The sequence below is a fragment of the Duganella rivi genome, from assembly GCF_009857435.1.
In the GTDB taxonomy this organism is placed as follows: domain Bacteria; phylum Pseudomonadota; class Gammaproteobacteria; order Burkholderiales; family Burkholderiaceae_D; genus Rugamonas; species Rugamonas rivi.
Window position 1 is genome coordinate 1 of record NZ_WWCK01000010.1, and the last position, 57270, is coordinate 57270.

A 57270-nucleotide genomic window follows, 5' to 3' on the forward strand; every position below is an offset into this window, starting at 1 on the left:
TCGGCGTTATGATTCAATCAGGCATCGCCGTGCGCACGCCGCACGGCGCGTCGGTGGCGGAACTGCGCGCCGCGCTGGCCGCCAACCGCGCCCGCCCGCAGCTGGACAAGGAACTGTACGACGATGACGGCTATCCCATCCTGACCGCGCGCCTGGCCGATGCCGGCGATGCCGCGCTGCGCGCCGAGCTTGAACAATGGCGCAGCGCGCAGGCGCTGGACGACCCGCGCTTTGACCTGGCGCAGTGGCGCGCCCTGGCCGCCGCCACTGCGGTGCTGGCGGAACTGGCGGCGCTGGCGGCCAGCCACCAACAGCTAGCGCCATGGTGGCAGCAAGAGCAGGAACGCCAGCAACACCGCCTGCCGCCGGACGCCGCGCCGCTGCCGCCACCGCCGGCCCTGCAATTGCTGACCGTGTGGCCGCCTGAATGGCAGGCGCCGCAGCGCCACCTGGCAGAACGATGGCTGCGCGCAGTCGCTACCGAGGCCGGCTGGCCATCGGAGCGCCTCGCCAGCGCTGCGCCGGAGGCGGCGCAGCCTGCCGACGCGGCGCAAGTGCTGGCCGGCCTGCTGGCGCGCTGCGCTGACGCGCGCCAGCCCTGCCTGGCCATCGTGATTGCCGCCGGCTCGCACCTGAGCGATACCGGCATCGGCCGGCTGGCCAACGACAACGCACTATTTACCGCCCACCAGCCGCAAGGCCGCATCCCCGGCGAGGGGGCGGCCGGCCTGCTGCTGGCCGATGCTGCCCAGGCGGCGCTGCTGGCAGGCCGCGACCAGGGCGGCAGCCTGCTGCAGGCGCTCGACAGCGGCCAGCGCAGCAGCGGCGCCGACAGCGCCCAGCGCGACACCGACACCAGCCTGTCCAGCGCCGCCAGCGCGGTACTGCAAGCCGCGCAAGTCGATGGCGGCGCGATTACCGCCGTCACCGCCGACACCGGCCACCGCACCAGCCGCGTGACGGAGTTGATGCGCATGCTCACCGCCGTCACGCCGCAGCTCGATCCCGGCGCCGACCTCGCCAGCATCGGCGCCAGCTGCGGCAGCTGCGGCGATGCCACCTGGCTCACCGCGCTGGCGGTGGCCGATGCCGAAGCACAGGACCGCGGCGGTCCCGTGCTCTGTATCAGCAATGAAGATCCTTACCGCCGCTGCGCCGCGCTATTGCGCCCCGCGCTCCCGGCTTGACCACACCAAGCAACCGAGCCCTATCATGATGCAAAAATTCTGGCTATTCCTGATCCAACGCCGCACGCTGATCGTCATCGGCTGGCTGGCCTTTGCCGCGCTGCTGTTCATCGCCAGCGCCTTGCTGCAATGGCCGCCCGCCGTGCCGTGGACCATCCTGGCGGTGGCGCTGCTGTTCGGCGCCGCCATCTGGTACTGGCGCTACCGCAAGACCCAGCGCGCCGCCGGCGGCCTGGGCGACATGCTGGAGCAGCAGGCCAACAAGCCGGTGAAAGCCGATCCGGCCACGCGCCAGGAAACCGAGGCGCTGCGCACGCGCATGCTGGACGCCATCAGCACCATCAAAAACTCCAAGCTCGGGCAAACCTCCGGCAACGCCGCGCTGTACGAACTGCCGTGGTACATGATCATCGGCAATCCGGCGGCCGGCAAGAGCACTGCCATCGCCAGCTCCGGCCTGCAGTTCCCGTTCGCCGACAGCAAAATCGTGCAAGGCGTGGGCGGCACCCGCAACTGCGACTGGTTCTTTACCACCGACGGCATCCTGCTCGACACCGCCGGCCGCTACTCGGTGCTCGACGACGACCGCGCCGAGTGGTTCGGCTTCCTCGACCTGCTGAAAAAATACCGCAAGAAAGCGCCGATCAACGGCATCATCATCGCCGTCAGCGTGGCGGAACTGACCCGCAACCGCCCCGAATTCGCCATCCAGCTGGCCAAGAACCTGCGCCAGCGCGTGCAGGAACTGACCGAGCGGCTGGCCGTGCACGCGCCGGTCTACGTGCTGTTCACCAAGGCCGACCTGATCACCGGCTTTAATGAATTCTTCCAGGACAGCGAGCGCGGTGAGCGCGACAAGGTCTGGGGCGCCACCCTGCCCTACAACCGCGACGCCAGCGGCGAGGACGTGCTGAACCAGTTCGACGCCCGCTTCGATGAACTGTATGAGGGCCTGAAAGACCTCAGCGCCGCCAACATGGCGCTGCAATGGCGCGAGCGCATGCCGCCCGGCGTGTTCACCTTCCCACTGGAATTCAGCTCGATCAAGCCGTCGCTGCGCACCTTCATCGCCACGCTGTTTGAAGAAAACCCGTTCCAGTTCAAGCCGGTATTCCGCGGCTTCTACTTCACCAGCGCGCTGCAGGAAGGCGAAACCGTGTCGGCCTCGTCGCAACGCGTGGCGCAGCGCTTCGACCTGCAACTGAAACCATCCGAGCACGAGCAAGCCCACCAGCAGCAGGGCTACTTCCTGCTTAACCTGTTCCGCAAAGTGATCTTCGCCGACAAGGATCTGGTGGCGCAATACGCCAGCCCGGCCAAGATGCGCATGCGCTATATCGCCTTCTTTGCCGCCACCGCCTTTGCCGGCGTGGCGCTGGCCGGCTGGAGCTGGTCGTACATGAACAACCGACAGCTGGTGGCCAATGTGCAGGCGGATCTCGATCAGGCCATCAAGGTGCAGGAAAAAGCCATGGATCTGCAATCGCGCTTTGCCGCGCTGGAGATCCTGCAGGATCGCATCGAGCAACTGGATAAATATGAAGAGAACCGGCCACTGTCGCTGAGCCTCGGCCTGTACCAAGGCACGCTGCTGGATCGCAAGCTGCGCGAGGAATATTTCAACGGCGTACGCGAAGTGATGCTGAAGCCGGTCGGCCAGACGCTCGAAGCCTTCCTCGCGGAAGTCAACAACAACGCCGCGCAGCTGCAGCCGATGGCGCGCCCAGTCAGCGCCGCCGCCAATGGCAGCAACTCCGCGCCGCCGAACGCAACGCAGGCCGAAGCGGCAGCCGCCATCAACAACAGCGCGCTACAGTTCAAGGATGCGTCGCCCACCGATGCCGAAGACGCCTACAACGCGCTGAAGACCTACCTGATGCTGGGCGATAAATCGCGCGCCGAGGCCGGCCACCTGAACGACCAGATCACCCGCTACTGGCGCGTATGGCTGGACACCAACCGTGGCAGCATGCCGCGCGAGCAGCTGATCCGCAGCGCCGAGCGCATGATTTCGTTCTACCTGGCGCAGGTCAACGATACCTCCTGGCCGCAGATCGACAACCGCCTGGCGCTGGTCGACCAGACCCGCGACAACCTGCGCCGCGTGGTGCGCGGCATGCCGGCGCGCGAGCGCGTGTACGCCGACGTCAAGGCGCGCGCCGCTACCCGCTTCCCGGCGGTGACGGTGGCCTCCATCGTCGGCGACCAGGACAAGGAGCTGGTGCTGGGCAGCTATGCCGTGCCGGGCAGCTTTACCCGCGCCGCGTGGCAGGGCTTCGTGCAGGACGCCTTCCGCGAAGCGGCCAACCGCGAGCTGCAAAGCGCGGACTGGGTGCTGAAAACCTCTTCCAAGGACGACCTGACGCTGGAAGGCAGCCCGGAGCAAATCCAGAAATCGCTGGTCGACCTGTACAAGAACGACTACGCGCGCGAATGGCAGAAGTTCGTGCAGGGCGTGACGGTGCGCGAGCTGTCCAACTTCGACCAGGCGGCAGGCGCCATGAACCGGCTGGGCGATCCACAAACCTCGCCGCTGAATAAGCTGATGAACAGCGTCTACCAGCAAACCTCGTGGGACAATCCGTCGCTGCTGGACGCCGGCCTGCAACACGCCCAGCGCGGCGTGACCGGCTGGTTCAAGGAGACCATCCTGCGCCAGAAACCGTCGCAGGTAAATATCAATGTCAGCGGCGGCGTGCAGAACGCCGCCCTGCCGCTGGGCCCCGTGGGCCGCGAATTCTCCGGCGTGGCGCGCTTGGTGGTGGCCAAGGACAAGGATGCGTCGCTGATGCGCGGCTACATGGAGCAGTTATCCAGGCTGCGCGGCCGCTTCAATCAGATCAAGAATCAGGGCGATCCCGGCCCTGGCGCCAAACAGCTGATGCAGCAAACGCTGGACGGCAGCGGCTCCGAGCTGGCCGACGCGCTGAAATACGTGGACGAGCAAATGCTGACCGGGATGACCGACGCGCAGAAAGCCGCCATCCGCCCGCTGCTGGTGCGTCCGCTGATCCAGAGCTTCGCCGTGATCGTGCAACCGGCCGAGGTGGAGATCAACAAGGTATGGGCGGCGCAGGTGCTGCAGCCGTTCCGCCAGACGCTGGCGATGAAGTACCCGTTTGCCACCGAGTCAAGGGCGGAAGCCAGCAATGCCGAAATCGGCGTGGTGTTCGGCCCGGACGGTGCGATCGCCAAGTTCTTTAACACCACGCTTGGTCCGCTGGTGGTGCGCCGTGGCGACACGGTGAGCACGCGTACCTGGGCCAATATGGGCATCAATCTGGCGCCGCCGGTGGTGGCCAGCTTCCCTGGCTGGGTTGCGCCGCTGGCCGCCAATGGCGTCGCCAATGCGGCCGCATCCAGCGGCGGCGAGGGGCAGACCAATTTCGATTTGCAGGCGCTGGGCGCGGTCAGTGCGACCGAGTTCACCATCGAGATCGATGGCCAGGCCCTGCGCTGGCGCGGCCAGCCGCAGCCCTGGGTGCACATGGCATGGCCGAATCCCGCCGGTGTACCGGGCGCGAAGATCACCGCCATTACGCCGGAAGGCCGCAGCGTGGTGGTGTTCAACGAGCCGGGCCACTTCGGCCTGAAGAAAATGATCGACGCGGCCAAGCGCAAGCGCAAGGACAATGGCGCGTTCGAACTGACCTGGGATAACGCCGGCGTGGCGGTGACCGCCAACCTGAAAATCGTCGGCACCACGCCGCCGCCAGTGCAGGCGCAAGCCGCACCGGCGTCGGCCGGTTTCAAGCGCCTGCGCCTGCCGGACACGGTGACGGCCGCCGCGCCGCCTGCGCCGAGCGCCCCGGCAGCAGCGCCGGTGCCGAATGCTGCCCCGGCTGCGCCATCTAAGCCATCTACGCCGCCTGCGCCGCCAAGCGGCCCGGCCCCGGCCACCATGCCGGCGCCGCCAGCGACTGGCGCCATCCGCACTGCGGGAGCCCAGCCATGAGCCGCGGCGCCACTGTTGCCAACATCGGCTACTTCGGCAAAGTGCCGGGGCGCGGCGACTTTGTGAAAGGCGGCGACAGCCCTGCCCTGATCAAAGTGCTGGACGACTGGCTGGCCCAGGCCATGGATCTGATGAGTGCCGACGCCCGCTGGAAGCTCAATTACGACGCCGTCGCGCCGCTGCATTTTGCTTTTGTCGGCCCGCGCCGGCGGCACGCGATCGCCGGCCACATCGTCGCCAGCAGCGACCAGTCGTCGCGCCGCTTCCCCTTCCTGATGACCAGCAGCGTAGAAGTGCCGGAGCCGTCCGCCTTCGTCGCCAGCGCGCCGATGGTGTTCAACCGCCTGTGGAACCGGCTGGCGGCACTGAGCACCAGCGTGGTCAACGCCGGCGACCCCACCGTGCCGCTGCAACTGGCGGCCAGCGAGGCGGTCGAACTGGATCTGCGCAGCGCCGCCTACCAGGCCAGCTTCGACGACTTCCTGGAACTGCAAACTGTCGGCGGCCTCGATGCCATGCTGGCGCAAGCCGGCTTCCGGGGCTCGTCGCGCCAGGTGCTGCTGGCACTGGGCATGCTGCTGCAACCGGTGCTGGCCAGCAGCTCCAGCCGGCTGGATAAGACCCTGCTGCTGCCGCTGCCGCAAGACCCGATGTACCGCAACCTGGTGGCCTCGTTCTGGCTGCAACTGATCACGCCCTTCCTGGCACGTGCCGACTTTGAACTGGCGCTGTTCCTCACGCGCCTGCGCGAACAGCCGGTGCTGCTGGTCGGCTTCAGCGGCGCCACGCCGGCCACGCTGCACGCCATCATGGATCCGCACGCGGCGGCGGATCGCCATATCGCGTTTGAACAATCGGACTGGGTGGAAGAACAAGCTGACAGCGACTACGCCGTCAACAAGCTGTCGACCTACTTGTCGCAACCGTCCCTGTCACTCAAGTCCGCGCTGGAATCGGTCAGCGCGGCGTTTATCGGAACCTGAATCATGCGTACTCTCATATTGACAAGCTTGCTACTGGCTGCCGGCGCCGTTGGCGCGCAGGCCAACGCACCGCAACCGGGGCAAGTACTGGCCGCCGGCACCGTGGCCGATGAAGCCAGCAAAGCCGCCGTGCTGGCCAAGCTGCGCGAAGTCTACGGCGCCGACAAGGTGGTAGACCAAATCTCGATCGACAAGGTGGCCACGCCGGCCAACTGGAACAGCTACGTGCAAAAGCTGCTCACGCCGGACTTGAAACAAATCAGCCGCGGCCAGTTGAAAATTGATGGCAGCACCGTCAGCCTGCGCGGTGAAGTCGGCAACGAAGCGGTACGCCAGCGCATCGCCAGCAATATCGCGACCAGCCTGAATCCAACCTACACCGTCAATAACGGCCTGCGCGTCTCGGCCGCCGACCAGGGCGTGCTGGATAGCGCGCTGGCCAACCGGATCGTCGAATTCGAGAGCGGCAAGGCCGAGTTGACGCCAACCGGCAAGGCCATTCTCGATGAAATGGCGGCGGCGCTGCGCAAGCTCAGTAACCGCAAGGTCGACATCATCGGCCACACCGACAGCGCCGGCCTGCGCGCCACCAACCAGGGCCTGAGCCAGGCCCGCGCGGAGGCGGTCAAGGCCTACCTGGCCAGCCACGGTATCAACGCCGACCTGCTGACCGCCAGCGGCCAAGGGCCGGACCGGCCAATCGCCAGCAACGACACCGCAGAAGGCCGCGCGCGCAACCGCCGCATTGAATTCCGCATGGCACAGTGAGAGGACACCATGTATTCCGCACCAGAGCTTTTAGAACCGATTTCCGATAGCCAGCCGGCTGGTGGCGACCTATCGTTTTCCCCTGAACTGGACGCCATCGCGCAGGCGCGCAAATTTGATGATCCCTCGCTGGACCAGGGCGAGTGGGTGACTGAATTAAAGGAGGCCGACTGGCCGTTCGTGGTAGAGCGCTGCGCGCATTTGCTGAAAACCGCCAGCAAGGATCTGCGTCTTGGCGTCTGGCTGACCGAGGCTGGTGCGCGCGTGCATCAGTTGCGCGGCCTGGGCGAAGGATTTCTTCTGTTGGCCGGTTTGTGCGACCAGTACTGGGAGCGCGGCCTGTATCCGCAGGCAGAGGATGGCGACAACGACCAGCGCATCGGCAACCTGGCCTGGATACTGGCGCGCACGCCGGCGCTGGTGCGCGAGATCGCCCTGACCGAGAACGGCGACTACTCCAGCATCGACTTTGAAGAAGCCCGCAAGCGCGCGGGCAGCGGCGACGAAGCCCTGCAGAACCGCGCGCCGCGACTGGCGGACATGGAAACCGCCAAGCGCAATAACTCGGCGCAGTTTGCGTCGGCGTTCCGCGCCGATGCGCAGTTCTGCATCGAGGCGCTGGAACAGCTGGAGCGCGTGGCCGACGCGCGGCTGGGCAATGACAGCCCGGGCTTCTCCGCAGCGCGTGATGCGGTGAAATCGATGCTGCATACCATGCCGGCGCCGCAGCAGGCTAGCAACGGGCCGGGGGCAAATGGCAATGCAGGCGCCGGAGCCGCTGCCAGTGGGGCGTGGGATGCGAGCGGCGGAGTAGCCGGCGGCGCGGCGGATGGATATGGCGCGCTCGGTGGTGCGACGCTGGGCCAGCCGGGCGCGATCAGCAATCGCGCGCAGGCGGTAGCGCAGCTGCGGGCCGTGGCGGCATTCTTCCGCCGCAGCGAACCGCACAGCCCTGCCTCCTACTTTGCAGAGAAAGCTGCTACGGCGGCGGAACAAGATCTGCACAGCTGGCTGCGCTCCGTGGTGAAGGACCAGGCCTCGCTGGCGCACATCGAAGAACTGCTGGGGATCCAGGGCGAATCATAACGCGGCCAGGCGGCCGCTCTGTTACGGTAACGACACTTACCGTAACCCCGCAATGCTATTAAGCTGGGCGCGTGAAGAATCCCAATGCGAGGCCCAGGTGAGTGCAGTCAGTTCAATGCGCCAGGCAATGGCACGCGGTCGTCAACGCAATATGCAGCCCCAAGTTGTGCAGCAACGAAGCCTGCGCGGTTTGGCGGTCGAGCCGTCGGCAGCCTTTTCCGATCAACGTTCGCACGCGGCCTCGCAGCGTCAGCGGCAAAACACCGCCGACCACAGCCCGCAAAATGGTCGATTACAGGCGCTTCAGCGTATGGCGCAGGCCGGCGGCGCCAGCCAGACTATCCAGTGCGTCTTCACCTTCAGCAACTGGGTAGACTTCGACAGCAAGGCGACCGTCGTCAATCACACCATGACGGTCAAGGAGGTATTCGATAACATCAAGAATACCCGGGAGGGCAAGAAAATCCCGCCAGAAGATCTCATGGTCTACCTCAACGATTTTGACGGCAGTACTTTTGAGAGCCGGGAGAAATTGCTCAACCGTCTCAAGTCAGATACGTCGACCAATTTTACGGTATTAAAGCGGATTCAGTTCGTCAAGCAGGTTGCTAATCCTGGTGATGCCGTGATCGACTCTTTCTTCACTGGCTTGCCGGGATGGGAGTTCAAATACAAGCTGGCATTAGCCCAGGTTACAGGACACGCACCTATGGTGGCGAAGACCATCCAGCTGCTACAAGCCATACAGCCCTTGCTGGGTGCCGACATCACACCCGCTGGCGTGCAGGATATGCTGTCCAAGGCGTTTACAACGGTGTGGGAGCTGGCACCGGAGGAATATCTTACCGGTGATGCAACCGACGTGCTCAATGGCTTCATTACGACGCAACTTGGCGTCAATGGCGAGTTGGAGACATTGATCAATGCCGCCGCAATCGGCGCCGAGCAGGGAGAGCAAATCTTCAGCGGCGCGAAGTATTCCGAGTCCACGTCCCTCGGAAGCAAGGTCGAAGAAGATGTCGACGTATCATTTATTGATTCAGATGGCGTCTTAAATTTGATCGAAGCAGGCTACAGCGTAAAAGCCGTCAGGAACAAACTCATGGGCCCTGGACTGAAGCCGGGTATGGCGCCAGATGGCCAGAAACAGCGCTATCAGCACCTTGCCGGCAGTAGCCAGCTTGAGCAGGCTCCGGTAGGAGGATTAACAGGGTCAATGGCGGCGAACCGCTCCATATCAGGCATTAAGCTCTACTACTCCGTCCCAGTGGAGAATTTTGATCGGGATATCTACACGCCCGACGGCCTGGAGACCATCTCCAACCTGATTAAAATTAACGCTGGGCTGATGCTCGGCACGAGGCGCATTTCTCCGCTCGAATTGCAAGCATTGAAAGTCAGCATTGAAGTGCGGTTAGGTCAGCTCAGGGATCGATTGCGGGAGCTGGAGACCAAGCTCGAACTCGAGAAAATGGCGGAGCGCGAGGAAACCTTCTCGGACAATGACGCCTGGGCTGACGACGACGAATACCTGAGCCGCGCCGAAGCCGCAGAGCTGGCGCGGTTGCGTGCCTTGTTCAGCTGACCCATCCGCGCCACGCTCACCGACTTATTTCACAGTGTATTTGAATTGGCCCTGCTTGTTGGCGCTGACCTTGATCTTGCTGATCGCCGCACCTTCCGCCATGCGGGCCAATACCGATTCCGCGATTTCCGGCAGCAAGCTGCCATTCAGGATGTTGTCCACGTTGCGGGCGCCGGAGTCCACTTCCGTGCAGCGCGCCAGCACCGCTTCCACCAGCGCTTCGTCGTAGCTGAATTCCGCCTTGTGGTTGACGGCGATACGGCGCTCGATCTTGCCCAGTTTGAGCTTGATGATCTGCACCAGCACATCGTCAGGAATCGGATAGAACGGAATTACTTTCAAGCGTCCCAGGAAGGCCGGCTTGAATTGCTTCATCAGCGCTGGGCGGATCAGCTGTTCCAGTTCCTCCACCGAGGGTAGTACTTCTTTATTCAAGCAAGCCTGCATCATCGTGCCCGAGGCGACGTTGGAGGTCAGGATGATGATGGTGTTCTTGAAGTCGATCTCGCGCCCTTCTGCATCATCCATTACGCCCTTGTCGAACACCTGGAAGAACAGTTCCATTACGTCCGGGTGCGCCTTTTCCACTTCATCTAGCAGCACCACGCTGTACGGATTGCGGCGCACGGCCTCGGTCAGCACGCCGCCCTCGCCGTAGCCCACGTAGCCGGGCGGCGAGCCTTTCAGGCCGGAGACGCTGTGGGCTTCCTGGTACTCGCTCATGTTGATGGTGATGAGTTTGCGCTCGCCGCCATACAGCGTATCGGCCAGCGCCAAGGCGGTTTCGGTCTTGCCGATACCGGACGGCCCGACGAACAGGAACACGCCTTTCGGCTTGTTGGGGTCATCCAGGTTGGCACGCGAAGTACGCACGCGCTGGGCCACCGCTTCGATAGCGTGCGGTTGGCCAAGCACGCGCTGTTCAAGGCTTTCCGCCAGGCGCAGCACGGTCTTGATCTCGTCCTTGACCATTTTTCCGAGCGGGATGCCGGTCCAGCCGGCGACAATTTCCGCCACCACGTGGCCGTCCACCTGCACCGGCACCATGGGCGTTTCGCCTTGCAGCTCGCGCAGCTCGGCGACCATGGCCTGGATATCGCGGGCCTGCGTAGCCTCGCCTGCTGCGGCGCGGGCGGCGATGATGTCGGCCGTCAGCGCTTTCTCGCGCTCCCAACGCTCGGACAGCGCCTTGAGCTGCTCATCCGCCGCCGCGCGCGACTCGCGCAATTCCTGCAAGCGCACTGCCGGTGCGGCGCCGCCTTCGGATTGTTCCCGCTCCAAGGCAGCCGCCTCGGCGTCGATGCGTTCGATCTGGCGTGCCAGCGACTCAATGCGGGCCGGCGTCGCGTTCTGCCCCAGCGCCACCTTGGCGCAGGCGGTATCCAGCACGCTGATCGCCTTGTCCGGCAATTGGCGGCCCATAATGTAGCGATGCGACAGCCGCACCGCTTCGGTGATGGCCTCGTCGTACACGCGCACGCCGAAGTGCTGTTCCATCAGCGGCGCCATGCCGCGCAACATGGCGCATGCCAGTTCCTCGCTCGGCTCCTCCACTTTCACCACCTGGAAGCGGCGCGCCAGGGCAGCGTCTTTCTCAAAATACTTTTTGTACTCGCCCCACGTGGTGGCGGCAATGGTGCGCAATTCACCGCGTGCCAAGGCCGGCTTGAGCAGGTTGGCCGCGTCGTTCTGGCCGGCCTGGCCGCCGGCGCCGATCATGGTGTGCGCCTCGTCGATGAACAGAATAATCGCGTGCGGGCTTTTCTTCACTTCGTCGATGACGTTTTTCAGGCGGTTCTCAAACTCGCCCTTGACGCTGGCGCCGGCCTGTAACAGCCCCATATCCAGCGTGTGGATCTCCACGCCTTTCAGCACATCCGGCACGTCGTTCTGCGCAATGCGCAGCGCCAGCCCTTCCACCACGGCGGTCTTGCCGACGCCGGCCTCGCCGGTCAGGATGGGATTATTCTGGCGGCGGCGCATCAGGATATCGATGGCCTGGCGGATTTCCAGGTCGCGCCCAATCACCGGATCGACCTTGCCGTCGCGCGCGCGCTGGGTCAGGTTGGTGGTGAACTGATCCAGCGCAGGTGTCTTGCTGGCGGCGCGCGCTTGCAGTTCGCCGACAGGATCAACGCCTTGCTCGAGCGCGGCGGCACGCGCCACCGGCGTCTCATCCGAGCCGGCGGTGATTTTCTCCAAGTTATGCTTGATCTGCTCAAGATCGAAACGGGCAAACAGCTTGGAGCTGCGCGCCGCCAGCTGCGACAACTCGGTATCGGTCAGCAGCGCTTGCAGCAGGTGGCCGCTGCGGATCTGCGCCTGGGCGTCGTCCTGCAAATCCAGCGAAGCTATCAGCCAGGCGTTTTCAAACAGCTTGGGCAAGCGCGCCGAGAACACCGGCGTGCGCGTATTGCCGTTCTTGAAGCGCCCTACTTCGGCGCGCAGGTCGGCCTCCAGCTGGGTGATGCTGATATCGCACTGGCGCGCGATCAGCGCCACGTCGCTCTTGGGTTGCTCCAGCAGCGCCAGGAACAGGTGTTCGAGATCGACCTCGTACTGGCCCAGCGACACACACAGGCTGGCGGCGCGCGTGGCGGCGGCGCGGCTGGTGTCGTTCAATTTGCCGATCAGCGTTTTCAGATTGATGCTCATGTTGTTATCCTTTTTATGATGTGTGTATCTCATAGCGGACGTCGCTGCGATCCTGCCGCTGCGCCTCGGTGACCAGGAAACTGTCCCAGCCCAGGCGCCCGCCGCAGCAGTCTTGATCCAGCCGCGCGCCTTGCACGTCTTCGGCGCGCAGCACCAGCTGCACCTCATATTCCAGCGACACGCCGGTGAACATGGTCAACATGCTCTCCAGCGCGCGCGCCGCCTTGCCGCCGGGCAGGAAGGATTCGTAGCCTTCCCGATCCAGCGGTCCTATCACCAGCCGCATACGCAAGTCGCGCTGCCAGACGCGCGCGCCGGCCATGGCGCCGCCGCCCAGCACCGCGTTGGCCATGCCCAGCATGGTCTGCTGGCCATCCGGCACGTCGTACCAGGCGCCGATAAACTGCTCGGCGCGCACCGGCTGGCAGAAATATTCCGATAGCACGCGCGCGATCTGCACCGCCGATGCCGGCCGCTGTCCCATGGCGGTGGCAAAGTACGCCACCGATTCATCAAGCACGCCATCGCCGCCGTCCGACAGGCGCCGCCGCAGCGACGGGTTGTGCATGCCGGCCAGCGATAGCAGCAGCGGCAGGAATTCATCGCGGCCGTGCAGCTGGTACTTCAACTCCAGCCGGTACTTGCGCCACGCTTCGTAGAACAGCGCCAGCGCGCGGTTGGAAAAGGTATCGAGGAAGGCGCGCGGCCCCTCGTCTTTCTGGTACAGCGTGTGGGCGGCAATACGTTCGGTGTAATGCGCCGGCAGCGTGCCGCTGCTGCCCAGAAAACCCATGAAGGCCGGCGTGATGCGGATGTAGCGTAGCTGCGCCGTCGTCAGCGCCTCGCCGAGGCTGCGCACGTCGGTCGCCATGCCGCGCGGCTCCGGCTGCAGCGTTTCCAGCTGGCTGGCCGGGAAGCTAAGCGAGGTCGAATTCTGGAAGCGCAGGAAGTTGGCTACCGCGCCCTCGCCCGGCACGCCATGCCGCTTGAGCCACAGCTCCAGCATGCGCACGGCCTGGAAGTATTCGAACTTGTGCGGCTGGGCGAACAGGCGCTCGATTACAGCAGGCTCAAATCGCCGCTTCGTGGCAAGCATCGCAGCAGTTCCTCCCCGTTTTTATGCGACTTGATGACCAGCTGCGTGAAGCTGTTGGCATGCACGTACAGGCCGAGGAAGCGCTCGACGATCTGCGCAAACGCGTGGATGCCGCTGCCGACAAAGGCTTCTTCCTCCACCGTCAGCGTCACCTCGACGCCGCGCACCAGGCAGGCAAAGGGATTCCCCGGCAGCCAGGTATTAGCAGCCTTGTGCGACACGGCGACAATGCCGCCGATCTGCCGCTGCGACGCCGGTGAACGCGGCAGGTCGTACAGCGTGAGCATCTCGCGGAAGGCATCAACGCCGCCGCCGGTCAGCGACAGGTGGTTCAGCGACAGGTGTGAAATCAGGCGCCAGTGCGCCCCGCGTCCGCGCGCAAACCGGTACGACGGCGTCGGCTTGCGCAGGAAGCTGATGGCGCGCACGCTCGATCCGCCTTCCAGGAACAGGTCGCCGCCGCGCATGCCGTAGCTCAGCGATGCCGGCAGGTCGCGGTTGGTGCAGCTCAGCTCCAGGCTCAGGGTGTCGGTTTCTACCTCGGCCGGGTCGAAGTCGATATCGACGATGGAAATCTGCGTTTCATAGCCGGGACTTTTCTCGGCGATGTCCTCGTCGCGCCGCGCCACCCAGTAGTGGCCATGCTTTTCCGGCGTCTGGCCGTGGCGCAGCGAGTAGAAAGGGCGGAACTCCTGCACCGATTCGCCCTGCGGCGTCTGCCGCACCAGCTTGACCGACTCGATCGCCTGCACTGCGTAGGCAAACGCCCGCCGCGCATCGGCCAGCACCGGGTAGCTGGCGGCGGCGTGCGTCAGCCGTATCGGTTCGCCGCGCTGGCGGAACAGGTTGACCACCGGCGTGCAGCCCAGCAGCACGTTATTGGTGCTGAGCGTGGCCAGCATGCGCGCCAGGTCGGAATCGGTGCGCATGCCGGACAGCGCCAGGTGCAGCGTGACCGACTTGCAGCCCACCGGCAGCGCAGCGCCTATGGCCTGCAGGTCGAGGTCGAAGAAGTTGAATTTTTCAGGGAAGCAGAAATACTCGGTCAGCAGGCGGTAGGCGGTGTGCGAGCGCGCAGAAAAATCGATCAGCGCTTCATCCTCGCCAAAGCCCACCGGCGATACCGGTATCTTGTGCAGCTGGATCCAGCGGCCATTGCCGTCCGCTTCGACGTAGGCCGCCAGCGCGCGCGTGAACAGCGCATCGCGCAGCGCGGCGCAGAACGACGGTTCGCCGTCAATGAACACGCGCAGCTTGCCCAGGCCAAGCTGCGCCAGCGCTATCTGTTCCGCCGTGCAGGACAAGGTCAGGCTGATGCTGGACGTGGCTTGCGGCGGCGGGCGCACCGCTTCCGGTGCGGCAATGATGGGCGCGAAGCTGGCGCCGTCCAGCGCCAGCGGCGCCACCGTCACCGGGTAGGCGGTGCGAAAGGTGCAGGTGGCGCCGCGTACCGGACGCGTGGCCAGTTGCGTGCCGCGCGCGATTTCGCTGGCGGTGGTCAGCTGCGCGGCGGCGCCGCTGAAGTCCATGCGCGCAATCGAGCACGATGGAAAAGGCCGCAGGTAGTGCGGGTACAGCACTTCAAACAGCGCCTCGGTAAATTCCGGGTAATCGTCGTCGAGCCTCTTGGCGATGCGTGAATTGAGCAGCGCGAAGGACTCGATCATGCGTTCGATGTGCGGGTCTTCGCACACCTCGCCGCCGATCAGCAAGCGGCCGGCGATTTTAGGGTAGCGTTCCGAGAACTCGCGCGAATAGCGGCGCAGGAATCCCAGTTCACGCTCGTAATACGGCAGTAGTTGTTCCAATTTCTCAAACTCCCAGCGGCGCCGGGGTCAGGCGGCGCGCCTTGCTGATGGTGTAATGCAGGCTTGAGGGCTGCAGGACTGCGTCAAAATTGACAGGTTCATGGGCGCTGTTAACCACCAGCAGCGCCGTAATCGCGAAATTCAAACGGTTGACGGCGTCCCGCTGCAGCTCCAGCGACGCCTGCACGTTGCGCAGGCGCGGCTCGTGGCGGGCGATAGCCTTTTCCAGACTGCGGCAGATGAAAGCACGATCGTCTGTGCTCGACAGCGACAGGCCGGCAAAGTCATTCAGGCCATAGGTCGCGATCGACCGGCCGCATTCCGGGAAGCGTTTCAGGAGATCCTCCGGGATCACGGCCCGCGTATTGAGCAACGCTTCGAGGTCGCGCGCCACCGAATCCTTCAAGTCCTCGATGGACAGGCGCAACACCGCGCCGCTATTGCCGTTGCTGCCGTTGGGTGACCCGTCCATCAGGCGGTCGAACAAGCCCGGAGTAAATCCCTTCATTGCAAGTTAAGCCGTCTTGTTAGCCGACAGATCCCAGCCGCCGGAGGTATTGCCGCCCGAACCGCCGCCCACTTTTTGCTGGGTGTACTTCCACTTGACCTTGGAGTATTTCAGGGACACGTCTTCGGTCAGGATGTTGCCTGGTTCAACCGCTGGCGCCACGCTGGAGATCAGCACGTTTTCCAGTTCGATTTCGAAGTACTTGACGCGGTCGCCCTGGCCGTCGGCGCGCAGGAATTCCAGCTTGGCCTTAGGCAGGGTTTTGCCCGACGAGCAGTTTTGCAGCAGCAGCGGCGTGGCCAGGTCGGCCAGCTTGCTCACCACGATATCTTTGTGCTCGGTGCGTTCAGCGGTGTGACCGCCGCCGGTCGACGCGGTGGCCGATTTCGGTTGCAGCACTTCCCAATTGACCGATTTCACTTCGATCCAGTCTTTGTGGGTGGTGTCTGCCGACTCGCCTTTAATGCCGTCGATTTGCAGGTAGACGTCGATTGCCATTGGTATTCCTTTCAGTGATTAAAAATAAAACTCAGGTTTTGGTCGATGCTGGGAGCTCCGCGACCAATCGGAGGGAAACGGACAGTTCGTCGAGCTGGAAGTGCGGACGCAGGAAGGACACCGCGCGGTACACACCGGGACGACCCGGCACTTCCGACACCTGCACCGACGCCTCGCGCAGCGGGAACTGCGCCTTCTGCTCCTGGCTGGCGTTGTCGTCCAGCAGCACGTACTGGGTCAGCCAGCGGTTCAGGAAATCTTCCACGTTGGAAGCGGCGGCAAAGCTGCCGATCTTGTCGCGCATCATGGCCTTCATGTAGTGAGCGATGCGCGACACCGCGAAGATGTACTGCAACTGGGCCGACAGCACGGCGTTGGCGTTGGCGGCGTCGTTGGCATATTTCTTGGCCTTCTGCGCCGACTGCGCGCCGAAGAAGGCGGCGTAGTCGGTGTTCTTGCAGTGAACCAGCGAGATGAAACCGAGGTCGCTCAGTTCTTTCTCGCGGCGGTCGGTGATGGCGATCTCGGTCGGGCACTTGAGCGCCACTTCGCCCTCGTCGGTCTTGAAGGTGTGGGTCGGCAGGTCTTCCACCAGGCCGCCGCCCTCGACGCCGCGGATCGCCGCGCACCAGCCGTAGTCCTCGAAGGCCGCAGTCAGCTTGGTGCCGAAGGCGTAGGCGGCGTTACACCACAGGTATTTCTGGTGGTCGGTGCCGTCGACGTCTTCCACGAAGTTGAAGCCTTCGACGGTGGCGCCATCGGCCGGGTTGAACGGCAGACGGCCGAGGAAGCGCGGCAGGGTCAGGCCGACATAGCGCGCATCCTCGGACTCGCGGAACGACTTCCACTTGGCGTATTCCACCGTGTCGAACACTTTCGACAGGTCGCGCGGCTTGCCCAGTTCACTGTAGCTTTCCAGCCCGAACAGCTCCGGCGAGGCGGCCGAGATGAACGGCGCATGCGCGGCAGCTGCCACGTGCGACATCTGCTCGATGAAGTACATGTCTTCAGGCTGGCGGGTGATTTCGAAGTCGCCAATCAGGGCGCCGAACGGCGCACCGCCGAAGGTGCCGAATTCTTCTTCGTAGACCTTGCGGAACATGGTGCTCTGGTCGAATTCCAGCGCCGACTGGAAGTCCTTCACCAATTCCTTCTTGGTGGCGTTGAGCATCTTGATCTTCAGGTTCTGGCCGGTGGCGCTGTGCTTGACCAGGTAGTGCAGGCCCGTCCAGCTGCTTTCCAGCTTCTGGAATTCCGGCGCGTGCAGCACGGCCGACAACTGGGCCGAGATCAGGCGATCGAGTTCCGCCACGCGGGCGTCGATGGTGGCAGCCAGATTGTCGGATACCACCACCGTGCCTTCCATCACCTGGCTCACCAGCTCGGTGATCAGATCCTTGGCGCGGGCATGCTCGGTGCTCGACTTGGCGACCTTGCTTTGTTCGACGATCTGATCCAGCAGGGCCACTTCAGTGGCAGCAGGTGCGCCACCGGGAGTCAGTTGTGCGGACATGATCAGTCCTCCTTCTTGTCGGCGGTTTGCTGGCCCAGCACGGCCAGCTTCTCGGTGCTGTGCAGCACGTCGTTGAGAATGTCTTCCAGCTTGTCGTTGCCGGCCAGCTTGTTGCGCAGGTCGGCCAGCTTGGTGCGCGCCTCCAGCAGCTTGCGCAGCGGCTCCACCTGCTGCACCACCGCTTCCGGGCGGAAGTCGGCCATGGACTTGAACTTCAGGTCGACCGCGAACTCGCCGCCGCCTTCGCCCAGTTCATTCTTGACGCGGAAGTTGGCGCGCGGTTCCACGCCGTTCAGCACCTCGTCGAAGTTATCGCGGTCGATGTTGACGAACTTGCGCTCCTTGAGGCGCTTCTGCTCGACTTCCGAGTTGCCGCCGAAGTCACCCACCACGCCCATCACGAACGGCAATTCCTTGTTCTCGATGGCGTCGCCGATTTCGACGTCGTAAGTCATCTGCACCCGTGGCGGGCGAATTTTTTGCAGTTTTTTCTGCACGCTAGTGCTTTTGGACATGGCTATCCTCTCTCCGGTTATTTCAGGGCGCCGAACGGGTCGGCGCTGGATTCTTCTTGCTTGGCCTTGGCGGCCTTCTTGGCGCCGGCCTTGCCGCGCGCCGGCGTGGCGGCCTGCTGCACCGGCGCTGGCGCCGGCGGCACCAGCACGGCTTCGCCCAGGCTCTCGCGCAACAGCTTGGCCAAATCCTGCGACTCGGTACGGATCGAGCCGGACAAGTTGTTCTGGCGGCTCAGGTCGGACAGCGAGCGGGTCGACAGGCGCAGGCCGCTGATGGCGATGATGCTGTTGGCCAAGGTGTCGTTCGGGTCGCGCACCAGCACTTCCTGGGCGTTGACGATGGCTTCGCCGTACTGGCCGGCCTCGTAGCGGGCCTGGGCGATGCTGAGCCATGGCGACTTGTCGGACGGATAGGCTTGCGCCGCCTGCTGCCACAGCTTGACGGCTTGTTCCTTCTGGCCGCCGCTGGACGCGGTGCCGGCCTGCGCCAGCATGGATTGGAGACTGGGCTTGGCGGCCACCGGTGGCGCCACGGGGGCGGTGGTACAGGCGCTCAGCGCCACCACCGATACGATGGCTCCAGCCAGTTGCGCGGCCCGAGCAAAGGACAGTACGGTTGTCATGCTTACCTCAATTTCGATATCAAAAAAGAATACTTAAAAAACAATTTCTGCAACTGGGCGCCACGTTATCAGAAATTTATTATTGACCGCGTTCAATTGAACTCAACCGTGCGCGACCTTTAAAAAAAGAAATGTTATTGTTCTGATACTTTCAAAAAAGGCATAAGAAATGAGCAGCAAAATTCTTTGGGGCGAGGGCCTGTTCCTGCGTCCACAACACTTCCAACAGCAGGATCGCTACCACGAGCAGCGCCTGCACCAGAGCGTGCTGGCGCTGCACCCTTATGCCTGGGGTGTGAACCAGTTGCAGGTCGACCGTGACGCCTTGGCCAACCACAGCCTGCGCGTGCTGGAACTGTCGCTGCGCTTCCAGGACGGCGAGTTTTACGATGCGCCCGGCGCGGACGACCTGCCGGATGCGGTCGACCTGGCCCAGCTGCCGCAATCGCAGCAAACCGTCACCTACTACGCGGCGCTGCCGGCGTTCAAGCCGTTTGGCGGCAACTTCGGCGACGCGGCCAATAGCAGCAGTAGCAGCGCGGTGCGCTACCTGCAGCACAATCAGGACACGCCGGATCTGTACACCCACGCGGCGCCGGCCCAGCTCAGCTACCTGAAAAAGACCCTGCGGCTGGTGGCGGAATTCGAACCGCGCGATTCCTACACCCACTTCCCGCTGCTGCGCCTGCGCCGCGCGGCCACCGGCGGCTTTGAGCTGGACGCTTCTTTCGTGCCGCCCAGCCTGTCCGTGCGCAGCGCGCCGCTGCTGTTCCTGCAACTGCGCCGCCTGCTTGACGCGCTGCAGGCCAAGGTCAGCGCGCTGTACGGCCACCACCGCGAGCCGAGCAAGCACGTAATCGAATTCCGCTCGGGCGATATGTCTTCGTTCTGGCTGCTGCACACGGCCAGTTCCGCCTTCGCCTCGCTGACGCACTACTTCCAGCACCCGGCGCTGCACCCGGAACGCCTGTACGAGCAACTGCTGGGCCTGGCCGGGGCGCTGATGACCTTCTCCAAGAGCTGGACCCTGGCCGACCTGCCGCCCTACTCGCACAGCGATCCCGGCCCCGGCTTCGCCACCCTGCACCAGATCATCCGCGAGCTGCTGGACACCGTGATCTCGTCGCGCTACTTCGCCATCGCGCTGCGCGAGGTCAAGCCGTCCTACCACCACGGCATGCTGGACTCGGGCAAGATCGACGACAAGACCACCTTCTATATCGCGGTCTCGGCAGCCATGCCGGCCAGCGAGCTGGTGGACGTGGTGCCGCTGCGCTTCAAGGTCGGCGCACCGGACGACGTCGACAAGTTCGTGCTGTCGGCGATGCCGGGCGTGCGCCTGCAGCACGCGCCGCAAGTGCCGGCTGCGGTGCCGGTGCGGCCCGACGCGCTGTACTTCTCGATCGAGGCCAAGGGCCAGATGTATGAGCGCATGCTGCAAGCGCAATCGATCTCCATCTACGTACCCGGCGGCATACACGACCTGCAACTGGAGCTGGTCGCCGTCACATCCTGAGGTGTCGCATCATGAATACTGTTACCGCCCCTTCCCTGATGGGCGCCGCCCCGGCGGCGGCCGCCAGCCACGCGCCGCAAACCCTGCTGGATCTGATGTACGACGGCTTCTACGCCCTGTTCATGCTGAAGAACGGCAGCGGCCCGCAGGAAAACGCCGAGTTCGCGCACAAGATGACGCAATTCCTCGACGATTTCGGCCGCGCCGCCCGCAAGCACGGCGCCTCGCCGGACGATATCGACGCCGCCAAGTACGCGTTCTGCGCAGCGGTGGACGAAATCATCCTGCGCTCGCCGTTTGCCATCCGCGACACCTGGGAACGCCGCCCGCTGCAACTGGCGCTGTTCGGCGAGCAGCTGGCCGGCGAGAACTTCTTCCACCGGCTGGAAGCGCTGCGCGCGCGCGGCAGCGCGCACCTGCAGGCGCTGGAAGTGTTCCACATGTGCCTGCTGCTGGGCTTCCAGGGCCGCTACATCCTCGAAGGCTCGGAAAAACTCAACTACCTGACCGCGCGCCTGGGCGATGAAATCGCCCACATGAAAGGCAAGCGCGGCGGCTTTGCGCCGCACGCCGAGCGGCCGGACCAGGTGGTGCACAAGCTGCGCAGCGATTTGCCGCTGTGGGTGCTGTGCTCCGTGTTCGGGCTGGTGTGTGTGCTCGGCTACATCGGCCTGCGTACCTCGCTGGACCGTGGCACCGAGCAGCAGGTGGCGGCTTACAACGATGTCATCAAGCTGGCGCCGCGCCAGGCCAACCTGGTCATCACCCTGCCGTAATGGAGATCGCCTCGCTGATCCCCTCGGCACTGGGGCTGTTCGGCACCGGTTTGAGCCAGCACGCGCGCCTGCTCACCTTGGCCAGCGCGCAGGACTCGTCGCTGCCGCAAGCGCTGGTGCCCGAGCGTTTTTCGGGGCGCGAAGGCGTCAACGAACTGTATGCGTTTGAGATCGATGCGCTCAGCACCTCCACCGATCTGGCGCTGGACCAGTTCATCGGCGAAGAACTGACCGTCACCCTGCTGCAAGCCGACGGCAGCCGCCGCGCCTGGCACGGCATCTGCACCGAGGCGGCCTGGCTGGGCGCCGATGGCGGCACAGCGCGCTACCGCCTGCTGCTGGAACCGGCACTGGCGCTGTTGCGGCTGCGGCGCGACAGCTACATCTTTCAGGACAAAAACGCGCAGGACATCGTGACCGAGCTGCTGGCTGATTACCCGCAGTTGCGCTTTGAGTTCGACGTCACGCAAACGTTGGCGCCGCGCGCCATTTGTACCCAATACCGCGAAAGCGATCTGGAATTTTTGCAGCGCCTGCTGGCATCGGAAGGCCTGAGCTGGCGCTTTGAGCACGACCAGCCGGATCAGGAATCCACCGACGGCCAGGCCAGGCACAAGCTGATGATCTTTGACAGCAAGGCCAAGGCGCCCGAGATGCCGGGCGGCGCCGAGATCCGTTTCCACGGCGTGCGCGCCACCGACAGCGCCGACGCCATCGACCAGTTTGCCGCGCGCCGGCAGGTGCAGGCCAACGCGGTCAGCATCAGCAGCTGGGACCCGGCGCAGTTGCTGGCGCCCGGCGCCGAGCAGCTGTCCTCGCTGGATGCGGGTGAACTGCCGGCGCTGGCCGTCTACGACGGCGGCGGCGAGCGGATCGCCAGCGCCAGCGGCCAGCCCGAACAAATCAGCCAGCTGATGCTGCAGGCGCTGGAACTGGACAATAAGGTGTTCGAGGGCGAAGGCGCGGTACGCCAGCTGGCGGCCGGCCACGCCTTCGCGCTGAGCCAGCACGAGCGCTACGCCGAGGACAATCGCTTCACTGTGCTGTGGGTGCGGCACGAAGCGCGCAACAACGTGCCGTCGCAAGTGCAAAAAATCGGCGATCTGGTCGAGGCCGGCACCTATCGCAACAGCTTTGGCTGCGTACGCGAGGCCGTGGCCATCGTGCCGCGCGCGATTGCCGCGCCGCAGGCAGCAACCGCGCTGGGACCGCAGACCGCCATCGTGGTCGGCGCCGGCGGTGCGGTGGCGACCACCACGCGCGACCATCAGGTGCGCATCCAGTTCGCGTGGCAGCGCGGCCAGGGCGCCAATCCCGGCGGCGTCGCGCATGACACCGACGCCAAGGGCAGCGCGCCCGGCGACGACAGCAGCGGCACCTGGGTGCGCGTGGCCGAGGCGCTGGCCGGTCCTAACTGGGGTTCGCAATTCACACCGCGCATCGGCACCGAGGTGCTGGTCGATTTCATCGACAACGATATGGACCGGCCGCTGGTGGTGGCACAGCTGTACACGGGCGCCGATCAGCCGCCGTACGCGGCCGGCGTGGAATCGGGCGCCAACCATGCTGGCACCTTGTCCGGCATCCACAGCCACAACTTCGACGGCGGCGGCTACAACCAGTGGCAGCTGGACGACACGCCGGGCCAGGTGCGCACGCGGCTGGCCACCAGCAGCGCGGCCAGCCAGCTCAATCTCGGCTATCTGATTCATCAGGCGCCCTCCTCGTCGCAGCGCGGGGCCTATCGCGGCGCCGGCTTTGAGCTGCGCACCGACGCCTGGGCCGTGGTGCGCGGCGCCGAAGGCGTGCTGCTGACCACCAGCGGGCGCGGCGCGCAAGGCAGCGGCGTGGCGTCCACGCAGATGGATGCGGCCGAAGCGGTCGGCACGCTGAAAGCGGCGCAGGAACTGGGCAAGGCGCTGGGCGACGTCGCCACCAAGCAGCAGGCGCTGACCAGCGCGGCCGCGGCCAAGGCGCAGCAGGAACTGCTGTCGCGCATCGATCCCAAGGACAAAGGCAAGCATGACGGCGCGGTCAACGGTCAGGAAGCCAGCAAGGCGCAAAGCGGCGCGCGCGCGCTGGACGCCGCGCAGCCAGTGGAGAAATTCGCCGAGCCGCTGGTGTTGATGGACGCACCATCCAGCATCAACTGGGCCACGCCGGCATCGACCGTGCTGTTCGCCGGCGAACAGCTGCACTGGACCTCGCAGGCTGATCTGCACATGACGGCGGCGCATACCCTGTCCTCGGTGGCGGCCAACACGGCCGGCTACTTCAGCCAGAACGGCGGCATCCAGGCCATCGCCGCCAACGGCCCGGTATCGCTGCAAGCGCATACCGACCAGCTGGAGATCCTGGCCGACAAAGACATCAAGGTCATCTCGGTCAACGACAGCATCGAGATCAAGGCCAACCAGAAAATTGTGCTACAAGCCGGCCAATCCTCGATCACGCTGGACGGCGGCGACATCACCTTCGCCTGCCCCGGCAATTTCACGGTCAAGGGTGGGCAGCATACTTTTGGCGGTGCTGGCCGCAGTTCAGCTTCTCTCCTCAACCTTCCCGGTGAACTGACTCCGGAAAATCAACACTGGATTGCGCTTAACTATCTAGAACCAGAGACAGGTGAAGGTATTGCTGAAGCAGAGTACGAAATTTACTTTGAAAAAGGGACCGTGCTTAACGGTAAATTGGATGGCAGCGGCAAGGCGCGCCACGAGAACGTGCAAAATAAACGAGTAACAAAAGTCATCTATAAGCCACGCGCGCCCCTTCAAGAAAAGCCGCATGAATCATTAGAAAGTCTGGAGAAAGCATGAGTTCCCTAAATGCTTTAGTCATAGTGCAAAGTCCGAGGACGAACTAAATGGCAGAAATCAATGCCACGCAAATGCGCGATGCTTTGGCGTGGGTGACTAACGATCAGAAAACAGCAGAAGATCCTTCTACAAATCCTTGGGAATGGTTTTGGGAAGCTGTACAAGGCGACTTCAACGATGATCGGTCTACCGGACAAATTGTGCTGGACGCAGCGATCTCAATGATCCCACTTGTAGATCAGATCTGCGATGTCCGCGACCTTATTGCGAACTGCAAAAAACTCTATAAAGAGCCCGGGGACACCTGGGCATGGGTCGCTCTCGTTCTCACCTTGATTGGGCTTTTCCCAGTATTGGGATCACTGGTAAAAGGCGTATTGAAAGTGTTCTTTGCTTTTGTCCGACGCGCTGGAGGAGATCACGTCATTAAAGCTGTCGATGCAGCCATGACTTGGGTAATCACCCTGCTACGCCGTCGCGAATTCCAAAAATACTTGCACGCACATAAAATCGACGAGGTTTTCGATTGGCTGGCGAAACAGATCAAAGCTGTGCAAGCAAAAGTCAATACCACTGCCCTTTTGGCTGCTTTTGACAAAGCAATCCAAAGTCTGCAATCGATGGCGGACAAGGTCAAATATGTTCCTGTCATTTCTGGCAAGGCTGAGGATGCGATAGAACAAGTTAAGAATATACGTAGAATGGCCAAAAACGGCATGGACAGTGCAGTCCATAAAGTTGATGAGATTTTCGATGCTATCGTCAGACGCCTCGAAAATGAGGCATTGCGTGAGAAATACGGAATTCTCGACACTGCAAATGTCCACTTTCGCGGTGCACTCCCGGAGTCATCCGCTGTTGCATTGATGCGAAATCAGAAAACCAGGCCCACCTGGATCACTTTGGGCGACAGGATGTTTGATGAGGCAGACCCAGATGCTTACAAAACCATGCTTAGCATGCACGTTCGCCAAGGCTGGCCTACATTGTCAGAACAAAACATCAAGTCGTTTCATAAATTTGTTCCTGATGAGATAAAAGGTCCGGCACGGCTATACCGTATCATCGCTCCTACCAGCGGCGCGATGGGAGATTGCTGGGTTTCCGAAAAAGTGTTCAAAGAATTGCAAAGCGCAGCCGATCCGAAAGCGGCTTGGCGTAAACATCTTGCGGTTTGGCCGGACTGGAACGTCAATGGTCAGTTCGTGATATATGACGTTAAGGCGGGAGAAACGCTTAAAGTGTGGAGAGGTCCAGCTTCCAGCCAGGTCAAAGACGCACTTCCCGGCATGAGCCTAGAGGGCGGATGGGAGCAAGTGATCTTTAAGGTCGATCGCGCGAGCGGTATGGCTGATGACATGCGCTATTTTAAAATATCACCGGGAAAATCAAGTTGGATGGATCGAGGGATCGACTATGGTGACTATAGCAAGCTAACTGAACAACAGAAGCGGGCTTACACATCTCTTCGTATCAAAACCAATCACCCCAACATCAGCGGACCGTTTGAGACTGGTTGGGGATACACAGATTTTGGCGGCAAGGGTTTTCCGAACAAAATCGGCTTGCCCAGCTTCCCCGGACAAACAACAACATTGGCTAAGTAAAGAACCATGAACTCTCCTATCGAACTGACACAATGGCAAAAAAAACAAGCCGCATTACTTTACCATTTTGCCTCGCTGGACTATCTTAAGCGGATGCAGAATGCCTTGAATGACACTGTGTTTTTTGTAGAGCGAATTTTGGATTTGTCCCAAGCTCAAGATAGAGACCAGCATCTGATCAGTCAGCGTTGGGGGCACCGTGAAACGTCCGAAAATTGGGCGAACAACGCTTGGCCGTTCCTCAAAGATTTTCAGTTGACGACTGCAAGGCAAATCGCTGAGCGGGCAATTGAAAAATTCAACATTACAGGCATGAGCCAATTCCAGCGGGGGATCGACGAATACTCTATGGACTGGGCTTCTCCGGATGAGCAAGACGCGTTTCGCAAAAAAATAGAAGAGATATATTTCTACTCCAAAAATATCGATAACACCTTGGACAAATACTCTTCTTCCAGCAGATGGTACGACTTCAACCTCACTCTTGCATGGCAGCAGACCAAGAGCGAATTTTTGAGGCTACCTAAATTCAGAGTCCGCTCTGACATCGAGGTCGACTCCAACAAAACACCTCAAAGAACCGGAGTGTATGTCGCGACGGACGATCAAAATGCAAGCTTACAGTTCGCTTGGCGCGGGAGTACACAGGGACGCCTACTGTTAGGCCGTACTTTTAACTCGTTGGGGCTGGATGCAATTGCAAGCCTTGGCCGTACAGATCTTTGGCTAAACGAAGCTAAGATGCTGTCCTTCGTTCAACGCAAAAAAGGCGATCCGTTACTGAAAGAAGATGCCTTTTACGCTGAGTCGGACACTCCGGGCTTGGCGACTGAGCTGGTCGCCCGCACCGCGTTTACGAAGCTTGAAGCAAAATGGCAATACGTCGAGATGATAAACGGCGAATTTGAAGATTATGAGGACATCGAGCAGGCAAGTGTCGCTATCAACCGCGTGCGCCTCGAAAGCGGTTCGCTGTGTGAGGAGGCTGGATACTACTTTACGCCGGCCAAACCAGACTCCCGACGCTATTTCGCCAAAGGTGAAAGGCTCCCCGATATTGGGGGTACTTATGGGGCAACTATCTGGCAATGGGACACCGATCAGTAATTACAAAAGAGTCACTTAAAAATCAACGGCCAGCCGCGTGAAGTATGGCATTAAGTCGCACTGACATTGATGCCCACTGGTTTGCTCCCGAGGCCGGGTCATTACTAAGTGGCAATTACCAGCGACACAGCGAAGGGCTGCTGACGGCGCAGAGTGGCGCCGACCGCGCCGGCGACGATGAAATGAATATGCAGAACGCACCGTTTCAACTATCCACAACGCCAAAAGAACAGGTCAGCCTGCTGTACCATTTCGGGTCGCTTGAATGTGTGAAGGGATTGCAGCAACGCCTGCAAATGAAAGCAGTCGCAGATGAAGATGTATAGCACATTATTCGCGGTCTCCATGCTGGCCAGCTTGTCCTCGATGGCCATCGCGGGCTCACCAGATGGCTTACAGCTGGTGATGGTCGGCACGGCCAAAGCTGCCGCGCAAAAGCCTGCGCTGGATGCTTTTTTTAAACGCTACAACCCTGGTACCACCGATGCCGATTGCGAGGATACCCAGCTCAACATCAACAGCGTTTACGCTGAGCCAGGTAAAGCGGGCATCAGCCCGGAACTGGCGATCGCCGCCACCACCGACAAGAAGCAGCGTGCAGCATTAGGCAAGCTGATGTCCAAATTCCGCGATAAAACACATGATCGCGGCTTCGACGGCGCGCTGGTGTACGACGTGCAGAATGACAAAATCCTGCTGTATGGGATTTCGGCCATGTCTTCCATCAAACAGTACGTGTCCGTGCTGCCTCTGTCCGACCTGCAAAATCCTAAAAAAGCCAATCTGGCAGTATGTCATGCGCTGGTGCAGTTGCCGGTGCTGGCGGAACCCTGAAACAGCTCAAGCCCTCACCACACCAAACCATGAAGCGATTTCGCTATCTGCTGATTACTGCGATTTTCGTTTACTGCCTCAGCGTCGCGGTGTCAGCGGAGCAGAAAACCACCGATGCTGAGCAACTCAACAGCGTGCTCAATGTGCGCGATGCTGCTGAATACACTTATCCCACCAAGTTCGGCGATGTGCAGTTCGTGCGCGCTGATGGCAATCCCGGTGAGCCCGGCGACAACAGATGGTCCCTGATCCCATTCCCCGATTTATCTCTGCCGATGCTCCCCCTCCCCGACTAGATGAGCTCCAGCAGCCGACACCATAAAACCAAGACATCATGAAGCGAACCATACTCTGCTTGTCCTTTCTGATTAATCTGTCCACGGTCTTTGCACACGAATGCCCCAGTAAGCCATGCGGCAACACTGCCACCGGCGAAGATCCACAACGACTGCGTGCTCGTGAAGGAGCGGCCGGTACCGACGCTATCCGTGCCGGCGCTGACGATCAGCAGCGCTGGTCATCGATCCGGCTGAATTCCGATTCCACCAAGCCGGAGCGGCTCAAACTCGTCGTCGTGAAATCTGCAGGCTTCGAGATGCGCCTCGATCCGCAGCTAGGGCAGCTAACCTTCGGCACGCCAGTCGTGCGACACACTTTCGCGATTGCCTCCCCGCGCGGCGACAGAACTTCGGTGTGCCCCGAGTATTCGCTGCAGATTGTCGAGGCGTCCGCCGCCCATGCGTTGGCGCGCATGGTCTGTCTACAGGCGGAATATGCGCCTGCCCGCTATCACATGGGTGTCGATTACTATCTTTACGATGTAGATACCGGCGTGATGCGAAACATTTGGCGAGCGGCGGTCAGTGATAAGAATGGACGCATGCCTGACGCCAACCCGAAGCCCTCGCTGCAAGTGATACCGAATGGCTATCAATTGGACTGGTCCGGCGCGCCGCAGGGCCGTGGCAAAGACTCCACCACCACGCTGCACAACAGATTCACGCGCACCTCCGCCAAGAACGGCCAGCAAACACTGCTTTGCACCAATCTGAGCGTGCCAAAGGGCCAAGGCGTGGAAGACGAAATGTGCGAAGGCGGCATACTGCCGCGCGTGGTGAACAAATGATCGCCCGCATTTTGTTGCCGATCATTGCCGCAAGCAGCGTCGCGCAGGCAGCGGATGTCACGCCCATGCACCAGGGCTTGCACCAGTGGCCAGCGCTCGGCGGCAAGTTGATGCTGGTGGTAGGTACGTACCAGGATACTGTCGCTTATCGCCGCAGCTATACCTTCTATTTCAAGGAGGCCAAGGACGAGACCTGGTACCAGGCCCCGGTGTTTAACAAGAAGGGCTTGCCGGAGACGGAGTGGAATAGCGCGTCCGGCGGCGAGACCACGCTGGCCGACGGCGTAGTCGCCGCCCGACCGGATGGCGTCTACTTCATTACCGCTGACAAGAAGGCGGATCGCGGCTACGCGGAGAGAGGCGATATCACGGTAACCTGGAACAAACTCGTCACCGACGATAAGGACTACCCTGACGGCCCAACATATTTGTTCAAGCCCAGCTTTACGCGCAGTTATCCGAAGTCATCGTTGACCGTGGAGGCGGTGCTGGCGCGCGAGCTTAAAGCGGAGCCCAAGAAATGAGCGCTGTCGATGCGGCCTATCTCGCAGCCCAGCAGATCGTGGTAAAGGCGACTTGGTCAGCGCGCAGCGTGTCATCGACAAGGGTGGCGAGCACGTGCTGGTATTGAGCCGGAAGTCGGGGCTGTCGCCGTCTAAGCCGGCCGAACGCGAGGAATATCACGAGCTGAAGGCCGTGTATTACGGGCGCAAGGACGGACGCTGGAAAACCGAGTGGACCGTGCACGATATGGTGGACTGCCCTACCCTGGATTCAGCCGCGGAATTCTTCACGAGCGCGGTTAGCGTTACCGACCTGAATGGCGACGGCCGCAGCGAAGTCACTATTCCCTATCGCCTGTTTTGCGGTGGCGGTATCGACTACTCGACCGTTAAGGTAATCTTGCGCGAAGGCGGGACCAAGCTGGCGATACGCGGCGAACTGGAAATGTATCAACCCGGCGGCAAGCCTGCCCTGCAAGGTAAGAAGCAATACGATTCAGTGTTGGCCCAGCCGGCCAATAACGCGTATAAACAGCACCTGGACGCCGTCTGGGCGCGCATCAGGTTAATCCGACAGTAACGATGAACCCAATCACTGATTTGTCGCCATGGCGCCAGCGCCAGGTCGCGATGCTGTACCGCTATGCCTCGCTCGATTACATGAAGGCGCTGGACGACATACTCTCGCGGGTTATCGAGGGCCACACCACGCCGGCAATTGAGCAGTCCTTGGCGGCATCCTACGCGGAAGTCATGTCCTCGCAACAGCGCATGCATAACGATCCCCGGCTATGGGAACGCAAGATGCGCGAGACGCTGACCGAGATGCGCCAGTTGCTGCGCGAGGATATAAACGCCCGCAGCCGTGGCCGCTATCGGGCCGGAAGCCTCAATCACTTCTTCAAGCAAGTCTGCCATGCCGACAGCTATGACGGGTATCGCATGAGTGACGAGTACCACGTCTGCGAACATTTTGTCAGCAAATACAGTGCACCAACCGATAGCATCCTGGTCGAACACCTGCGACAACAGCCGCCGGATGAGCGCTGGTTCACCCATCACCTCGCGCAACATTTATTGGATCAGCCAGACTTGCCGCAGTTCCGCGTGCGTACCGACATCACCGCCCGCAGCGGCGAGTCCCCGCCGCGCGCCGGCGTGTATATCCGCCAGGACGATCCAGCCGCCCCGCCGCAATTTGCCTGGCCGGAGAAGGACCGAGGACAACTCGTAGACAGCGGGGCCGCCAAACCACGGTGCGGCTGGTACTATGTAGAGCTCAAACACTCGCTAATGTCCGGAACCGAACAGCGCTAGCGTTCATTTTCGACCAGTTCGTGGCTTAAACCGGCGTGGCACGGGAGTTGCACTGAGCACTGCATTCACACTGCGGAGGTCACCACATGGCGGAACTTACACTGGGCGCGCGCGGCACGGAACAGAGCATCGCGGTCGATATCAATGCGCGCGGGCAGATGGCCGGCATTATCGAGCAGGACAATGGCCGCCAGCGCGCCATCCTGTACGATAAGCGCCCTATCGAACTCGGCACGCTGGGCGGCAGCGACGGCTTCACCCGCGATATCAACAATGAAGGTGACGTGGTCGGCACGGCGCAAAACGCCAACGGCTACTGGCGCGCTTTCGTGGTTCGCCATGGCGAGCGCATGCAGGATCTCGGCACGCTGGGCGGCAACAGCAGCTACGGTGCCGCCATCAACGACAAGGGCCAGGTGGCCGGCTTTGCCGATACCAGCGACGGCTATTACCGCGCCTTCCTCAGCGACGGCGAGCATGCCCCGCGCGACCTCGGCACGCTGGGTGGCAAGATCAGCTACGCAGCCGGCATCAATCACCACGGCGACGTGGTCGGCACTGCCGCCCTGCCCGACGGCTACCGCCACGCTTTCCTGTACAAGGCCGGCGCCAGCATGCAGGACATCGGCACCCTGGGTGGCCGCTCCAGCAGCGCCAGCGCCATCAACGATAAGGGGGTGATCGTTGGTGCCTCGGAGACGGCGGATCGCCGCTGGCACGCGTTCGCCTGGGAGCAAGGCAAGATGAGCGACCTGGGCGCGCTGATCGGCTACGGCGACAGCTTTGCCACCGCCGTCAACAATGCCGGCCACGTGGTGGGCAGCATCCGCGTCGGCGATGAGCGGCGCTCGTTTGTCTACCGCGACGGCAGGATGATTGTGCATGCGGGCGGCCACGGGCTGTACCTGGTGAATGCCATCAACAACAATGAACTGGTGATCGGCGCGCGCAGCGCCAGCAACAAGTTCTATGCTTCAACCATGGTATCAAACCAGGCGCCGGTGGAAGATCATGGCGCCCAGGATTTGCTGACCGCCATTGCGCTGGTGCTGATCACCACGGTGGGCGTGGTGGTGTACAAGCGCCGCTATCGGGGTATCAGCTTGCCAGCCAGCCCCGTGTAGCACTTTTGTGCGACAGACAAGAACTTCCGTGAGTGGGATAGTGTCGTCCTCATAACATTCACACACGGGAGTCCCTGATGAACACCATCCTGCGCCGCATCGCCTGCGCCGCTGCCCTGCTGGCCGCCGGCGCCGCCAACGCCACCACCTATAACTTCAGCTACACCTTTTCCTACAATTCCCTCTTCGGTAACGATGTCGTCACCGGCAGCTTCGACGGCACGGCCAATGGCAACCTGATTACCAACCTGTCCAACGTCAAGGTGTACCGCAAGGGCGTTGCCTTCGACGGCGGCAACGATCTGAAAATTTTCAGCTGGAATGAGAATATCAATGCAGTGAGCGGCGGCGCAGTGGCGTCCTTCGACGGACTCGCCAACAACTTCCTGTTCAGCAGCAGTAGCTCGACCCCAGGCGGCGGCTGGTATAACGGCGAGACCTACGGCATGTATTCGTACAGCCCCGGCTGGGATCCATCCAAGGCCTACGTGCAGGGCGGCGGCGGCTACGCCCGCGCCGATACCACCAACTATTCGGCCGCCCGCTGGTCTGTCACAGCCGTACCGGAGCCAGCCACCTACGCCATGCTGCTCGGCGGCCTGGGGCTGGTAGGCGTAGCGGCCCGCCGCCGCAAGGCTGTCTAAATTACAGCGACGAAAAGTCGAGTTTGGTGCCGGTGGCGGCCTGGATCTGGTCCTTGCTGACGCCCGGCGCCAATTCGGTGACTTTCAGGCCGGCCTCGGTGACTTCCATCACGCCGAGATCGGTGATCACCAGATCCACCACGCCCACGCCGGTCAGCGGCAGGTCGCATTTCGGCAGCAGCTTGTGCGAGGTCGAGCCGTCCTTGGCGGTGGCGACGTGTTCCATCAGCACCACCACTTTCTTGACGCCGGCTACAAGGTCCATCGCGCCGCCCATGCCTTTGACCATTTTGCCGGGGATCATCCAGTTGGCCAGGTCGCCCTTCTCCGACACTTGCATCGCGCCCAGGATCGCCAGGTTGATTTTGCCGCCGCGGATCATGCCGAAGGAATCGGCCGAGCTGAAGTAAGCCGCACCCGGCAAGGCAGTCACAGTTTGCTTGCCGGCGTTGATCAGGTCGGCGTCGATTTCGTCTTCGGTCGGGAACGGGCCGATGCCCAGCAAGCCGTTTTCCGATTGCAGGAAGACTTCAATGCCCGATGGGACGTAGTTGGCCACCAGCGTCGGCAAGCCGATGCCGAGGTTGACGTAGTAACCGTCTTGCAGTTCCTTGGCCGCGCGCGCAGCCATTTCATCACGAGTCCATGCCATAGTAATCTCCGATATTCTTAGTTGGCGGCGCGCACGGTGCGCTGCTCGATGCGTTTTTCCGGCGTGGCGTTGACCACGATGCGATGCACGAAGATGCTCGGCAGGTGTACCTGGTCCGGGTCGATCTCGCCGGTTTCCACCAGCTGCTCGACTTCGACGATGCAAATCTTGCCGGCCATGGCCGCATTCGGGTTGAAGTTGCGCGCGGTTTTGCGGAACACCAGGTTGCCGGCCTTGTCGGCCTTCCAGGCCTTGACCAGCGCCACGTCGGCCACCAGGCTGCGTTCCATCACGTATTGCTCGCCGTCGAATTCGCGGATTTCCTTGCCGTCGGCAACGATGGTGCCGACGCCGGTCTTGGTGAAGAAGGCCGGGATACCGGCGCCGCCGGCGCGCAGCTTCTCCGCCAGGGTGCCTTGCGGCGTGAATTCCAGTTCCAGCTCGCCGGCCAGGTACTGGCGCGCGAACTCTTTATTTTCGCCCACGTAGGAGGCGATCATCTTCTTGATCTGGCGGGTTTCCAGCAACTGGCCGAGGCCGAAGCCGTCGACGCCGGCGTTGTTGGAGATGGCGGTCAAGCCGGTGACGCCGGAATCGCGCAGCGCGCCGATCAGCGCCTCGGGAATGCCGCACAGGCCGAAGCCGCCGACGGCAATGGTTTGCCCGCTTTGAACCACGCCGGCCAAGGCGCTGGCCGCGTCTGGAAAGATTTTATTCATATACGTCCCTTGTTTGATTTATGTTGCGTGTGCCTTGCCAACGTTATTAAATGCGTTAGTAAAGCGGCGATCCAGCATAGAATACGCACATCAAAAGTTCAATACCGTAGAAATACCTGCCAGAACATATGAGCGTTCAGCCTGCCATTATTGATTACGAATCCATCTTCCTGCACGCGCCGGTCGGCATGTGCATTTCCGAGAATCGCATCATCCAGTCCTGCAACGAGGCGCTGGCCGAGATGTTCGGCTACAGCCGCGCCCAGCTCGACGGCCTGTCTTTCCTCGCCCTGTACCCGACCATGGACGAGTTCCTGCGCACCGGCGACCGCATCATCCCCATCATGAACGCCAAGGGCCGCTACTCGGACGAACGCATCATGCGGCGCGCCGACGGCGAGCTGTTCTGGTGCCACGTCACCGGCCACGCCATGAAGTCCAGCGAGCCGCTCGGCCCCGGCATCTGGACGTTCGAGGATGTCAGCGAAAAACGCCCCGTCACCGCCGAGCTGACGCCGCGCGAGCGCGAGATCGCCGCCCTGCTGGTGGAAGGCAAGACCAGCAAAACCATCGCCCGCCAGGTCGACCTCAGCCCGCGCACGGTGGAAATGCACCGCGCCAAGCTGATGCGTAAATTCTCGGCCGCCACCTCGTCGGAGCTGGTTCACAAGCTGGTCGGCGTGCAGCTGTGATTACATCGCGGTCATGCCATCGTCGGCGGAAATGACGGCGCCGTTGATGAAGTTGGAGTCCTCGCCGGCCAGCAGCAACAGCAGGCCGTCGAGGTCTTCCGGCTTGCCCGGACGCTTGCGCGGCAGCATCTCGATCAGCTTCTGGCCCTGCTCGGTGGCGAAGTATTCCTCGTTGATCTCGGTCGAAATATAGCCGGGGCAAATGGCGTTGGTATTGATGCCGTACTTGCCCCACTCCACCGCCATGGCCTTGGTCATCTGCACCACGCCGGCCTTGCTCATGCAATACACGCCGATCTGCGGCAGCACCCGCAAACCGGCCACCGAGGCGATGTTGATGATGCGGTGCTTTTTAGATGGATCGCCCTTGACGCGCGCAATCATGCGCTTGGCGGTCTCCTGCGCCACGAAAAAAGCGCCGCGCAGATTGGTGTCCATCACGAAGTTGTAGTCCTCGGGCGTGACATCGACCAGCCGCTGGGTGGTCGACACGCCGGAGTTGTTGACGAGGATGTCGATCGGCCCCGCTTCGGTCTCGGCGTGGGCAATGGCCGACTTGATGCTGGCGTAATCCGTCACATCCAAACTGACTACGTGGGCCGCGCCGCCGTCGGCTTCAATCTCGGCGCGCAGTTCCTTCAGGCGCTCGGTGCGGCGCGAAGCCAGTACCACTTGCGCCCCCGCCTGGGCCAGGACTTTGGCAAACCGGGCTCCGAGACCGCTGGAGGCGCCGGTGATCAGCGCAATTTTTCCCTCAAAGTTAACTTCTATGCCCACGGGCGACTCCTAGTGTTGGTGATAATAGCTGTCTAATCGTAATCATTACACAAATCGCCAGGATTAGATTGCGGTGTCTAATAATGTCGCGGAAAATGGCAGCAATCCGACGGAAAAAGAAGCACGTTCGTGCTAAAATTTTTAAATTCACCACAATCACTATAACAACAGACCATGACTCAGCCTCAAAACCTCGTAGAACAGTATGGCCCACGCGACGCGATGGAGTATGACGTCGTCATCGTCGGCGGCGGCCCAGCAGGCTTGTCGGCAGCGATCAAGATCAAACAATTGGCCGCAGCAAAAGGCCAGGAAGTCTCCGTCGTCTTGCTGGAAAAAGGCGGCGAACTGGGCGCCCATACCCTGTCCGGCGCCGTGATGGATCCGAAGGCCCTGACCGAGCTGATCCCTGACTGGAAAGAAAAAGGCGCACCGCTGAACACCGAAGTCACCGAAGACCGCGTGCTGTTCCTGACCGAGACCAAGGCCTACAAGACCCCCAACCTGCTGCTGCCGAAGTGCTTTGAGAATCACGGCAACTACGTCATCTCGCTGGGCAACGTGGTGCGCTGGCTCGGCCAGCAAGCCGAAGCGCTGGGCGTGGAAATCTTCCCGGGCTTTGCCGCGGCCGAAGTGTTGTACAACGAGGACGGCTCGGTGAAAGGCGTCGCCACCGGCAATATGGGCGTGAAGCGCGACGGCGAAGCCGGCCCGGAATTCCAACTGGGCATGGAACTGCACGGCAAATACACCCTGTTCGCGGAAGGCGCGCGCGGCCACTTGGGCAAGCAGCTGATCGCCAAGTACGACCTGAACAAGGGCAAAGACCCGCAGTCCTACGGTATCGGCATTAAAGAACTATGGGAAATCGATCCGGCCAAGCACCAGCCAGGCCTGGTGGTGCACACCACCGGCTGGCCGCTGGACAGCAAAACCTACGGTGGCTCTTTCCTCTACCACCTGGAAAACAACCAGGTAGTGGTTGGCTACGTGGTCGGCCTGAACTACGAGAACCCGTACCTGTCGCCGTACGAAGAATTCCAGCGCTACAAGACCCACCCGGAAATCCGCGGTTTCTTTGAGGGCGCCAAACGTATCTCCTACGGCGCGCGCGCGATTACCGCCGGCGGCCTGCAATCGCTGCCGAAGCTGGTATTCCCAGGCGGCGCGCTGATCGGCTGCGACGCCGGTTTCCTGAACATGAGCCGCATCAAGGGTTCGCACGCCGCGATCAAGTCGGGCATGCTGGCCGCTGAATCGGTGTTCGAGGCGCTGGGCGCCGGCCGCCAGGCCGACGAACTGGCCGCCTACCCGGCCGCGTTCGAGCAATCGTGGCTGCACGAAGAACTGCACGTAGCGCGCAACGTCAAGCCATGGCTGAACAAGGGCCTGTACCTGGGTTCGCTGATGGCCGGCATCGACCAGATCGTCTTCCGCGGCAAAGCGCCATGGACGCTGCGCCACTCGCACGCCGACCACGAGTGCCTGAAACCGGCCTCGCAATTCAGCCCGATCACCTATCCGAAACCGGATGGCAAGCTGACCTTCGACCGCCTGTCGTCGGTATTCATCTCGAATACCAACCACGCCGAAGACCAGCCGATTCACCTGACGCTGAAAAATCCGAGCGTGCCGGTCGACGTCAATCTGGCCCAGTACGCAGGCCCGGAAGCGCGCTACTGCCCGGCCGGCGTGTATGAATTCGTCAAGACCGACGAAGGCGCCGACCGCTTGCAAATCAACGCCCAGAACTGCGTGCACTGCAAAACCTGCGACATTAAAGACCCAACCCAAAATATCGTCTGGATCACGCCGGAAGGCGGCGGCGGCCCGAACTATCCAAATATGTAAAAAAGCAACACTTTAAGAACAGCGCGGCTCATCCCCGCGCTGTTTTTCATTTGGCGCACGGTACGAATTCTTGCCCCCGCCCGCCAATCGGCCCATAATCGGCAGGTGGAAAAAGGCAGTAGACAGTGACTTTCAGGGGCCGGATAAAAAAATTTTCATAAATTTCCACAAAGCATTTAATGTCCTTCCAGATACGGTCGTCTTGTACTTGGGAGAGCACAAAGGATCCGTTGCTCCGAACTGAATCCACCTACCAGGAGTTATTTCATGCTGAGCCTTCACACTAACGCTGCGGCCCTTTCCGCACAGAACTCGATCGGTCGCACCCAGTCGCAACTGTCGACTTCGCAGACCCGCCTGAGCACCGGCTTCCGTGTCAATTCGGCCATGGACGATGCTGCAGGCCTGCAAATTGCAACCCGCTTGAAAGCACAAACCAGCGGTATGGCCATGGCCATGCGCAACACCCAGAACTCGATCTCGATGCTGCAAACCGGCGAAGGCGCGTTCGATGAAGTCACCACCATGCTGATCCGCATGAAAGACCTGGCGACCCAAGCTGCTGACGCATCGTCGACCACCAAAGACATCACCGCCCTGCAATCGGAATACGATGCACTGGGTAACGAACTGTTCAACATCGTTCGTAACACCACCTTCGGCGGCCAAGCTCTGCTGAACCCAACCGCGACCGGTACCGGTATCTCGGCCAACGTCGGCACCCTGGCTGCCGCCGTGAAATTCCAGATCGGCGCCACCTCGTCGGAAACCATGACCCTGGACCTGACCACCGCCGGTGGCCTGACCAACAACATGGACACCCTGAACACCGCCCTGGGCAACGTTTCGGCCAACTACAACACCCAGAACACCGCTGGTAACGCCAACCTGAGCACCGCCAACGTGGCTGCTACCCTGGACTCGATCACCACCGCGCTGGACGAAGTCGGCGCCATCCGTTCGACCCTGGGTGCTGCTGCTAACCGTCTGGACCACGTGTACAACAACCTGTCGAACGTATCGACCAACACCAAGGCCGCTACCGGCCGTATCATGGACACCGACTTCGCAACCGAGTCGTCGAACATGACCTCGTCGCAGATGCTGCTGCAAGCTGGCACCGCGATGCTGAAACAGTCGAACAGCACCTCGTCGCTGGTTATGTCCCTGCTGCAGTAATCGTAGTAATATCCGGGTATGTCCGCATACCCGGCCTACTAAAAGGGCCAACCGGAGCTTTTCGGTTGGCTTTTTTTATACCGGTAATTTTAGAAAGCGAGCCTGATGGCTGTAGATCGTATCGGACCCTCTTTACGCCCGCTCGGCGTTCCTGACCGGCCGCAAGCGCAGCCAGGCCAGGTCACGCGCGTGCCCGGCAGTGAAGGCCCGCTCGATCTCGATTTCCCGATCGGCCCGCTCGGCCCCAGTGGGCCGAACAGCACCAACGGCCCGAATTCCGTCGGCGCCATCCTCGATGGCCCCGACCACCAGCAAGCGCTGCCGCCCTCGCACGCCGAGGCGCTGGCCGCTGCGCTGGGCGAAGTGCCGGACGCCGGCGATCCCGCCGCCATGCGTCCCAACCAGGTTTTCCTGTCGCGCCAGCTGGTCTGGCAACCACCCGACACCAACGCCATGGCCGCCTCGTGGCAAGTGATGGTGCGCACCTACGGCGAGCAGCGCGCCGCGTGGCTGGAGCAAGCCACCGGCCAGCATCTGCCGGCCAGCCTGTTCATGACCGACCACACGCCCTCCAACCTGCGCGACGGCCGTCCCGGCATGCCGCTGGTGACCGAGATGGAACCGTGGCGCTTTGCCGTCTACGCCTGGGGCGCGGAACGGCTGGTGCTGAAAGTGGTGGTCAAGGACGATGACGAATACGACCGCAACCGCCGCCGCCGCACCCGCGTGGCCTTGCGCCTGGAACTGATGCTGCCGGGCGTGGGCCGGGTGGTGATCCAGATGGAGCCGGCCAGCGGCAACGGCGTAGTGCTGGAAGTGGGCGCAGCCCAGACTTCGGCAATGCAGCACATGCGCGACATGCTGCCGCAGCTGGCGGCCGTGGTCAGCCGCTCCGGCCTGAGCATCCTGCGCTGCCGCCTGCGCCGCGAACTGCCATCGTCGACCGGCGAACACTCCTACCCTAGCCGCATGCATACGGCGGCCCTGACGCAAGCGCTGTTCCGCGCCATGGCCGAAGTGGCGGTGCTGCTGTCCCAGCCTACCGTCCCGGACGACCTGTTCTCCGAATCGGCATGACGCCGGAACGGCCGGCGCATCCCAGTTTCGCGCAGGCCTTTGCCTATTGGCTCAAGCTCGGTTTCATCAGCTTTGGCGGCCCGGCCGGCCAGATCGCCATCATGCACCAGGAGCTGGTGGAGCGGCGGCGCTGGATTTCCGAGCAGCGCTTCCTGCATGCCCTCAATTACTGCATGCTGCTGCCCGGCCCCGAAGCCCAGCAGCTGGCCACCTATATCGGCTGGCTGCTGCACCGCACGCGCGGCGGCATTGCGGCCGGGGTGCTGTTCGTGCTGCCGTCTTTGTTCATCCTAATTGGATTGTCGTGGCTGTACATGGCGTGGGGCAGCGTGCCTGCGGTGGCCGGCGTGTTCTACGGCATCAAGCCGGCAGTGACGGCGCTGGTACTGCACGCGGCGTGGCGCGTCGGCACGCGCGCGCTGCGCAACCGCTGGCAGTGGACGGTGGCGGCGCTGGCCTTCATCGCCATCTTCGCGCTGCATGCCCCCTTCCCCTTGATCGTGCTGGCGGCAGCGCTGACCGGCTGGCTGGCGCCGCAGCGCTTCAACAGCAGCAGCGCCCACGGCAAGGCGGCCGGCGCCCACCTTCCCGCCTTGATCGACGACGACACGCCGCCACCGCCGCACGCCCGCTTCCGCTGGCCGCGCTTCTGGCTGGTGCTCGGCATCCATCTCGGCTTGTGGCTGCTGGCGATGGCGGTGCTGGTGGCCATCTTCGGCGTTGACAGCGTGCTGACGCAGATGGCGTGGTTCTTCAGCAAGGCCGCGCTGCTGACCTTTGGCGGCGCCTACGCCGTGCTGCCGTACGTGTTTCAAGGCGCGGTCGAGCAGCACCACTGGCTCAGCGCGGCGCAAATGATGGACGGGCTGGCGCTGGGCGAAACCACGCCGGGGCCGCTGATCATGGTGGTCTCTTACGTCGGATTTGCGGGCGGCTGGAACACCGCCTTCCTCGGGCCGCACGCGTTGCTGCTAGCCGGTGCGCTGGCGGCGGCAGTGGTGACGTATTTCACCTTCCTGCCGTCCTTCCTGTTTATTTTGCTGGGCGGGCCATTCATCGAATCAACCCACGGCAAACTGCAATTTACCGCGCCGCTGACCGCCATCACGGCCGCCGTGGTCGGCGTGATCCTCAACCTCGCCCTGTTCTTTGCATGGCACACGCTGTGGCCGGCGGGCTGGCAAGGCGGCTTCGAGTGGCCGGCGGCGCTGATCGGACTGGCCGCGGGCGTGGCGCTGTTCCGCTACCAGCGCGGCGTGATCAGCGTCATCCTCGCCAGCGGCGCTGCCGGCCTGCTTAGCCTACTGTGCCGATGATGCTGACTTCGCGGTTTTCCGGGATCTCGTTGTACGAGAGTACATGCAGGCCCGGCGCGAACAGGCGGGCATAGCGCGCCAGCAGCGGACGGATTTGCGGCAGCACCAGCAACAGTGGCGGCGTGGCCTGCTGCTTCATTTGCTCGCGCGCCACCGGCATATTCACTTGCAACTGCGCCAGCAGGTGCGGGTCGATCGGGTAGTTGTCCAGCACCACCTTGCCGCTCTGGCGCGCTTGATTCAGCGAACCGAGCAGCATATTTTCCAGATCGCCGCCGAGGTTGAAGGCTTGCATCTCGGTTTTCTGGCCGAACAGGCTGGTGACGATCTGGCGGCGCAGCGCGCAGCGCACTTCGGCCGCCAGCAGGATAGGATCCTTGGTGGTTTCCGAGCTATCCACCAGCGTGGTGGCGATCGGCACAATATCTTTCAGCGAGACGTTCTCCGCCAGCAGCACGCGGAACACCCGCAGCATTTGCGTGTGCGTCAGCGCCTTGTCCAGCGCGGCTGCCAGCTTGGGCGAGATCGCCGTCAGGCGCTCCATCAGCGCCGGCACGTCTTCGTGGCGGAACAGCTCCGGCAGGTACTCGCGGATCAGCTTGGACAAGTGGGTGGCAATCGCACTTGGCGCTTCCACCACTTGATAACCGAGGCCCAGCGCGTTGGCTTTCTCGCTGGTTTCGATCCACGTCACCGGCATGCCGTAGGCCGGTTCGATGCCGGGAATGCCGTCGATCTGGCCGTACACGTTCGGCGACGGAATCGCCATCAGGCGATCGGCAAACACCTCGGCCTGCGACACCACGCTGCCCGACAAAATCACCGAATATTGCGTCGGCTTCAAGCCCAGATCGTCGCGCACGCCGATCGGCGGCAACAGCAAGCCCATCGATTCAGACAAGCTCTGGCGCACGCCCTTCACCCGCTTGCTCAGCGGCTCGCCGTGCGCCTTGTCGATCAGGCCCACCAGTTTGTAGCCGACCGCGATTTGCAGCGGCTGCACCGCCGGCAGGCTGTACCAGTCGAGATCGGGCGCGCGCTCGTCGCGCAGCGCCGCTTCTATCGCGTCGAGATTGCTGGTATCGGGCTTCTGCACCCTGTTGAGCAGCTTCCATCCCACATACGCCAGCACCAGCGCGAACGGGCCAAACATCTGCCATGGCATGCCCGGCACCATCGCCAGTACCAGCATCATGCCGGCTGCACTGAACATCACCTGCGGCGAGGTCAGAACCTGGTTGCCGACCTGCTGCTCGAAGTCGCCCGAATCGGAAATACGGGTCACCAGAATGGCCGCAGCGGCCGACAGCAGCAGCGCTGGAATCTGCGCCACCAGGCCGTCACCGATGGTCAGCAGCGCGTACTGTTTGAAGGCCGCGCCAAACGACATGTCCTGCATCAGCGCGCCAATCGCCACGCCGCCGACCATGTTGATGATCAGGATCAGGATCGACGCCACCGCGTCGCCGCGCACGAACTTGGAGGCGCCGTCCATGGCGCCATAGAAGTCCGCTTCCGCCGCCACTTCCAGGCGGCGTACCTGCGCCTTCTCTTGGTTGATCAGGCCGGCGTTCAAGTCGGCGTCAATCGCCATCTGCTTGCCCGGCAAGGCGTCCAAGGTGAAACGCGCCGACACTTCCGAGATACGCTCCGCACCCTTGGTCACCACCATGAAGTTGATGATCATCAGGATCACGAACACCACGATACCAACCACATAGTTACCACCGACCACCACGTTACCGAAGGCCTCGATCACGTGACCGGCGGCAGCCGTGCCTTCATGGCCGTGCAGCAGCACCACGCGGGTCGACGCCACGTTCAGCGTCAGGCGCAGCATGGTGGTGGCCAGCAGGACGGTCGGGAATACCGAGAAGTCCAGCGGACGGCGCACCGACACCGAGCCCAGGATCACAATCAGCGCCAGCACGATATTGAACGTGAACATCACGTCCAGCAAAATCGGCGGCAGCGGCAGCATGATCATCGCCAGAATAATCAGCAAGAATGCCGGGGTGGCAAACTTGTGGCGACGTATCTCCGCAATCATGGTTTGGAAAAAATTCACTGCTTAACCTCGCTCATGGATGTAGGTACAACAACTTCTCTTGGACGTTCCGGTTCGGCCGCGCGCCGCCCGGTACGGAATGCTTGCAACTGCAGCACATAGTTCAGCACCTGCGACACGGCCTGGTACAGCTGCACCGGGATCTGCTGGTTGACCTGGCTGGTGTTGTAGATGGCGCGCGCCAGCGGCGGCAGCTCCATCACTTCGATCTTGAATTCATAGGCCAGCTGCTTGATGTACAGCGCCATCTCGTCGAGGCCCTTGGCCACCACGTACGGCGCCTCTGCCTTGTTCAGATCGTACTTCAGCGCCACCGCGTAGTGCTCCGGGTTGACGATCACCACGTCGGCGGTGGGTACGCTCTTGCGCGCGCTGCGCCGCGCCAGCGCGCGCTGCAACTGGCGGATGCGCTGCTTGACTTCGGGACGGCCCTCGGTCGACTTGTGTTCTTCTTTCAAATCCTGCTTGGACATGCGCTGGTTCTTGGCGAAGAACCAGGCCTGCGCCGGCACGTCGATCAGCGCGAAGATGATGAATACCGCCACCATCGACATCAGCCCATCGAGCATCAGGTTGGAGCCGGTCATCATGGCCTGCCCCATCGGCATCATCTGCAATTGCGTGTAGTCGCCGATGCTGGAGCGGGCCACGTGGATCAGCACGGCAATCAGCACGCCGGCCTTGCCGATCGAGATCGCCAGTTCGAACGCGTGCTTGCCGCTGAACAGGCGGCCCAGGTTGGCGGCCGGACTCATGCGCGACAATTTCGGCTCCCAGTGCTTGGTCGAAACCACCCAGCCGCCCGGCACCATCGCGCCCAGCATGATGAACAGCGGCACCACGAACAGCGGCAGCACCATTTTGATCAGCAGCCACATCGAGCTGCTGAACACGGTCGACATCGCGTTATCAATCGCGCCTTCGCTATCGAGCGGCGCGAAGCTCTGGTGGAAGATTTCGTTAAATTCCATCAGATAGCCGGGCAGCAGGTAGACGAACAGCTTCAGGCTCACCAGGATGCCGATCGCGGTCGACAGGTCGCGCGAGCGGACGACCTGCCCTTCCTGGCGCGACTTCTTCAGCTTCTGCTGTGAAGCCTTTTCTGTTTTATCGCCTGTGCTCTCGTCAGCCATGGGCAGCCACCTGCATCTGCTGGCGTATCATCTCCAGCACCATGTTAGTCATGCGCACGTAGTGCTCGGGAATGAAGCGCACCACCTGCGCCAGCATCATCAAACCAAAGATGGTGATCACGGCAAAGCCCAGCGCGAACAAGTTCAGGCTGGGCGCCACGCGGTTCAGGAAGCCAAAACCGAGCTGCACCACCAGCGTCGAGAACACCACCGGGATTGCCAGCAGCATGGCCGCCGAAAAAATCCACGCCACGTTGTAGGCCACCGCTTCCATCAGGTGATTGCCGAAGCCATGGCCCAGCGGCCACGCCTTAAAACTTTGTCCGATCACGTTGGCGATCACCAGGTGGCCGTCGATCGCGAAGAACACGATGATGGCCAGGGTCGACAGCAGCGCCGAGGTCACGTCCGACGATTGGCCGTTGAGCGGATCATTCATCACCGCCATCGACAAGCCCATCTGCGACGACACCATAAAGCCAAGCACGCCAATCACCGACATTGCGAAGTGGAACGCCAGTCCCAGCACGAAGCCGATCAAGCCCTGCTCGATGGTAGCCACCACGCCGTGCATGGAAAACGGATTGATCGGCGCATGGCCGCCGGTCAGCGGCAGCATCAGAATCGACAGCACCAGCGCGATCAAAATGCGCACCGTCACCGGCGTGACCGCCTCGCCCAGCACCGGCGCGCCAAGGAACATCGCCAGGATGCGGCAGAACGGCCACCAGATGGCGGTCAGCAGCGGCAGCAACTGGGCGAGGACGGATTCCATGGCGGGAAGCTAGCCGACCAGGGTGGCGGCGCGGGTAAAGATGGAGACGCAGAAATCCATCAGGTAGGTCGCCATCCAGCGGCCCGCCAGGATGATGGCCAGCAGCGTGATAAGCAGCCTCGGCAGGAAGCTCAGCGTCTGTTCGTTGATCTGGGTGGCGGCCTGGAACAGCGCCACCAGCAAGCCGGTGATCAGGCCGGGCACGACCAGGATCACCACCAGCAGCATGACGATGTGCAGCGACTCGACGACCAGGTCGACGGCTATTTCAGGAGTCAGCATAGGGACACGCCTCTTCAGTACGCCTGCACGCTGGTCACCAGCGTATTCACGGTCAAGGTCCAGCCATCGACCAGCACGAACAGCAGCAGCTTGAACGGCAGCGAAATCACCAGCGGCGACAGCATCATCATACCCATCGCCATCAGCACCGACGACACCACCAGGTCAATCACCAGGAACGGGATGAACAGCATGCAGCCGATCTGGAACGCGGTCTTCAATTCCGACAGCACAAACGCCGCCAGCTTGACGGTGAACGCGTGCTGCGACGGTTCGGTAATCTTGTCTTCGCCGGCCAGGTGGGCGATCTGCTGCAAGGCGGCCTTGCTGGTTTGCGCCAGCATGAAGCGCGAGATCGGCTTCTCGGCGATTTGCAGCGCGGTCTCCAGGCCGATCTTGTCCTGGTCGTAAGGGACGAAGGCCTGCGTCCAGATCTCGTTGCCGATCGGGCGCATCACCAGCAAGGTCAAGATCAGCGCCACGCCGGTAATCACCCGGTTGGGCAAGCCCTGCTGCAAGCCCAGGGCCTGGCGCAGCAGCGACAGCACAATCACAAAGCGGGTAAAGCTGGTCATCATCATGACCATCACCGGGAGCAAGCCCAGCAAGGTCATGATGATCAGGATTTGCATCTTGACCGTCAGCTCGGTCTTGGCGCCCGGCACCACGTTGGCCAGCAGGTCGACCGCGTGGGCCATGCCCGGCGCGCAGGCGAGGCCCAGCAAGGCGGCAGCCGGCGCTAACGCGAGCAGGCGGCGCCGCCACTGCGCATTCATGCTCCAGGTCATGGAGTCATCATGTCCAGATTCAGGCCGTCCAGGTCGATCACTTTGAGGCCGTAGTTTTCGCCCGCCACCACCACTTCGGCGCGGCCGATGGCGGTGCCGTTCACCTTGATCACCAGCGGTTCGCCGGCCAGCACGTCCAGTTCCACCACGCTGTCCGGGCCGATGTTCATCAGGTCTTGCAGCGAAATGCGGGCCGACCCCACTTCCAGCGTCAAGGTCACCGGGATCTTGCGCATCATGGCTGGCAGATCGCGGCGCGGGGTCGAGACCGGGAGGTCGGTCAGCTCGTTGCCGGGCTGGTCGATAATCATCTCTTCCGACAGGTCTTCCAGCAGGGCGTCGCTTGGGTTGGCTACGTTCATGTTCATCATTATTCGGCGTCTTCAAAAGAGGTTAAACAGAGTTTGCCTTTGTGCTCGGTGACTTCGGCCGTAAACAGGCGGGAATCTTCAAGCAAGACGTCGGCTCTCGCTAAGCTGATTGGGATCACGTCGCCAACCTGCAAATCGTACAAGCTGCCCAGCGTGACTTCCTTGCTGGCCAAGCGGCCGACCAGGCCCACCTGCAAGCGCTGCGCCAGCGGGGCGGCGGTCTTGGGCTTTTTACCGGCGTCGCGGTCGCGCAGCAGGCCGCGCAGCACGCTGGCCATCAGCTGCTTGTCGAGGGCAAACCAGAACTGGCCGGTGGCTTCGCTGCCGGTTTCAGCGACGGTGACGGTAATCACCCAGGTGCCCTTGGGCGGATGCGAGCCCGGCGCAGGTTTAAATTCGGGCTCGGCGCCCTCTTCGGCCTCGCCTTCGGCCAGGGCCGGCTTCTCGATGGCAGGCAGGTTGAGTTCGATACGGCCAGCCAGAGTGCCGGCCAACTGTTGCCCAAGCACCACAGCAAGACGCTCTTCAGTGGCGGTGACGCGCACGGCGTTCTCGTCGAGGGGCGGCGCATCGGCCTTGGCTTCGGTTTTAGCGCCGCTGCCGTAGCGGTAGTTGAGGACGCTGAGCAGGACTTTGCGTTCCAGCGAAAAGGCGATCTGGCCGGCCGGCGCGGCAAAACTGAGCCAGCGGCTGCGGATCTCGTTGCCTTCCAGGCGGCTGAAGGCGACGTCCTGCACCTGGAAACCGCCCCAGTAGCGGCGGTTCATATTCAGGCGCATCGACTGCGCCAGGTCATCGCGCAACTGGGCCGCAAAAATGTGCAGCAGGTGCACCGGACGCCCCAACAGGCTAGGGTCCAGGACTTGATGTTGCGTCTGTTTTGTCGTTGTCATGTGTTGGCCATGGCGGTTAATTCTTTCCCACTCCTCCATCATCGCACTATCCAGCTAAAAACTGGTTACTTCAGGCGCAATTTTTTGGCTTGGTTGCTAATCGTAACTTAAAGTAGGACGATCTCGGTAGCAGCATACATCAAAATTCACATTATTGCTAATAAACAATATTTGATCAAAAAATTTCCTCCGAGACAAATACCACTTTACAGGAAAGTTGCTAGCAGGTAAGCTTACTTCAACTCATCTCCAGTGACACGCACTTCAACAAACGGCGCTTACTAAATGATTTGTAACGAAATTTGCTTAGAAAAAACTGTTTTGACCGCAGTGCAACAAAACGGTTCGAGAAACGCCCGCTGACGCTGCCCCATCGCACCCATCCACCGCAACTAGCCGAGCAGCTGCTCTCCTCGTGTCCGATTTTGACCGACAGGCTTACACTATCTTTCTTACAAGACTGTGACATGCGCAACGGATGTGTAGCACGATTGGTATATGGCAGCAGAATATCTGCACCATGGGCTTGCTGCTTTTCGGCAATCTCGCTAAGGTAGTCATCTGGATTCAATGCGGTAAAAAACGCGGTAAAAACGGGGGTAGCACCATGAGCAACGGATTCTCCAGCCTGATTCAGGCCGACCTGGCGTCGCTGACTAATGCGGCGCAAAACATGGCAAACAGCAGCCAGACCATCGCTGCCGCCAACCAGTACGGGGCGCACGACCCCAACGCTGCCTTCTCCTTCAGCCAGTCCATGCAAAACGCCATCGACAAGGTCAACACGCAGGACGTCGAGGCCGGCCAGAAAATGGCCGATGTCGATTCCGGCAAGAGCGACGACCTGGTCGGCGCCATGCTGTCGAGCCAGGAAGCCAGCCTGTCCTTCTCGATGTTGATGCAAGTGCGCAACAAGGTGATGGGCGGCCTCGACGAACTCATCAAATTACCGCTGTAAGCCTCTGCGAAAGCACACAAAGTGATTAACACCATCAAGTCCGCCTTCGAGCGCTGGCGTGCGAACCCGGCTGCCCCGACCCTGTCCCCCAATCTGCTGAAGACCCTGTACCCCATGCTGATGCTGGCCATCGGCTTGACGGCCCTGGTGCTGATGTACATGTGGAACAATCAGGCCAGCTACAAGCCCGTGTTTGGCGCGCGCGAAAAAGTCTCGGCGCCCGACATGATGAACGTGCTCGAAACCGACCACATCCCTTACCGCATTCACCCGGAAAGCGGCCAGGTGCTGGTGCCCGATTCGATGCTGGGCAAGGTGCGCATGCTGCTGGCCGCCAAGGGCGTGACCGCGCAGCTGCCGGCCGGGCTGGAATTGATGGACAAGAACGACCCGCTGGGGGTGTCGCAATTCGTGCAGGATGTGCGCTTCCGCCGCGGCCTGGAAGGCGAGCTGGCGCAATCGATCATGACGCTGGACGCGATCGCGCATGCGCGCGTGCACCTGTCGATCGCCAAATCGACCTCGTTCGTGTCGTCCGACGGCGAGAAATCGTCGGCATCGGTCGTGGTAGCGCTAAAACCTGGCCAGAAGCTGCAACCGGAAGCGATTGCCGCCGTGGTCAACATGGTGGCTGGCAGCGTTGCCAGCCTGGCGCCATCGCGCGTCAGCCTGGTTGACCAGGCGGGCAACCTGCTGTCGGCCCACATCGACCTGGCCGACGGCTTTGACGCCGGCACCAGCGGCAACGACGCCAGCAAGCGCTATGCCGACGAGGTCAAGGCCAACATCAAGGGCTTGATCGGCCCGGTCATTGGCGACGACAACTACCGCATGTCGGTGGCGGCCGCCGTCGACAACGACCGCGTTGAAGAAACCGTGGAAAAATACGGCGCCGATCCGAAGGTCACCAGCGAAGCCATGCGCGAAGAGCAGGATCGCAACCGCACCGTGATGGGTATTCCCGGCTCGCTGTCCAACCGCCCGCCACCGGCTGCCGCCAACCCGGCCGCCGCCACCCAGCAAACCGCCGGCACCGCTGCCGATCCAAACGCCGCGCCGGCCGACGGCACCGCGCGCAAGAACGCCACCACCCGCCAGTACGCCTACGACCGCAGCATCACCCAGACCAAGCGCAGCCGTGGCCGCCTTGAGAAGCTGAGCGTGGCCGTGGTGCTGGCGCAAGCTGCCGCGCCGACGCCGAAGACCGGCTGGAGCGCCGCTGAAATCGCCAACATCGACAAGATCCTGCGCAACGGCCTCGGTATCAATGCCGAGCGCGGCGACCAGCTAGTGGTGTCGGCCATGAACTTCCCGCCGAAAGCGGCTGCCGTGCAGTGGTGGGAAGAGCGCGACAACATCGTCGACATGAGCAAGTACGCCGGCTACGCGATTGCCGCCCTGCTCGGCTACCTGCTGCTGGCGCGCCCTATCCTGCGCCTGATCACCGCCCGCTTCACGCCCGATCCGAAAGAAGCAGCGCGCATCGCCGCCGAGCGCCGCGCCGCCGAACAAGCCGCCGTGGCCGCCGCCAAGGAAGCCAAGGAAGCCGCGGCAAAAGAACAAGCCGCGCTGGCCGGCAATGCTGCCCCGGGCATGCCGGGCGCCGCACCGGCACTGGGTGGCGTGGCCGGCGGCGCCGGCGGCATGCCAGTGGTGCCGCTGCTGGAAAATTACGATTTGCCGCCACCGGGTTCGGCAGTCGACGTCATGGTCGACCACCTGAAAGTGCTGGCAGCAAAAGAACCGGAACGCGTAGCCGAAGTCGTCAAACAATGGATGCAGAAAAATGGCCGAACTCAATAACATGGATGATGACGGCGAATACGCCGTACCGACCAAGCTGACGCCGGTGGAGCAAGCCGCCATCGTGCTGCTGAGCATAGGCGAAGAGCCGGCCGCAGCCGTGCTGCGCTGCCTGTCGCGCGAGGAATTGCTGGAAGTGACGCAAGTGATGTCGCGCATGAGCGGCATCAAGGTGGAATCGGTCAAGAACGCGATGCAAAAGTTCTTTGACGATTACCGCGAGCAGTCCGGCGTGCATGGCGCGTCGCGCAGCTACCTCAAGCGTTCGCTCGACCTGGCGCTGGGCGGCGATCTCGCCAATACCGTGCTGAACAATATTTACGGCGATGAGTTGCGCCCGAAAATGGCGCGCCTGCAGTGGGCCTCGCCGAAGTGGCTGGCCGAGTACATCTCCAACGAACACGTGCAGATGCAGGCGGTGTTCCTGGCCTTCCTGCCGGCCGCGCTGGCCGGCCAGATCATCGACGGCCTGCCGCAAGACAGCCGCGACCTGGTGCTGCTGAACCTGGCGCGCATGGAAGAAGTCGACGCCGACCTGCTGCAAGAGCTGGATGAACTGGTCGATCGCTGCCTGAGTTCCTTCGATTCGCAAGGCACCAGCGTGGAAGGCATCCGCCAGACCGCCGAGATCCTGAACCGCCTGCCGAGCAACCGCGCGCAGATGGTGGAACTGCTGCGCGCGCACGACCCGGACGTGGTGTCGAAAATCGAACTGTCGATGTACGACTTCTTCATCCTCGGCAACCAGACCGAGCAGGCAATTACCCGCATCCTGGAAGACGTGCCGCTGGAACAGTGGGCAATTGCGCTCAAGGGCGCCGACATCGCGGTGCGCGACGCCGTGCTGAAAACCATGCCGAAACGCCAGGCCCAGGCCTTCGAGGACATGATGCGCCGCGCCGGCCCGGTGCCGATGTCGCGTATCGAACAGACGCGCCAGGAAATCATGGCCACCGTGAAAGCGCTGGCCGACGCCGGCGAGGTCGAGATCCAGCTGTTTGCCGAGCAGGTGATTGAATGAAGCAATTCCGTGCCTACCGCTTCCCGCCACTGGCGCAATTCACCACCCAGCGCGCCGCTGCGGCGGCCGCGCAAGGCCATTCGCATGGCCACGGCGGCGACGGCGGCGCGCAGTGGGCCGCCTCGGTCAGCGAGGGCTTTGAACAGGGCCAGCGCGACGGTTACGAAATCGGCCTGGCGCGCGGCCAGGAAGACGGCTTTGAAGCGGGCCGCCTGTCCGGCCAGGAACAGGGCCGCGAAGAAGGCCGCCACGAAACCCTGGTTGCCTACGACCAGCTGGCGCGCCCGGTCGACGCCATGCTGAAGAGCCTGAAAAAGCTGCGCACCGACTACCGCGCCGCGCAGCGCAAGGAAGTGGTGGATCTGGTGGCCAAGGTGGCGCGCCAGGTGATCCGCGCCGAACTGGCGCTGCAGCCGGTGCAGTTGATGGCCTTGGTGGAGGAAACCCTGGCGTCGATGCCGCCGACCCGCGACGAGATCGACGTCTACCTGAACCCGGAAGAACTGAAGCGCATTGCCGACCTGGATCCAAAACGTTCCAAGCGTTGGAATCTGATTCCCGATGCCCGTCTTGAGGTAGGGGAATGCCGCATCAAAGCAGGCGATAATGAAGTTGATGCCGGCTGTCATCAACGTCTTGCGGCTGTCATGGAACAGGTCGATAATCAATTACAGATCGCCGACAGCGGCGATGAACCGGAGATCGAAGAGTGATCGCAGATGCCTTACGCAATCTGGAACTGGGTTCGGTACCCATGGCGACCCCGACGGGCCGCCTGGTGGGCGCATCCGGTTTATTGCTTGAGGCCGTGGGTTGCCCTTTGCACACGGGCCAGCGTTGCCAGATTGAGACAGTCAGCGGCGAATGGCTTGATGCGCAGGTGGTCGGTTTCCGCGACAAGCTGTCCTACCTGATGCCGTTCAAGAAAGCGGTCGGCCTGACCACCGGCGCGCGCGTGCTGCCCTCCCCTGAGAAAATCAGCCTGCAAATCGGCTCTAGCTGGCTGGGCCGCATGGTCAACGGGCTGGGCGAGCCGATCGACGGCCTCGGCAAGCTGACCGGCGATTTCCCGCTCGACTCGCAGCCGCCGCGCATCCATCCGCTGAAGAAAAAACCGGTCACCGAGCCGCTCGATGTCGGCGTGCGCGCCATCAATTCCATGCTGACCCTGGGCAAGGGCCAGCGCGTCGGCCTGATGGCCGGTTCCGGCGTCGGTAAATCGGTGCTGCTGGGCATCATGACGCGCCAGACCGTGGCCGACGTGGTCGTGGTCGGCCTGATCGGCGAACGTTCGCGCGAGGTGCGCGAGTTTGTCGATATGTCGCTGGGCAAGGAAGGCTTGCAAAAAGCCGTGCTGGTGATTGCCCCGGCCGACGAAAGCCCGCTGATGCGCGTCATGGCCACCGAACTGTGCCATTCGATTGCCGCCCACTACCGCGACCAGGGCAAGAATGTACTGCTGCTGGTCGACTCGCTGACCCGCTACGCCATGGCGCTGCGCGAAGTGGCGTTGGCGCTGGGCGAGCCGCCGGCCACCAAGGGCTACCCGCCGTCGGTGTTTTCCAACCTGCCGCAGCTGGTGGAATCGGCCGGCAACGGCGAAAACCAGGCCGGCAGCATGAGCGCGATTTACACCGTGCTGGCGGAAGGCGACGACCATCAGGATCCGGTGGTCGATACCGCGCGCGCCATTCTCGACGGTCACATCGTGATGACCCGCGAGCTGGCCGAGCGCGGCCACTACCCGGCCATCGACATCGGCGCGTCGATCAGCCGCTGCATGGCGCAAGTCATCAGCCACGAGCACGTGATGGCGGCGCGCGCGCTGAAAGCCAGCATGGCGCGCCACGACCGCGTGCGCGACCTGATCCCGCTCGGCGCTTACGTGCCCGGCGCCGACCCGATCACCGACAAGGCGGTGCAGCTGCACCCCAAGGTCGAAGATTTTCTGTGCCAAGGCACCAAGGAAGAAGCGCCGATCGGCGCCTGCATCGCCCAACTTGAAAAGCTGATGACATCATGAGCCAACAAAAAATCCGCAATCTGACCACCCTGGTGGCCCTGCGCAACACGGAAGTGGAGCGCCTGCAAACGGAAATGGCGGAAAAGGCCAGCGTGCGCGAGCGCTACCAGAAGAACCTGGAACGCCTGACCAGCCTGTACACCAACAGCGGCGCCAGCGGCAACCTCCACCCTGCCCTGGCCGGCAACTGCGGCGACTACAAGCAGGCGGTGATGGCCATGGCCGACAGCCACCGGCTCGACCTCCACATGCACGAGGCCGACATGGCGGTGTCGCAGCAGGCGCTGAACAAGGCCTGGGCCAAGCGCGAGGTGATGGATATGGTGTTGACCAAGGAACAAAAGGTCTACAACCAGCAGCAAACCGTCAAGGAGCGCAAACAACATGATGAACTGGCAACACAAGTGTGGCTGCGCAGCCAGAAATAAGCGCGGTTACAAAAAATAGTAGGAAATATTTTCATAGGGAAACGGTTAAGGTCGCCTTATATCAGGGTACACTTCACTTATCCTTTCCAGGAGCACGATCATGGCATCATCCGTCATTACCAGCCCAACTTACGATCCAAAGTCCTATTCGGAGGGCCTGGCCAACGAGTACGTGGCCGGCACCAAGGCCATCCTGGATGGCAAGCTGACCAAGAACACCGCGACCACCTCGGCTCTGAGCACCCTGAGTGCAGCCCTGAGCGCCTTCCAGGGCACGCTGTCGTCGCTGGTCAACAGCACTACCTCGGTGCAAGCCACCAGCGCCACCTTCAGCAATACCGCCGTGGCCACCGCCACCGCTACTGCCAAGGCGGTGCCGGGCACCTACTCGTTCTACGTCCAGCAACTGGCCACCGCCGGCCAGGTGTCGTATAACGTCAATGACAGCGTGGCCACCAACGCCGGCGCCATGAATGTGGTGCTGGCCGACGGCTCCACCTTCCAGGTCGACCTGGCCAATGCCGACAACAATATGGACGGCGTACTCAGCGCCAAGGAAGTGGCCGCGGCCATCAATTCGGCCGCCAACAACGGCTCGCGCGTGACCGCTTCCACCATGACGGTCAATGGCCAGACCAAGCTGCTGCTGACCTCGGCCAAGACCGGCGCCGACAACGCAGTCGCCTCGATCGATGTCTCCGGCCTCGGCGATGCCGGCCTGCAGGCTAGCTTGTCCAGCCAGAGCGTGGTGCGCGCCGCCAGCAATGCCATCGTGCGCGTTGGCGACGCCAACGGCGAAGCCGTCGAGCAAGCCTCGAATACCTTCAAGATCGTCGACGACGTCAGCTTTACCGTCACCCAGGCCCAGGCCGTGGGCGCGGCGCCGGTCACCATGACCGTGGGCGCCGACACCAAGGGCACCGCCGCCAACGTGCAAAGCTTCGTCACCGCCTACAATACCCTGCTGGCGGCGTTCAACACCGTCACTGCGGCCGGCGACCACACGCCGACCTCAAGCACCGACACCAGCCCGACCAGCGCCGATGCCGGCCTGCACAACGATGCCGGCGTGCTCAACCTGCGCGAGCGCTTGAACTCGGCGCTGCGCGCTGCCACTGGCGGCGTGTCGCTGATTAACTTCGGCATCACCGCCGGCAAGGACGGCACCCTGAGCCTGAAAACGGAACTGCTCGAACGTACCGTGGCCAACAATCCGGGCGCGCTCGACAGCCTGTTCGGCCGTGCCGGTATCGGCGTCGACAGCGGCGTGCTGGGCGCGATGAACAAGCTGACCACCGCCTGGACCAGCTCGGCCGGCGGCTACATCTCCGCCCGCCGCGACACTGCGGCCCGCGAGAAGGCCGACATTGACGACCGCCAGGCCTCCCTGCAAAACCAGTTCGACAACGCCTACAAGCGTTACCTGGCGCAATTTACCGCGCTGCAGCAGTTGCAATCGTCGATGACCTCGACTTCGAATATGTTCACGGCGCTGTTCTCGTCGGACAGCAGCAGCTAACGCGAACCACGACATTTTTTAGACCCGTACGGTGAATACCATGTTGAACCACGAAGCCTATAGCAGTTACCACTCCACCAATCTCGACGCCCAGGTCGCCCGGGCCTCGCCGATTGAGCTGGTGCTGGTGCTCACCGACGGCCTATTGGAAGAGCTGGCGCGCGCGCGCGGCCACATCGTCGGCAAGCGCTACGAACTCAAGGCCAAGAGCCTGAACAAGTGCACCGACATCATCAATGGCCTGTCGAGCTCGCTGGACTTCGACAACGGCGGCGAGGTGGTGGAAAACCTCGGCCGCCTGTATGAATATTGCGCCGGCCGCTTGTACACGGCCGGTGTCAGCCTCGATCCGGGCATCATCGACGAGGTCACCACCCTACTGACCACGATCAAAAAAGGATGGCTGGGCGTGCAGGCGAAAACCAATGGATAGGCAACGCACTTTGCTGCAAATGGCGCAGAAAATGAGCGCCGCCATCGCTTCCGAAGACTGGAAAACGCTGGCGGCGATTAACACGTTAATGGGAACCGTATTGCCGCAGATGGCAGCACAGGGCAAGTGGAGCAGCGGCGAATGGGCCGCCCTCTCCGCCCTGCGCCAGATGCACAACGAAGCAGTCAAGCGCTGCGACCGCGCCACCGGGGAACTGGGCAAACGGTTGCAAGAAATGCAGGCAAACAAAGAGGGCTGGCTGGCTTATGCCCTCGAAAGCGAATTAGCAGAAAGCGGAATCCAAGCATGACCACGACACTCTCCAGCGCAACGGCAGCGGCCAAAGCCGCCCAAGCCGAACTGACCGCCCCGGTGGCCGCCAATAACACGGTGACCGGCAATGGCGGCAAGAGCACGGCTACGTCCGGCAAGTCGAATGCCGACAGCAAGAGTGACAGCAGCGCCAGCCAGGCCCAGTCCAAGCCGGCGCCAGCCCCCCAGAATCCGCAAGCCAGCGCCGGCCGTCCAGCCGCGCCGGCCGCCAACCAGCCGGACGCCCGCAATGCCGGCGCCGCCGATGCTGCGGCCCAAGCCGCCGCCCAGGCAGCCGCCGATGCCGCTCCGGTAGTAGCGCCTTTGTTCTCGCAGTTGCTGAACCTGGCCGATGTGGCTGCCAGCGACGACAGTGCGGACACCACCGTGAAAACCGATGGCGACGACAGCACCGGTTCCGGCAGCGCCGCCGCCGGCAGCGTGTTGCCGGCCATGGTGACCTCGCTGCTGAACGTGGCAACCCCGGCGCCAACCGCGCCGGTCGCCGACGCCGGTGGCGAAGCCGCCAACGTCGAAGCGATCAGCGCCACGGCCAACCTGAGCAGCAGCGCTACCCGCCTCAACCTGTCCGCCGCCAGCGTGGCGGTGACGCCTGCCGCGCAACCGGCCGACGATGCCGCCGCTACCGCTGCCGCGCAAGCCAGCGCCGTGCCGGCCGCCGCCGCGCAGTCGGTCTACACCCAGGCCAACACCAGCGTGCTGGCTGCTGCAGCCGCGCGCCAGCCTGAACGCGACGCACCTGTCGATGCCGGCAGCGACACCGCTGCAGCGCCAAGCACCGATGCCGACGCCGTGCCGCTGGCTTCGGCCGTGCTGAGCACGCCGGTCAAGGAGTCGTGGGTCAACGGCGTGCGCGTGGTTACCCGTCCTGCCGACACCGCCAGCACCGCGCCGGCCACGACTACCGCCAACACCGCCACCGTGGCAGCGGCCGCCAGCAGCGGCGACGAGCGCGGCTTCTCGCTCAACAGCACCACCGTGACCACCAGCGCCGCCAGTGCCGGCGCCACCGCCACGGCGCCTGCCGCCAGCGGCGGCAGCACCGTAACCCTGGCCGGCGCGCCGGAACAATGGCAGCAGCCATTGCGCGAAGCGCTGGGCGACCGCTTGCAACTGCAGCTGCAGCGCAATAACGAACACGCGGTGATCCGCCTCGAACCGCCGAATATGGGCAGCATCGAAATCTCGATCCGCCACAGCGCCGGCGCGCTGCAAGTGAACCTGTCGGCCAACAACAGCGAAGTGCTGCGCCAGCTGAACACCATCGGCGACAGCGTGCGCCAGGATTTGTCGAACCGCCAATTCAGCGACGTGGCCGTGACCGTGTCGTCGTCGCGCGCCCAGGCGCAAGCCGACCAGGGCGGCCAGGGTGGTCGAGGCCAGCAGCGCAACCAGGACGACGGCCGCACGCCGGGCCGCGCCCTGAATGAAGACGACAGCACCGCCACCTTTGCCATGACCGGGGAGTAACTCGCACAATGAATAAAAAAGTCATCATCGCTTTAGTTGCGGTTGCCGTGGTCGGCGCGGCGGTTGCCGGCGGCGCCGTCTGGTTCATGTCCTCCAAGGGAGGCGACGAGCACGCCGCCGAAACCAAGGATGGCAAGGACGCCAAGAAGAAACCGGCCAAGAAGGAAGAAAAGAAATCGGAGCTGCCGCCCAAGTACCTGACGGTGGACAAGGTGGTGGTGATGCTCAAGCACGAACCCAACGATACGGTGACGCACTACCTGTCGGCCGACCTGGTGGTCGCTACCGACGCCAAGCGCGAGAAGGAAACCAAGGAAAACCTGCCGATGCTGCGCAGCGTGGCGGTGAAGACCCTGTCCAACCTGCCGATGGCCAGCGCGCGCGTGATGACCATCGACCAGTTTGCCGCAGAATTGAACAAGGCTTTCGACCATGAGTTTGAGGAAGAAGGCCGCGAGAAGCCGTTTGACGAAGTCATGATAGGCAAGCTCATTGTCGAGTAGGCCGCAGCAGCATGAACACAAGTGGAGCGGGCATGGGATATGTAGAGGAATTT

55 protein-coding genes (1 of these 55 only partly in view) are annotated in these 57270 nt (G+C 62.4%); 37 read left to right on the forward strand and 18 right to left on the reverse strand.

Features of this window, described 5'->3' with window-relative positions; translation table 11 throughout:
• From GTP45_RS26905 to GTP45_RS26930, 6 genes are all read left to right on the forward strand, one after another.
• On the forward strand, nt 1-1187 hold a 1187-nt coding region (locus tag GTP45_RS26905; protein WP_217363402.1), incomplete at its 5' end, for a hypothetical protein.
• A 28-nt stretch (nt 1188-1215) separates the two neighbouring features.
• Nucleotides 1216-5142: a type VI secretion system membrane subunit TssM gene (gene tssM, locus GTP45_RS26910; protein WP_161017001.1), complete on the forward strand. Its 3927-nt coding sequence runs from the start codon at nt 1216-1218 to the stop codon at nt 5140-5142.
• Nucleotides 5139-6125, forward strand: coding sequence for a type VI secretion system-associated protein TagF (tagF, locus tag GTP45_RS26915; RefSeq protein WP_161016920.1), 987 nt, complete (start codon nt 5139-5141; stop codon nt 6123-6125). Before tssM ends, tagF begins: the two co-directional genes overlap by 4 nt.
• A gap of 3 nt (nt 6126-6128) precedes the next feature.
• Nucleotides 6129-6893 carry an OmpA family protein gene (locus GTP45_RS26920; RefSeq protein ID WP_161016921.1) on the forward strand — a complete coding sequence of 255 codons (765 nt, stop codon included), beginning with the start codon at nt 6129-6131 and terminating at the stop codon, nt 6891-6893.
• Nucleotides 6894-6902: 9 nt separating this feature from the next.
• The gene (gene tssA / locus GTP45_RS26925) at nt 6903-7979 is read left to right on the forward strand and encodes a type VI secretion system protein TssA (RefSeq protein WP_161016922.1); all 1077 of its coding nucleotides are present in this window, start codon (nt 6903-6905) and stop codon (nt 7977-7979) included.
• Between the two features lie 115 nt (nt 7980-8094).
• On the forward strand, nt 8095-9564 hold the full coding sequence (locus GTP45_RS26930; protein ID WP_161016923.1) for a hypothetical protein: 1470 nt from the start codon (nt 8095-8097) through the stop codon (nt 9562-9564).
• 24 nt (nt 9565-9588) lie between these two features.
• Here the strand turns inward: GTP45_RS26930 and tssH are convergent, their stop codons facing one another.
• From tssH to GTP45_RS26970, 8 genes are read right to left on the reverse strand one after another with little or no spacing between them, the layout of a single operon-like run.
• A complete protein-coding gene (gene tssH / locus GTP45_RS26935; RefSeq protein ID WP_161016924.1) occupies nt 9589-12219 on the reverse strand; it encodes a type VI secretion system ATPase TssH in 2631 nt (876 codons plus the stop codon).
• Between the two features lie 13 nt (nt 12220-12232).
• The gene (tssG, locus tag GTP45_RS26940; RefSeq protein ID WP_161016925.1) at nt 12233-13315 is read right to left on the reverse strand and encodes a type VI secretion system baseplate subunit TssG; all 1083 of its coding nucleotides are present in this window, start codon (nt 13313-13315) and stop codon (nt 12233-12235) included.
• The gene (tssF, locus tag GTP45_RS26945) at nt 13279-15123 is read right to left on the reverse strand and encodes a type VI secretion system baseplate subunit TssF (RefSeq protein WP_161016926.1); all 1845 of its coding nucleotides are present in this window, start codon (nt 15121-15123) and stop codon (nt 13279-13281) included. Before tssF ends, tssG begins: the two co-directional genes overlap by 37 nt.
• Nucleotides 15124-15127: 4 nt before the next feature.
• The gene (gene tssE, locus GTP45_RS26950) at nt 15128-15631 is read right to left on the reverse strand and encodes a type VI secretion system baseplate subunit TssE (RefSeq protein WP_161016927.1); all 504 of its coding nucleotides are present in this window, start codon (nt 15629-15631) and stop codon (nt 15128-15130) included.
• 6 nt (nt 15632-15637) lie between these two features.
• On the reverse strand, nt 15638-16129 hold the full coding sequence (locus GTP45_RS26955) for an Hcp family type VI secretion system effector (RefSeq protein WP_161016928.1): 492 nt from the start codon (nt 16127-16129) through the stop codon (nt 15638-15640).
• Nucleotides 16130-16160: 31 nt separating this feature from the next.
• Complete coding sequence (gene tssC, locus GTP45_RS26960) at nt 16161-17642, reverse strand: type VI secretion system contractile sheath large subunit (RefSeq protein WP_161016929.1); 1482 nt, start codon at nt 17640-17642, stop codon at nt 16161-16163.
• A 2-nt stretch (nt 17643-17644) separates the two neighbouring features.
• Nucleotides 17645-18157 carry a type VI secretion system contractile sheath small subunit gene (gene tssB, locus GTP45_RS26965; protein WP_161016930.1) on the reverse strand — a complete coding sequence of 171 codons (513 nt, stop codon included), beginning with the start codon at nt 18155-18157 and terminating at the stop codon, nt 17645-17647.
• A 17-nt stretch (nt 18158-18174) separates the two neighbouring features.
• Nucleotides 18175-18780, reverse strand: coding sequence for a tetratricopeptide repeat protein (locus GTP45_RS26970; protein ID WP_229258673.1), 606 nt, complete (start codon nt 18778-18780; stop codon nt 18175-18177).
• 169 nt (nt 18781-18949) lie between these two features.
• Between GTP45_RS26970 and tssK the strand changes: the two genes are divergently transcribed.
• From tssK to GTP45_RS27040, 14 genes are all read left to right on the forward strand, one after another.
• Entirely contained in the window at nt 18950-20296 is a 1347-nt protein-coding gene (tssK, locus tag GTP45_RS26975; protein ID WP_161016931.1) for a type VI secretion system baseplate subunit TssK, read from the forward strand.
• 11 nt (nt 20297-20307) lie between these two features.
• The gene (gene icmH, locus GTP45_RS26980; protein WP_161016932.1) at nt 20308-21072 is read left to right on the forward strand and encodes a type IVB secretion system protein IcmH/DotU; all 765 of its coding nucleotides are present in this window, start codon (nt 20308-20310) and stop codon (nt 21070-21072) included.
• Nucleotides 21072-23891, forward strand: a complete 2820-nt coding sequence (locus GTP45_RS26985) for a type VI secretion system Vgr family protein (RefSeq protein ID WP_161016933.1) — start codon at nt 21072-21074, stop codon at nt 23889-23891. Before icmH ends, GTP45_RS26985 begins: the two co-directional genes overlap by 1 nt.
• A gap of 47 nt (nt 23892-23938) precedes the next feature.
• Entirely contained in the window at nt 23939-25498 is a 1560-nt protein-coding gene (locus tag GTP45_RS26990; RefSeq protein ID WP_161016934.1) for a hypothetical protein, read from the forward strand.
• Nucleotides 25499-25504: 6 nt separating this feature from the next.
• Complete coding sequence (locus GTP45_RS26995; RefSeq protein ID WP_161016935.1) at nt 25505-26605, forward strand: hypothetical protein; 1101 nt, start codon at nt 25505-25507, stop codon at nt 26603-26605.
• A 44-nt stretch (nt 26606-26649) separates the two neighbouring features.
• The gene (locus GTP45_RS27000) at nt 26650-26931 is read left to right on the forward strand and encodes a hypothetical protein (RefSeq protein WP_161016936.1); all 282 of its coding nucleotides are present in this window, start codon (nt 26650-26652) and stop codon (nt 26929-26931) included.
• Nucleotides 26924-27439, forward strand: coding sequence for a hypothetical protein (locus tag GTP45_RS27005; RefSeq protein WP_161016937.1), 516 nt, complete (start codon nt 26924-26926; stop codon nt 27437-27439). The genes GTP45_RS27000 and GTP45_RS27005 overlap by 8 nt, the downstream gene beginning before the upstream one ends.
• A gap of 29 nt (nt 27440-27468) precedes the next feature.
• Entirely contained in the window at nt 27469-27735 is a 267-nt protein-coding gene (locus tag GTP45_RS27010) for a hypothetical protein (RefSeq protein ID WP_161016938.1), read from the forward strand.
• A 38-nt stretch (nt 27736-27773) separates the two neighbouring features.
• Nucleotides 27774-28565 (forward strand): hypothetical protein, encoded by a 792-nt coding sequence (locus tag GTP45_RS27015; RefSeq protein ID WP_161016939.1) that lies wholly within the window; start codon nt 27774-27776, stop codon nt 28563-28565.
• Entirely contained in the window at nt 28562-29089 is a 528-nt protein-coding gene (locus tag GTP45_RS27020; RefSeq protein ID WP_161016940.1) for a hypothetical protein, read from the forward strand. The genes GTP45_RS27015 and GTP45_RS27020 overlap by 4 nt, the downstream gene beginning before the upstream one ends.
• Nucleotides 29090-29141: 52 nt before the next feature.
• The gene (locus GTP45_RS27025; protein WP_161016941.1) at nt 29142-29648 is read left to right on the forward strand and encodes a M949_RS01915 family surface polysaccharide biosynthesis protein; all 507 of its coding nucleotides are present in this window, start codon (nt 29142-29144) and stop codon (nt 29646-29648) included.
• Nucleotides 29649-29650: 2 nt separating this feature from the next.
• On the forward strand, nt 29651-30385 hold the full coding sequence (locus GTP45_RS27030) for a hypothetical protein (RefSeq protein ID WP_161016942.1): 735 nt from the start codon (nt 29651-29653) through the stop codon (nt 30383-30385).
• An 86-nt stretch (nt 30386-30471) separates the two neighbouring features.
• Nucleotides 30472-31509, forward strand: coding sequence for an HAF repeat-containing protein (locus GTP45_RS27035; protein WP_161016943.1), 1038 nt, complete (start codon nt 30472-30474; stop codon nt 31507-31509).
• Nucleotides 31510-31586: 77 nt separating this feature from the next.
• Nucleotides 31587-32153: a PEPxxWA-CTERM sorting domain-containing protein gene (locus tag GTP45_RS27040; RefSeq protein ID WP_161016944.1), complete on the forward strand. Its 567-nt coding sequence runs from the start codon at nt 31587-31589 to the stop codon at nt 32151-32153.
• A 1-nt stretch (nt 32154) separates the two neighbouring features.
• Here GTP45_RS27040 and GTP45_RS27045 read toward each other — a convergent pair whose 3' ends face one another.
• Both GTP45_RS27045 and GTP45_RS27050 read right to left on the reverse strand, forming a co-directional pair.
• Nucleotides 32155-32805 (reverse strand): CoA transferase subunit B, encoded by a 651-nt coding sequence (locus tag GTP45_RS27045; protein ID WP_161016945.1) that lies wholly within the window; start codon nt 32803-32805, stop codon nt 32155-32157.
• Between the two features lie 17 nt (nt 32806-32822).
• Nucleotides 32823-33524 carry a CoA transferase subunit A gene (locus GTP45_RS27050; RefSeq protein ID WP_161016946.1) on the reverse strand — a complete coding sequence of 234 codons (702 nt, stop codon included), beginning with the start codon at nt 33522-33524 and terminating at the stop codon, nt 32823-32825.
• A 128-nt stretch (nt 33525-33652) separates the two neighbouring features.
• Between GTP45_RS27050 and GTP45_RS27055 the strand changes: the two genes are divergently transcribed.
• Nucleotides 33653-34216, forward strand: coding sequence for a LuxR C-terminal-related transcriptional regulator (locus tag GTP45_RS27055; RefSeq protein WP_161016947.1), 564 nt, complete (start codon nt 33653-33655; stop codon nt 34214-34216).
• Here the strand turns inward: GTP45_RS27055 and GTP45_RS27060 are convergent, their stop codons facing one another.
• Entirely contained in the window at nt 34217-34993 is a 777-nt protein-coding gene (locus GTP45_RS27060) for an SDR family oxidoreductase (RefSeq protein WP_161016948.1), read from the reverse strand.
• 174 nt (nt 34994-35167) lie between these two features.
• Between GTP45_RS27060 and GTP45_RS27065 the strand changes: the two genes are divergently transcribed.
• From GTP45_RS27065 to chrA, 4 genes are all read left to right on the forward strand, one after another.
• Nucleotides 35168-36844: an electron transfer flavoprotein-ubiquinone oxidoreductase gene (locus GTP45_RS27065; protein ID WP_174821679.1), complete on the forward strand. Its 1677-nt coding sequence runs from the start codon at nt 35168-35170 to the stop codon at nt 36842-36844.
• 267 nt (nt 36845-37111) lie between these two features.
• Nucleotides 37112-38023, forward strand: a complete 912-nt coding sequence (locus GTP45_RS27070) for a flagellin N-terminal helical domain-containing protein (RefSeq protein WP_161016949.1) — start codon at nt 37112-37114, stop codon at nt 38021-38023.
• A gap of 105 nt (nt 38024-38128) precedes the next feature.
• Nucleotides 38129-39100 carry a hypothetical protein gene (locus tag GTP45_RS27075; RefSeq protein WP_161016950.1) on the forward strand — a complete coding sequence of 324 codons (972 nt, stop codon included), beginning with the start codon at nt 38129-38131 and terminating at the stop codon, nt 39098-39100.
• On the forward strand, nt 39097-40416 hold the full coding sequence (gene chrA, locus GTP45_RS27080; RefSeq protein WP_161016951.1) for a chromate efflux transporter: 1320 nt from the start codon (nt 39097-39099) through the stop codon (nt 40414-40416). Before GTP45_RS27075 ends, chrA begins: the two co-directional genes overlap by 4 nt.
• On the opposite strand, the gene GTP45_RS27085 is transcribed toward chrA, so the two are convergent.
• The 7 genes from GTP45_RS27085 to GTP45_RS27115 are packed head-to-tail and all read right to left on the reverse strand — an operon-like array spanning nt 40397 to nt 46726.
• On the reverse strand, nt 40397-42466 hold the full coding sequence (locus GTP45_RS27085; protein WP_166454760.1) for a flagellar biosynthesis protein FlhA: 2070 nt from the start codon (nt 42464-42466) through the stop codon (nt 40397-40399). The genes chrA and GTP45_RS27085 overlap by 20 nt on opposite strands.
• 14 nt (nt 42467-42480) lie before the next feature.
• Nucleotides 42481-43617 (reverse strand): EscU/YscU/HrcU family type III secretion system export apparatus switch protein, encoded by a 1137-nt coding sequence (locus tag GTP45_RS27090; RefSeq protein WP_161016953.1) that lies wholly within the window; start codon nt 43615-43617, stop codon nt 42481-42483.
• Nucleotides 43610-44392 carry a flagellar biosynthetic protein FliR gene (fliR, locus tag GTP45_RS27095; protein ID WP_161016954.1) on the reverse strand — a complete coding sequence of 261 codons (783 nt, stop codon included), beginning with the start codon at nt 44390-44392 and terminating at the stop codon, nt 43610-43612. Before fliR ends, GTP45_RS27090 begins: the two co-directional genes overlap by 8 nt.
• 9 nt (nt 44393-44401) lie before the next feature.
• Nucleotides 44402-44674 (reverse strand): flagellar biosynthesis protein FliQ, encoded by a 273-nt coding sequence (gene fliQ, locus GTP45_RS27100; RefSeq protein ID WP_161016955.1) that lies wholly within the window; start codon nt 44672-44674, stop codon nt 44402-44404.
• A gap of 14 nt (nt 44675-44688) precedes the next feature.
• Nucleotides 44689-45462, reverse strand: coding sequence for a flagellar type III secretion system pore protein FliP (fliP, locus tag GTP45_RS27105; protein ID WP_161016956.1), 774 nt, complete (start codon nt 45460-45462; stop codon nt 44689-44691).
• On the reverse strand, nt 45459-45830 hold the full coding sequence (locus tag GTP45_RS27110) for a FliM/FliN family flagellar motor switch protein (RefSeq protein WP_174821681.1): 372 nt from the start codon (nt 45828-45830) through the stop codon (nt 45459-45461). The genes fliP and GTP45_RS27110 overlap by 4 nt, the downstream gene beginning before the upstream one ends.
• A 2-nt stretch (nt 45831-45832) precedes the next feature.
• Nucleotides 45833-46726 (reverse strand): FliM/FliN family flagellar motor switch protein, encoded by an 894-nt coding sequence (locus GTP45_RS27115; RefSeq protein WP_161016958.1) that lies wholly within the window; start codon nt 46724-46726, stop codon nt 45833-45835.
• A 607-nt stretch (nt 46727-47333) separates the two neighbouring features.
• Here GTP45_RS27115 and fliE point away from each other — a divergent pair.
• From fliE to GTP45_RS27175, 12 genes are all read left to right on the forward strand, one after another.
• Entirely contained in the window at nt 47334-47684 is a 351-nt protein-coding gene (gene fliE, locus GTP45_RS27120) for a flagellar hook-basal body complex protein FliE (RefSeq protein WP_161016959.1), read from the forward strand.
• A gap of 21 nt (nt 47685-47705) precedes the next feature.
• Nucleotides 47706-49487: a flagellar basal-body MS-ring/collar protein FliF gene (gene fliF / locus GTP45_RS27125; RefSeq protein WP_161016960.1), complete on the forward strand. Its 1782-nt coding sequence runs from the start codon at nt 47706-47708 to the stop codon at nt 49485-49487.
• Nucleotides 49471-50508, forward strand: a complete 1038-nt coding sequence (locus GTP45_RS27130) for a flagellar motor switch protein FliG (protein ID WP_161016961.1) — start codon at nt 49471-49473, stop codon at nt 50506-50508. The genes fliF and GTP45_RS27130 overlap by 17 nt, the downstream gene beginning before the upstream one ends.
• Nucleotides 50505-51221, forward strand: a complete 717-nt coding sequence (gene fliH, locus GTP45_RS27135) for a flagellar assembly protein FliH (RefSeq protein ID WP_161016962.1) — start codon at nt 50505-50507, stop codon at nt 51219-51221. The genes GTP45_RS27130 and fliH overlap by 4 nt, the downstream gene beginning before the upstream one ends.
• Entirely contained in the window at nt 51218-52531 is a 1314-nt protein-coding gene (gene fliI / locus GTP45_RS27140) for a flagellar protein export ATPase FliI (protein WP_161016963.1), read from the forward strand. The genes fliH and fliI overlap by 4 nt, the downstream gene beginning before the upstream one ends.
• Nucleotides 52528-52959 carry a flagellar export protein FliJ gene (gene fliJ / locus GTP45_RS27145; RefSeq protein ID WP_161016964.1) on the forward strand — a complete coding sequence of 144 codons (432 nt, stop codon included), beginning with the start codon at nt 52528-52530 and terminating at the stop codon, nt 52957-52959. The genes fliI and fliJ overlap by 4 nt, the downstream gene beginning before the upstream one ends.
• Before the next feature lie 100 nt (nt 52960-53059).
• Nucleotides 53060-54478 (forward strand): flagellar filament capping protein FliD, encoded by a 1419-nt coding sequence (fliD, locus tag GTP45_RS27150; RefSeq protein ID WP_161016965.1) that lies wholly within the window; start codon nt 53060-53062, stop codon nt 54476-54478.
• A gap of 40 nt (nt 54479-54518) precedes the next feature.
• Complete coding sequence (gene fliS / locus GTP45_RS27155; RefSeq protein WP_161016966.1) at nt 54519-54911, forward strand: flagellar export chaperone FliS; 393 nt, start codon at nt 54519-54521, stop codon at nt 54909-54911.
• Nucleotides 54904-55221, forward strand: a complete 318-nt coding sequence (locus tag GTP45_RS27160) for a hypothetical protein (RefSeq protein ID WP_161016967.1) — start codon at nt 54904-54906, stop codon at nt 55219-55221. Before fliS ends, GTP45_RS27160 begins: the two co-directional genes overlap by 8 nt.
• Nucleotides 55218-56714: a flagellar hook-length control protein FliK gene (locus GTP45_RS27165; RefSeq protein WP_161016968.1), complete on the forward strand. Its 1497-nt coding sequence runs from the start codon at nt 55218-55220 to the stop codon at nt 56712-56714. Before GTP45_RS27160 ends, GTP45_RS27165 begins: the two co-directional genes overlap by 4 nt.
• 8 nt (nt 56715-56722) lie before the next feature.
• On the forward strand, nt 56723-57217 hold the full coding sequence (locus tag GTP45_RS27170; RefSeq protein WP_161016969.1) for a flagellar basal body-associated FliL family protein: 495 nt from the start codon (nt 56723-56725) through the stop codon (nt 57215-57217).
• Between the two features lie 32 nt (nt 57218-57249).
• Nucleotides 57250-57270: the 5' portion of a FliA/WhiG family RNA polymerase sigma factor gene (locus tag GTP45_RS27175; protein WP_161016970.1), read on the forward strand. Its footprint extends 717 nt past the window's final position; 21 of the gene's 738 nt are visible here — the first part of the coding sequence; its start codon is at nt 57250-57252; the stop codon falls past the right edge of the window.

Bases quoted from the DNA above. Each gene is read 5' to 3' on its own strand.
- GTP45_RS27030 (WP_161016942.1), top strand. From the start codon at position 29,651: ATGAACCCAATCACTGATTTGTCGCCATGGCGCCAGCGCCAGGTCGCG.
- GTP45_RS27065 (WP_174821679.1), top strand. From the start codon at position 35,168: ATGACTCAGCCTCAAAACCTCGTAGAACAGTATGGCCCACGCGACGCG.
- GTP45_RS27000 (WP_161016936.1), top strand. From the start codon at position 26,650: ATGGCATTAAGTCGCACTGACATTGATGCCCACTGGTTTGCTCCCGAG.
- GTP45_RS26970 (WP_229258673.1), bottom strand. From the start codon at position 18,780: ATGACAACCGTACTGTCCTTTGCTCGGGCCGCGCAACTGGCTGGAGCC.
- GTP45_RS26985 (WP_161016933.1), top strand. From the start codon at position 21,072: ATGGAGATCGCCTCGCTGATCCCCTCGGCACTGGGGCTGTTCGGCACC.
- GTP45_RS27115 (WP_161016958.1), bottom strand. From the start codon at position 46,726: ATGACAACGACAAAACAGACGCAACATCAAGTCCTGGACCCTAGCCTG.
- GTP45_RS27015 (WP_161016939.1), top strand. From the start codon at position 27,774: ATGAAGCGAACCATACTCTGCTTGTCCTTTCTGATTAATCTGTCCACG.
- GTP45_RS27075 (WP_161016950.1), top strand. From the start codon at position 38,129: ATGGCTGTAGATCGTATCGGACCCTCTTTACGCCCGCTCGGCGTTCCT.
- GTP45_RS27070 (WP_161016949.1), top strand. From the start codon at position 37,112: ATGCTGAGCCTTCACACTAACGCTGCGGCCCTTTCCGCACAGAACTCG.
- fliH (WP_161016962.1), top strand. From the start codon at position 50,505: ATGAAGCAATTCCGTGCCTACCGCTTCCCGCCACTGGCGCAATTCACC.
- GTP45_RS27040 (WP_161016944.1), top strand. From the start codon at position 31,587: ATGAACACCATCCTGCGCCGCATCGCCTGCGCCGCTGCCCTGCTGGCC.
- GTP45_RS27110 (WP_174821681.1), bottom strand. From the start codon at position 45,830: ATGAACATGAACGTAGCCAACCCAAGCGACGCCCTGCTGGAAGACCTG.
- tssB (WP_161016930.1), bottom strand. From the start codon at position 18,157: ATGTCCAAAAGCACTAGCGTGCAGAAAAAACTGCAAAAAATTCGCCCG.
- GTP45_RS27050 (WP_161016946.1), bottom strand. From the start codon at position 33,524: ATGAATAAAATCTTTCCAGACGCGGCCAGCGCCTTGGCCGGCGTGGTT.
- GTP45_RS27085 (WP_166454760.1), bottom strand. From the start codon at position 42,466: ATGATTGCGGAGATACGTCGCCACAAGTTTGCCACCCCGGCATTCTTG.
- GTP45_RS27170 (WP_161016969.1), top strand. From the start codon at position 56,723: ATGAATAAAAAAGTCATCATCGCTTTAGTTGCGGTTGCCGTGGTCGGC.
- GTP45_RS27010 (WP_161016938.1), top strand. From the start codon at position 27,469: ATGAAGCGATTTCGCTATCTGCTGATTACTGCGATTTTCGTTTACTGC.
- tssC (WP_161016929.1), bottom strand. From the start codon at position 17,642: ATGTCCGCACAACTGACTCCCGGTGGCGCACCTGCTGCCACTGAAGTG.
- fliJ (WP_161016964.1), top strand. From the start codon at position 52,528: ATGAGCCAACAAAAAATCCGCAATCTGACCACCCTGGTGGCCCTGCGC.
- tssK (WP_161016931.1), top strand. From the start codon at position 18,950: ATGAGCAGCAAAATTCTTTGGGGCGAGGGCCTGTTCCTGCGTCCACAA.
- GTP45_RS26955 (WP_161016928.1), bottom strand. From the start codon at position 16,129: ATGGCAATCGACGTCTACCTGCAAATCGACGGCATTAAAGGCGAGTCG.
- GTP45_RS26995 (WP_161016935.1), top strand. From the start codon at position 25,505: ATGAACTCTCCTATCGAACTGACACAATGGCAAAAAAAACAAGCCGCA.
- tagF (WP_161016920.1), top strand. From the start codon at position 5,139: ATGAGCCGCGGCGCCACTGTTGCCAACATCGGCTACTTCGGCAAAGTG.
- GTP45_RS27165 (WP_161016968.1), top strand. From the start codon at position 55,218: ATGACCACGACACTCTCCAGCGCAACGGCAGCGGCCAAAGCCGCCCAA.
- GTP45_RS27130 (WP_161016961.1), top strand. From the start codon at position 49,471: ATGGCCGAACTCAATAACATGGATGATGACGGCGAATACGCCGTACCG.
- tssA (WP_161016922.1), top strand. From the start codon at position 6,903: ATGTATTCCGCACCAGAGCTTTTAGAACCGATTTCCGATAGCCAGCCG.
- GTP45_RS27090 (WP_161016953.1), bottom strand. From the start codon at position 43,617: ATGGCTGACGAGAGCACAGGCGATAAAACAGAAAAGGCTTCACAGCAG.
- GTP45_RS27035 (WP_161016943.1), top strand. From the start codon at position 30,472: ATGGCGGAACTTACACTGGGCGCGCGCGGCACGGAACAGAGCATCGCG.
- fliP (WP_161016956.1), bottom strand. From the start codon at position 45,462: ATGACCTGGAGCATGAATGCGCAGTGGCGGCGCCGCCTGCTCGCGTTA.
- GTP45_RS27020 (WP_161016940.1), top strand. From the start codon at position 28,562: ATGATCGCCCGCATTTTGTTGCCGATCATTGCCGCAAGCAGCGTCGCG.
- icmH (WP_161016932.1), top strand. From the start codon at position 20,308: ATGAATACTGTTACCGCCCCTTCCCTGATGGGCGCCGCCCCGGCGGCG.
- fliR (WP_161016954.1), bottom strand. From the start codon at position 44,392: ATGGAATCCGTCCTCGCCCAGTTGCTGCCGCTGCTGACCGCCATCTGG.
- chrA (WP_161016951.1), top strand. From the start codon at position 39,097: ATGACGCCGGAACGGCCGGCGCATCCCAGTTTCGCGCAGGCCTTTGCC.
- fliS (WP_161016966.1), top strand. From the start codon at position 54,519: ATGTTGAACCACGAAGCCTATAGCAGTTACCACTCCACCAATCTCGAC.
- GTP45_RS27005 (WP_161016937.1), top strand. From the start codon at position 26,924: ATGTATAGCACATTATTCGCGGTCTCCATGCTGGCCAGCTTGTCCTCG.
- tssH (WP_161016924.1), bottom strand. From the start codon at position 12,219: ATGAGCATCAATCTGAAAACGCTGATCGGCAAATTGAACGACACCAGC.
- tssM (WP_161017001.1), top strand. From the start codon at position 1,216: ATGCAAAAATTCTGGCTATTCCTGATCCAACGCCGCACGCTGATCGTC.
- GTP45_RS26920 (WP_161016921.1), top strand. From the start codon at position 6,129: ATGCGTACTCTCATATTGACAAGCTTGCTACTGGCTGCCGGCGCCGTT.
- GTP45_RS27045 (WP_161016945.1), bottom strand. From the start codon at position 32,805: ATGGCATGGACTCGTGATGAAATGGCTGCGCGCGCGGCCAAGGAACTG.
- GTP45_RS26930 (WP_161016923.1), top strand. From the start codon at position 8,095: ATGCGCCAGGCAATGGCACGCGGTCGTCAACGCAATATGCAGCCCCAA.
- tssG (WP_161016925.1), bottom strand. From the start codon at position 13,315: ATGCTTGCCACGAAGCGGCGATTTGAGCCTGCTGTAATCGAGCGCCTG.
- tssE (WP_161016927.1), bottom strand. From the start codon at position 15,631: ATGAAGGGATTTACTCCGGGCTTGTTCGACCGCCTGATGGACGGGTCA.
- fliE (WP_161016959.1), top strand. From the start codon at position 47,334: ATGAGCAACGGATTCTCCAGCCTGATTCAGGCCGACCTGGCGTCGCTG.
- GTP45_RS27055 (WP_161016947.1), top strand. From the start codon at position 33,653: ATGAGCGTTCAGCCTGCCATTATTGATTACGAATCCATCTTCCTGCAC.
- fliQ (WP_161016955.1), bottom strand. From the start codon at position 44,674: ATGCTGACTCCTGAAATAGCCGTCGACCTGGTCGTCGAGTCGCTGCAC.
- fliD (WP_161016965.1), top strand. From the start codon at position 53,060: ATGGCATCATCCGTCATTACCAGCCCAACTTACGATCCAAAGTCCTAT.
- GTP45_RS26990 (WP_161016934.1), top strand. From the start codon at position 23,939: ATGGCAGAAATCAATGCCACGCAAATGCGCGATGCTTTGGCGTGGGTG.
- GTP45_RS27160 (WP_161016967.1), top strand. From the start codon at position 54,904: ATGGATAGGCAACGCACTTTGCTGCAAATGGCGCAGAAAATGAGCGCC.